The 56,635-nt window shown below is 74.6% G+C and carries 48 protein-coding genes (2 of these 48 running past the window's edge); 25 read left to right on the top strand and 23 right to left on the bottom strand.

Features of this window, described 5'->3' with window-relative positions; genetic code table 11:
• Positions 1–373: the 5' portion of a TetR/AcrR family transcriptional regulator gene (locus BM339_RS08360; protein WP_024936291.1), read on the bottom strand. The gene continues 284 nt to the left of window position 1, outside the view; the window shows 373 of its 657 coding nt (coding positions 1–373); it begins with the start codon at positions 371–373; the stop codon falls past the left edge of the window.
• Between the two features lie 55 nt (positions 374–428).
• On the opposite strand from BM339_RS08360, the gene BM339_RS08355 reads away from it, so the two are divergent.
• Positions 429–1,883, top strand: coding sequence for an MFS transporter (locus BM339_RS08355; RefSeq protein ID WP_075020423.1), 1,455 nt, complete (start codon positions 429–431; stop codon positions 1,881–1,883).
• Here the strand turns inward: BM339_RS08355 and BM339_RS08350 are convergent.
• A complete protein-coding gene (locus tag BM339_RS08350) occupies positions 1,827–2,972 on the bottom strand; it encodes a CaiB/BaiF CoA transferase family protein (protein ID WP_021599649.1) in 1,146 nt (381 codons plus the stop codon). The genes BM339_RS08355 and BM339_RS08350 overlap by 57 nt on opposite strands.
• Before the next feature lie 76 nt (positions 2,973–3,048).
• Positions 3,049–4,533 carry a hypothetical protein gene (locus BM339_RS08345; protein WP_075020422.1) on the bottom strand — a complete coding sequence of 495 codons (1,485 nt, stop codon included), beginning with the start codon at positions 4,531–4,533 and terminating at the stop codon, positions 3,049–3,051.
• Positions 4,534–4,910: 377 nt separating this feature from the next.
• Between BM339_RS08345 and BM339_RS08340 the strand changes: the two genes are divergently transcribed.
• Entirely contained in the window at positions 4,911–6,626 is a 1,716-nt protein-coding gene (locus BM339_RS08340) for a serine/threonine-protein kinase (protein ID WP_075020421.1), read from the top strand.
• On the opposite strand, the gene BM339_RS08335 is transcribed toward BM339_RS08340, so the two are convergent.
• From BM339_RS08335 to BM339_RS08325, 3 genes are all read right to left on the bottom strand, one after another.
• Positions 6,623–8,692 carry a fibronectin type III domain-containing protein gene (locus BM339_RS08335; protein WP_075020420.1) on the bottom strand — a complete coding sequence of 690 codons (2,070 nt, stop codon included), beginning with the start codon at positions 8,690–8,692 and terminating at the stop codon, positions 6,623–6,625. The two genes, BM339_RS08340 and BM339_RS08335, sit on opposite strands and share 4 nt — an antisense overlap.
• Before the next feature lie 86 nt (positions 8,693–8,778).
• Positions 8,779–9,714, bottom strand: a complete 936-nt coding sequence (locus tag BM339_RS08330) for a threonine ammonia-lyase (RefSeq protein WP_083597432.1) — start codon at positions 9,712–9,714, stop codon at positions 8,779–8,781.
• Complete coding sequence (locus BM339_RS08325; protein WP_075020419.1) at positions 9,711–9,908, bottom strand: hypothetical protein; 198 nt, start codon at positions 9,906–9,908, stop codon at positions 9,711–9,713. Before BM339_RS08325 ends, BM339_RS08330 begins: the two co-directional genes overlap by 4 nt.
• A gap of 18 nt (positions 9,909–9,926) precedes the next feature.
• Here BM339_RS08325 and BM339_RS08320 point away from each other — a divergent pair, with 18 nt between their 5' ends.
• Positions 9,927–10,565: a hypothetical protein gene (locus tag BM339_RS08320; protein ID WP_075020418.1), complete on the top strand. Its 639-nt coding sequence runs from the start codon at positions 9,927–9,929 to the stop codon at positions 10,563–10,565.
• Here BM339_RS08320 and BM339_RS08315 read toward each other — a convergent pair.
• Genes BM339_RS08315 through BM339_RS08300 form a run of 4 tightly spaced genes read right to left on the bottom strand, consistent with a single transcriptional unit; the run spans position 10,546 to position 17,100 of the window.
• Positions 10,546–12,741 (bottom strand): transglutaminase TgpA family protein, encoded by a 2,196-nt coding sequence (locus BM339_RS08315; RefSeq protein WP_075020417.1) that lies wholly within the window; start codon positions 12,739–12,741, stop codon positions 10,546–10,548. The two genes, BM339_RS08320 and BM339_RS08315, sit on opposite strands and share 20 nt — an antisense overlap.
• Positions 12,738–13,913 carry a DUF58 domain-containing protein gene (locus BM339_RS08310; protein WP_075020416.1) on the bottom strand — a complete coding sequence of 392 codons (1,176 nt, stop codon included), beginning with the start codon at positions 13,911–13,913 and terminating at the stop codon, positions 12,738–12,740. Before BM339_RS08310 ends, BM339_RS08315 begins: the two co-directional genes overlap by 4 nt.
• Position 13,914: 1 nt before the next feature.
• Positions 13,915–14,898 carry an AAA family ATPase gene (locus BM339_RS08305; protein ID WP_033333617.1) on the bottom strand — a complete coding sequence of 328 codons (984 nt, stop codon included), beginning with the start codon at positions 14,896–14,898 and terminating at the stop codon, positions 13,915–13,917.
• Positions 14,899–14,955: 57 nt separating this feature from the next.
• A complete protein-coding gene (locus tag BM339_RS08300) occupies positions 14,956–17,100 on the bottom strand; it encodes an NHL repeat-containing protein (RefSeq protein WP_075020415.1) in 2,145 nt (714 codons plus the stop codon).
• Between the two features lie 266 nt (positions 17,101–17,366).
• On the opposite strand from BM339_RS08300, the gene BM339_RS08295 reads away from it, so the two are divergent.
• From BM339_RS08295 to BM339_RS08270, 6 genes are all read left to right on the top strand, one after another.
• The gene (locus BM339_RS08295; RefSeq protein WP_075020615.1) at positions 17,367–18,128 is read left to right on the top strand and encodes a M50 family metallopeptidase; all 762 of its coding nucleotides are present in this window, start codon (positions 17,367–17,369) and stop codon (positions 18,126–18,128) included.
• A gap of 71 nt (positions 18,129–18,199) precedes the next feature.
• Positions 18,200–19,492 carry an SWIM zinc finger family protein gene (locus BM339_RS08290; protein WP_075020414.1) on the top strand — a complete coding sequence of 431 codons (1,293 nt, stop codon included), beginning with the start codon at positions 18,200–18,202 and terminating at the stop codon, positions 19,490–19,492.
• Positions 19,489–21,048, top strand: coding sequence for a DUF5691 domain-containing protein (locus BM339_RS08285; RefSeq protein WP_083597430.1), 1,560 nt, complete (start codon positions 19,489–19,491; stop codon positions 21,046–21,048). Before BM339_RS08290 ends, BM339_RS08285 begins: the two co-directional genes overlap by 4 nt.
• Complete coding sequence (locus BM339_RS08280; protein WP_021600187.1) at positions 21,045–22,175, top strand: ATP-binding protein; 1,131 nt, start codon at positions 21,045–21,047, stop codon at positions 22,173–22,175. Before BM339_RS08285 ends, BM339_RS08280 begins: the two co-directional genes overlap by 4 nt.
• Complete coding sequence (locus tag BM339_RS49695) at positions 22,172–24,526, top strand: DUF5682 family protein (RefSeq protein ID WP_256255265.1); 2,355 nt, start codon at positions 22,172–22,174, stop codon at positions 24,524–24,526. Before BM339_RS08280 ends, BM339_RS49695 begins: the two co-directional genes overlap by 4 nt.
• 15 nt (positions 24,527–24,541) lie before the next feature.
• Positions 24,542–25,729: a VWA domain-containing protein gene (locus tag BM339_RS08270; protein ID WP_256255264.1), complete on the top strand. Its 1,188-nt coding sequence runs from the start codon at positions 24,542–24,544 to the stop codon at positions 25,727–25,729.
• A 7-nt stretch (positions 25,730–25,736) separates the two neighbouring features.
• On the opposite strand, the gene BM339_RS51180 is transcribed toward BM339_RS08270, so the two are convergent.
• On the bottom strand, positions 25,737–27,179 hold the full coding sequence (locus BM339_RS51180) for a serine/threonine-protein kinase (RefSeq protein ID WP_075020413.1): 1,443 nt from the start codon (positions 27,177–27,179) through the stop codon (positions 25,737–25,739).
• A gap of 100 nt (positions 27,180–27,279) precedes the next feature.
• Here BM339_RS51180 and BM339_RS08260 point away from each other — a divergent pair, with 100 nt between their 5' ends.
• From BM339_RS08260 to BM339_RS08250, 3 genes are read left to right on the top strand one after another with little or no spacing between them, the layout of a single operon-like run.
• On the top strand, positions 27,280–28,344 hold the full coding sequence (locus BM339_RS08260; protein WP_075020412.1) for a DUF6777 domain-containing protein: 1,065 nt from the start codon (positions 27,280–27,282) through the stop codon (positions 28,342–28,344).
• A gap of 25 nt (positions 28,345–28,369) precedes the next feature.
• Entirely contained in the window at positions 28,370–28,819 is a 450-nt protein-coding gene (locus BM339_RS08255) for an ArsR/SmtB family transcription factor (protein WP_081842875.1), read from the top strand.
• Positions 28,816–29,832 (top strand): cation diffusion facilitator family transporter, encoded by a 1,017-nt coding sequence (locus BM339_RS08250; protein WP_075020411.1) that lies wholly within the window; start codon positions 28,816–28,818, stop codon positions 29,830–29,832. Before BM339_RS08255 ends, BM339_RS08250 begins: the two co-directional genes overlap by 4 nt.
• A gap of 9 nt (positions 29,833–29,841) precedes the next feature.
• On the opposite strand, the gene BM339_RS08245 is transcribed toward BM339_RS08250, so the two are convergent.
• From BM339_RS08245 to BM339_RS08235, 3 genes are all read right to left on the bottom strand, one after another.
• Positions 29,842–31,056, bottom strand: coding sequence for a glycoside hydrolase family 5 protein (locus tag BM339_RS08245; RefSeq protein WP_075020410.1), 1,215 nt, complete (start codon positions 31,054–31,056; stop codon positions 29,842–29,844).
• A 172-nt stretch (positions 31,057–31,228) separates the two neighbouring features.
• Positions 31,229–32,116 carry an amidohydrolase family protein gene (locus BM339_RS08240; RefSeq protein WP_075020409.1) on the bottom strand — a complete coding sequence of 296 codons (888 nt, stop codon included), beginning with the start codon at positions 32,114–32,116 and terminating at the stop codon, positions 31,229–31,231.
• A 20-nt stretch (positions 32,117–32,136) separates the two neighbouring features.
• Positions 32,137–33,138: an alpha/beta hydrolase gene (locus BM339_RS08235; protein WP_075020611.1), complete on the bottom strand. Its 1,002-nt coding sequence runs from the start codon at positions 33,136–33,138 to the stop codon at positions 32,137–32,139.
• Between the two features lie 165 nt (positions 33,139–33,303).
• On the opposite strand from BM339_RS08235, the gene BM339_RS08230 reads away from it, so the two are divergent.
• Entirely contained in the window at positions 33,304–34,290 is a 987-nt protein-coding gene (locus BM339_RS08230; RefSeq protein ID WP_075020610.1) for a diacylglycerol/lipid kinase family protein, read from the top strand.
• A gap of 6 nt (positions 34,291–34,296) precedes the next feature.
• Here BM339_RS08230 and BM339_RS08225 read toward each other — a convergent pair whose 3' ends face one another.
• Both BM339_RS08225 and BM339_RS08220 read right to left on the bottom strand, forming a co-directional pair.
• Positions 34,297–34,863: a PadR family transcriptional regulator gene (locus BM339_RS08225; RefSeq protein ID WP_021597579.1), complete on the bottom strand. Its 567-nt coding sequence runs from the start codon at positions 34,861–34,863 to the stop codon at positions 34,297–34,299.
• Positions 34,864–34,925: 62 nt separating this feature from the next.
• Complete coding sequence (locus BM339_RS08220; protein WP_075020408.1) at positions 34,926–35,780, bottom strand: aldo/keto reductase; 855 nt, start codon at positions 35,778–35,780, stop codon at positions 34,926–34,928.
• A 96-nt stretch (positions 35,781–35,876) separates the two neighbouring features.
• On the opposite strand from BM339_RS08220, the gene BM339_RS08215 reads away from it, so the two are divergent.
• Positions 35,877–36,542 carry a helix-turn-helix domain-containing protein gene (locus BM339_RS08215; RefSeq protein ID WP_075020407.1) on the top strand — a complete coding sequence of 222 codons (666 nt, stop codon included), beginning with the start codon at positions 35,877–35,879 and terminating at the stop codon, positions 36,540–36,542.
• 35 nt (positions 36,543–36,577) lie between these two features.
• Here BM339_RS08215 and BM339_RS08210 read toward each other — a convergent pair whose 3' ends face one another.
• The 4 genes from BM339_RS08210 to BM339_RS08195 are packed head-to-tail and all read right to left on the bottom strand — an operon-like array spanning position 36,578 to position 43,029.
• Positions 36,578–36,970 carry a hypothetical protein gene (locus BM339_RS08210; RefSeq protein WP_075020406.1) on the bottom strand — a complete coding sequence of 131 codons (393 nt, stop codon included), beginning with the start codon at positions 36,968–36,970 and terminating at the stop codon, positions 36,578–36,580.
• Positions 36,970–39,297, bottom strand: coding sequence for a DUF4132 domain-containing protein (locus BM339_RS08205; RefSeq protein WP_075020405.1), 2,328 nt, complete (start codon positions 39,295–39,297; stop codon positions 36,970–36,972). Before BM339_RS08205 ends, BM339_RS08210 begins: the two co-directional genes overlap by 1 nt.
• Positions 39,297–40,559: a DUF4132 domain-containing protein gene (locus tag BM339_RS08200; RefSeq protein ID WP_075020404.1), complete on the bottom strand. Its 1,263-nt coding sequence runs from the start codon at positions 40,557–40,559 to the stop codon at positions 39,297–39,299. The genes BM339_RS08205 and BM339_RS08200 overlap by 1 nt, the downstream gene beginning before the upstream one ends.
• Before the next feature lie 49 nt (positions 40,560–40,608).
• On the bottom strand, positions 40,609–43,029 hold the full coding sequence (locus BM339_RS08195; RefSeq protein ID WP_075020403.1) for a DUF4132 domain-containing protein: 2,421 nt from the start codon (positions 43,027–43,029) through the stop codon (positions 40,609–40,611).
• Positions 43,030–43,146: 117 nt separating this feature from the next.
• Between BM339_RS08195 and BM339_RS08190 the strand changes: the two genes are divergently transcribed.
• From BM339_RS08190 to BM339_RS08160, 7 genes are all read left to right on the top strand, one after another.
• Positions 43,147–44,604, top strand: coding sequence for a flavin-containing monooxygenase (locus tag BM339_RS08190; protein WP_075020402.1), 1,458 nt, complete (start codon positions 43,147–43,149; stop codon positions 44,602–44,604).
• 23 nt (positions 44,605–44,627) lie between these two features.
• Positions 44,628–45,395: an SDR family NAD(P)-dependent oxidoreductase gene (locus tag BM339_RS08185; RefSeq protein WP_021599076.1), complete on the top strand. Its 768-nt coding sequence runs from the start codon at positions 44,628–44,630 to the stop codon at positions 45,393–45,395.
• 122 nt (positions 45,396–45,517) lie between these two features.
• Complete coding sequence (locus BM339_RS08180) at positions 45,518–46,465, top strand: DMT family transporter (RefSeq protein WP_021599077.1); 948 nt, start codon at positions 45,518–45,520, stop codon at positions 46,463–46,465.
• Between the two features lie 17 nt (positions 46,466–46,482).
• Positions 46,483–47,241 carry a serine protease gene (locus BM339_RS08175; protein ID WP_075020401.1) on the top strand — a complete coding sequence of 253 codons (759 nt, stop codon included), beginning with the start codon at positions 46,483–46,485 and terminating at the stop codon, positions 47,239–47,241.
• Between the two features lie 42 nt (positions 47,242–47,283).
• Positions 47,284–48,192: an NAD-dependent epimerase/dehydratase family protein gene (locus tag BM339_RS08170; protein ID WP_075020400.1), complete on the top strand. Its 909-nt coding sequence runs from the start codon at positions 47,284–47,286 to the stop codon at positions 48,190–48,192.
• A 10-nt stretch (positions 48,193–48,202) separates the two neighbouring features.
• A complete protein-coding gene (locus BM339_RS08165; RefSeq protein ID WP_075020399.1) occupies positions 48,203–48,523 on the top strand; it encodes a GroES family chaperonin in 321 nt (106 codons plus the stop codon).
• A gap of 165 nt (positions 48,524–48,688) precedes the next feature.
• Positions 48,689–49,459 carry a peptidoglycan recognition protein family protein gene (locus BM339_RS08160; protein ID WP_021597289.1) on the top strand — a complete coding sequence of 257 codons (771 nt, stop codon included), beginning with the start codon at positions 48,689–48,691 and terminating at the stop codon, positions 49,457–49,459.
• A 13-nt stretch (positions 49,460–49,472) separates the two neighbouring features.
• Here the strand turns inward: BM339_RS08160 and BM339_RS08155 are convergent, their stop codons facing one another.
• From BM339_RS08155 to BM339_RS08145, 3 genes are read right to left on the bottom strand one after another with little or no spacing between them, the layout of a single operon-like run.
• Positions 49,473–51,368 carry a DUF6807 family protein gene (locus BM339_RS08155; protein WP_256255261.1) on the bottom strand — a complete coding sequence of 632 codons (1,896 nt, stop codon included), beginning with the start codon at positions 51,366–51,368 and terminating at the stop codon, positions 49,473–49,475.
• Positions 51,369–51,373: 5 nt separating this feature from the next.
• Positions 51,374–52,426: a mandelate racemase/muconate lactonizing enzyme family protein gene (locus tag BM339_RS08150; protein WP_075020397.1), complete on the bottom strand. Its 1,053-nt coding sequence runs from the start codon at positions 52,424–52,426 to the stop codon at positions 51,374–51,376.
• A gap of 11 nt (positions 52,427–52,437) precedes the next feature.
• Positions 52,438–53,322: an NAD-dependent epimerase/dehydratase family protein gene (locus tag BM339_RS08145; protein ID WP_024936330.1), complete on the bottom strand. Its 885-nt coding sequence runs from the start codon at positions 53,320–53,322 to the stop codon at positions 52,438–52,440.
• A 144-nt stretch (positions 53,323–53,466) separates the two neighbouring features.
• On the opposite strand from BM339_RS08145, the gene BM339_RS08140 reads away from it, so the two are divergent.
• The 4 genes from BM339_RS08140 to BM339_RS08125 form a co-directional block, all read left to right on the top strand.
• The gene (locus BM339_RS08140; RefSeq protein ID WP_075020396.1) at positions 53,467–54,429 is read left to right on the top strand and encodes a LacI family DNA-binding transcriptional regulator; all 963 of its coding nucleotides are present in this window, start codon (positions 53,467–53,469) and stop codon (positions 54,427–54,429) included.
• Between the two features lie 249 nt (positions 54,430–54,678).
• Entirely contained in the window at positions 54,679–55,671 is a 993-nt protein-coding gene (locus BM339_RS08135; RefSeq protein ID WP_075020395.1) for a carbohydrate ABC transporter permease, read from the top strand.
• Entirely contained in the window at positions 55,655–56,515 is an 861-nt protein-coding gene (locus BM339_RS08130) for a carbohydrate ABC transporter permease (protein WP_024936332.1), read from the top strand. The genes BM339_RS08135 and BM339_RS08130 overlap by 17 nt, the downstream gene beginning before the upstream one ends.
• A 35-nt stretch (positions 56,516–56,550) precedes the next feature.
• A protein-coding gene (locus BM339_RS08125; protein WP_075020394.1) for an ABC transporter substrate-binding protein crosses the window boundary here: on the top strand, positions 56,551–56,635 show its 5' end (the start). 1,175 nt of this gene lie beyond the right edge of the window; 85 of the gene's 1,260 nt are visible here — the first part of the coding sequence; the start codon lies at positions 56,551–56,553; its stop codon lies off the right edge, out of view.

Genomic DNA, 56,635 nt, shown 5'->3' with positions numbered 1-56,635 from the left:
TCTGCTCGACGAACCACAGCGCCGACCGCGACATCAGGTCGTCGGCGGTGAGGACCTCGGCGATCCACGGGATCTCGGCGAGCGACTCGTGGATCGCCGCCGCGACGGCGACCACCCGCTCGCGCGGGTCACCGGGAAGCTCGGGCCGGCGCAGCCTCCGCGCGGCGTAGTCGTCCACCAGCAGCAGGAGCAGCTCGTCCTTGTCGCGCACGTGGTGGTAGAGCGCCATCGGGGTGCTGCCGACCTCCCCGGCCAGCCTCCGCATGGTGAGCCGGCCGACGCCCTCCTCCGCCACGATCCGGCGGGCGGCGTCGACGATCTCCTCGCGGGAGAAGCGGGGCGGCCGGCCCCGCTGGGCGGACTGTCGCGGCATGCCGCCCATCATCGCGGGTTCGACACGGCGGGGTCCCTCCGGATACTTTCTATACATGTACAAAAATTCTTCCGGACGCCCCGGAGTGGTGCTGGCGGCCGCGTCCGTCGCCCAGTTCGTCGTCGCCCTGGACATGGCGGTGGTCAACGTCGCGCTCCCCGCGATCCGCGCGTCGCTCGGCTTCGCGCCGGTCGGCCTGTCCTGGGTCGTGCACGTCTACGCGCTCACCTTCGGCGGGTTCCTGCTGCACGGCGGCCGGGCCTGCGACCTGTACGGACGGCGCCGGCTGTTCGTCCTCGGCCTGGCGGTCTTCGGCCTGTGCTCCCTCGCCGGCGGCCTCGCCCAGGCGCCCTGGCAGCTCGTCGCCGCCCGCGCCGGCCAGGGCCTCGGCGCCGCCGCGGTCGCCCCGGCCGCGCTCGCCCTGCTGACCACCACGTTCGAAGGCCGCGCCCGCGTCCGCGCCCTCGGCGTCTGGAGCGCGGTGAACGCGGCGGGCGGCGCGCTCGGCGTCCTCGCCGGCGGCCTCCTCACCGAGTACGCGGGCTGGCGCTGGGTGATGCTCGTCAACCTGCCGATCGTCGCGGTCGCCCTCGCGCTCGTCCCGGCGGGCGTTCCCGCGCAGGTCCGCGCCGCCGCGCGGGACCGGATGGACGCCCTCGGCGCGGTGCTGGCCACCGCGGGCATCGGCCTGCTGGTCTTCGGCGTCGTGCGCACCGACGTCCACGGCTGGACGTCCCCGGCGACCCTCGCCACGCTCGCCGCGGCCGCCGTCCTGCTGGCGGCCTTCGTGGTCACCGAGTCCAGGACCCCGGCGCCGCTCGTCCGCCTCGGGCTCCTGCGGAGCCGCTGGGTGGCCGGCGCGAACGTCATCGTGTTCCTCGCCGCCGCGGGCCAGTTCGCCGCCTTCTACTTCGTCTCGCTGTACATGCAGGGGGTTCTCCACATGAGCGCGGCCGAGACGGGCGCGGCGTTCCTGCCCTTCTCCGCCGGGATGGTGGCCGGCTCCCTGGCGGCGGTGCGCGTCACCTCGGCCCGCTCGCCCCGCGCCGCCCTGATCCCCGGCGGCCTGCTCGCCGCCGCGGGCCTCGGCTGGTTCGCGCTCATCAGCCCGGACGGCGGCTTCCTCACCGACGTCCTCGGCCCGTCGCTGGTCTGCAGCGTCGGCACCGGCCTCGTCCTCGCCCCGGTGGCCGTCGCCGCCACCACCGGCGTCGCGGCGAGCGAGGCGGGCATGGCCTCGGGCCTGCTGAACAGCTCCCGCCAGCTCGGCGGCTGCGTCGGCCTGGCCGCCCTGGCGACCCTCGCCGCCCGCCATACCGGCGACGCCGCCACCGCGTCCGCGCTGAACGGCGGCTACGCCCTGGCGCTCACGGTCTCCGCGGGCCTGTTCCTCCTCGCGACCGCCGCCGCCCTCACCCTCCCCCGCCGCAAGGCCACCACCGCCGGGCCCGGGTCAGGCCTGGGCGACGGCGCCTTCCTTGAGGAGGGCGTCGACGTCCTCGAAGCCTAGGTCGTCCAGGACGGCCCTCGTCTGGCCGCCGGGCAGGACGGGGACGCCGTCGGTCTCGGCGGGGGTGCGGGAGAAGCGCGGGGCCGGGGCGGGCTGGCGGTGGCCGGCCAGGTCGGGGAAGACGTCGCGGGACGTGTTGTAGGGGTGCGCGGCGGCCTCGGCCATGGACAGGACGGGGGCCACGCAGGCGTCGCTCGGGACGAAGATCTCCGTCCACTCGTCGCGGGTCCTGGTCTTGAAGACGGCGGCGAAGCGCTCGCGCAGCGCGGGCCAGCCGGACCGGTCGTGCTGGGCGGGCAGGTCCTCGCCGTCGAGGCCGATCAGGCGGAGGAACTCGGCGTAGAACTGGGGCTCGATGGCGCCGACGGCCATGTGGAGGCCGTCGGCGGTCTCGTAGACGTCGTACCAGGGGGCGCCGGTGTCGAGCATGTTGACGCCGCGGCGGTCCTCCCAGAGGCCGCCCGCGAGGAAGCCGTGGATGAAGGTGGACAGGTGCGCGGTGCCGTCCACGATGGCGGCGTCGACGACCTGGCCGCGGCCGCTCGCCCGCGCCTCCAGCAGGGCCGACAGGACGCCGACCACCAGGTACATGCTGCCGCCCGCGAAGTCGCCGAGCAGGTTCATCGGGACCTGCGGCGGGCCGCCGGCGCGGCCGATGGCGTGCAGGGCGCCGGTGACCGCGATGTAGCCGACGTCGTGGCCGGCGGTGTGCGACAGCGGGCCCTCCTGGCCCCACCCGGTCATCCGCCCGTAGACGAGGCGCGGGTTGCGGGCGAGGCAGGCGTCCGGGCCGATGCCGAGGCGTTCGGTGACGCCCGGGCGGAACCCTTCGAGGAGGATGTCGGACTTCTCGGCCAGGCGGAGCACGACCTCCCTGCCGCGCTCGTTCTTGAGGTCGATGGCGATCGACCGCTTGCCGCGGTTGGTGAAGTCGGTCCCGCCGGCGGTCTCACCGTCCCGGACGGTGGAGGCGCGGTCCACCCGGATCACGTCGGCGCCGAGGTCGGCCAGCAGCATCGCCGCGAACGGCCCCGGGCCGATCCCGGCCAGCTCGATCACCCGTACTCCGGAGAGCGGCCCCTTGCCCATCTGCGACTCCCTGAATCTCGTTCGGTCCCCACCAGTGTGCCCGATCAGGGTAAGCGGGCGCTGATCCGGGGCGCCGCTAGCGAGCCGTCAGGGTGACGCGCGTGCCGGGAGTGCCCTTGGCGACGAGCAGCCGCTTCCGCGTCGTCGAGCGGCGGACGCCGTCGGCGTGCGGGACGAGGCCCCGCCCGGCCGCGGCCACGTAGTACGAGCGGCCGGACGGGGCGCGCCACCACGTCCCGCTCACCGGGCGGCCCGCGTCGCAGGGACCGGTGGCCCGGTCCTCGGCCGCGAGGAGCGTCGCGGCGGCCGCCGTGCCCTCGTCCGCGTACGTCAGCCGGGTGCAGGCCCAGCTCGCGGACTTCCCGCCGTGCGGCAGCCTCCCCGACCAGAACTCGAACGCCATGGCCTCGGAGACGGGCCGTTCCTGGCGGGGCGTCGCGCAGGCCACGCGGTCCCACAGGTCGCGGGCAGCGGGGCCGAGGCGCGCCGGGCGGTCGGGTCCGCCGGGACGGTGGGCGGGCGAGTGGTAGGTCAGCACGGCGGCGCGCGGACCGCCGAGGTCGCCGAACGTCCGGGAGCCGAGGTGGAAGAGGGGGCCGCGGCCGCACCCGGTGTCCGGGCGGACGGGGCCGGTCACGCCGCCGGACACCGCGAGGCGCCGTCCGGTGAGGCTCTCGGGCACGGTGTCCCAGGGGGCGAGGAGGTAGTGGCCGCCGCCGAGGGCGATCGGGGCGGACGCGCCGGTGCCGGCGGTGACGACGTCGACGCGGCCGGCGGTGTAGCGGGCCAGCCGGACGCCACTGCGCAGCACGGCGAGGGACGCGCCGCCGAGGTGGCCGGCGAAGAGGAGCTGGGCGGTGCCGCCGGCGGGGCGGCGGTCCGCGGGGGCGGCGGCCCACGCCGCGGCGGCGCGCCGGGTGAAGGCCGCGTCGCCGGTGAGGTCGCCGCGGGCGGGCCAGACGTCGAGGGTGCGCGCGCCGCGCGTCCAGGCGTCGGGTGCCGCCGTGACGAGGCGCGGCGCGCCCGGCGTCTCCCGGGGCACTGGGCGCTCGGTCATGACCAGCGCGCCGGCGAGCGCGACGGTGAGGACGGCGGCCGTGGCGACGGGCAGCAGCGAGCGGTTGCGGACGGGACGCAGCAGCGAAGGCTCGAACTCCTCGCCGCGCCGGGGGGCGGGCACGGTGGCGGCCTCGGCGGCGCGGATCACCGGCCACGGTTCGCGCACCCGGAGCTCGACGAGCTGGTCGTGGACGGCGTAGCGGGGCAGCCCCTCCACGTACCGCAGGACGTAGGCGACGCGGACGTGCGGTTCGAGCTTGGACAGGGCCGCGGTCAGCGCGGGGTCGGGCAGCCGGGTGGGGAGCGCGCGCAGCCACGGCCCGAGACCGATCTGGAACCGGCGGGAGGGGCGCATCGCCCGGCGCAGGACGCGGGTGCGGCGCCGCGCGTGCCCGGAGGGGGAGCGGTCGCGGGGGCCGCGGGCGGTGGAGTCCACGATCCGGCGGGCGATCGCCAGCCGGTAGACGCGCTTGCCCCGTCCCGGCAGAACGAAATAAGCCATTCGGACAAGGTCGCCATATGCCGATTTCGTCGGCGGCATTTCCGTCCGCGGATTCGTCATGACATCGTCCGTCACGGCGAGCCACTCCCTCTGGGCCGTTCCTTCGTCGCGAACCCCGAGGTTAGGGCGTGGAAAGCGGCCACCGGAACGGAATTGGCGCAATGATTACCGAGGCCGATGGAAATGTCATCTCATTTCCGTGCTATCCGCCGGGGCACGACGGCGCGGGACCATCCGCCGAGACCAGCCGCGCCTGATTCGTCCCCGTACTACGCTGTTGACCTCCGGGGGAACCTCCCCGGGCCGCAGGACATCGAATGATCGCGCCCCCGCCGCGACCCGGACGAGACGAGCAACGGAGAGGGATCCCCCGACCCATGACCGAGGACGTCCCGGGCTACCGGGTGCTGGAGCAGGTCGGCGAGGGCGGCTTCAGCATCGTCTACCGCGCGCACCAGGAGCGCCTCGACCGGATGGTCGCCCTGAAGGTCCTGTCGGTCAGCGCGGTCGACGACGCGGCGATGCGGCGCTTCCAGCGCGAATCGAAGATCACCGGGCGGCTCTCCGGGCACCCCAACATCGTGACCGTGCTGGACACCGGCACCACCCGCTCCGGCCGCCCCTACATCGCGATGGAGTACTTCGAGCACGGCGCGCTCACCGACCGGCTCGCGCGGGAGGGGCCGCTGCCGTTCGCCGAGGTGCTGCGGATCGGGGTGAAGATGGCGGGCGCGCTCGCCGCGACCCACGAGACCGACGTGCTGCACCGGGACGTCAAGCCGCAGAACGTGCTGCTGTCGCGGTACGGGGAGCCCGCGCTCGCCGACTTCGGCATCGCCCGCCTGGTCGACTCGTTCGACGCGACCCACACCCAGGCGTTCACCCCGCACCACGCCGCGCCCGAGGTGCTGGAGGGCCGCCCGCCGGGCGTCGGCGCCGACATCTACTCGCTCGGCTCGACCCTGTACCAGCTCCTGGCCGGGCAGCCCGCGTTCAAGGGCCCGCCCAGCGAGGGCATCGCGCTGCTGATGCTGCGGATCCTCAATGACGCGCCGCCGCCGATCCCGCGCCCGGACGTCCCCCGGCAGGTCGCCGACGTCATCGCGCGCTCGATGGCGAAGACGCCGGAGCAGCGGTTCGCGACCGCCGTCGAGTTCGCGCAGGCGCTCCAGCGGGTGCAGGCCGAACTGGGGCTGCCGGTCACGGACGTGCCGCACAGCGGCGGGTCCGCCCTGCCGGCGCCCGACGCCGGTCCGCGCCCCTCCTTCCCCGACACCTCGGGGCCGCCGCGCGTGCCGGAGTGGGCGCCCACCGCCCGGCCACCGGCCGCGCCGGCCGCCGCGGCGCCGCCCCCGGCGCCCGTCGCGCCGCCGGAGCGGCCGCAGTCCCCGTGGGCGCCGGGCGCCCTCCCGCCGCAGACGCCGGACGCGCTCCTCCCGCAGGACGGCCCGCGCCCGGCACCCGGGCCCGCCTGGCCGCAGGCGCCGGAAGCGGGCGACCCCCGGGCGAGCGGCGCCCGCACCGCGGGCTCCCGCACGACGCCGCACGACGCCCCGGACCAGATCACCCAGGATCGGCCGCACGACGGTCCCCGTCGCGGCCTGATCGTCGCGGCGGGCGTCGCGCTCACCGGCGGGCTCGCGCTCGGCATCGGGGCGCTCGCGCTCGCCGGGGACGGCGGCTCCGGGGAGGGCGGGCAGCCCGCCGACCCGGAGCCGGCGACCCAGGCCGCCCCGCAGGGGCAGGTCACGGGCGCGCCGCAGCCGATCACGCCCGCGCAGCTCGCGGCGACCCGCCCGCGCAAGGTGGTCGCCCGGCCGGTCGGGCGGACGGCGGCGCTCCTGTGGACGCTGCCGCCCGCCGCGCGGGAGCTGCCGCTGCTCGTCCAGCAGCAGCCGGCCGGGTCGAAGCCGATCGTGTCCGTCCAGGCCGGCTCGCGGTCGGCGACCATCCCGGGCCTGCGGCCCAGGGTCGCCTACTGCTTCAAGGTCGGCGCGGTGCTGCGCCTCAACCAGGGCCAGGCGCCCGACGTGTCATGGTCGGAGCCGGCCTGCATCCGCCCGGCGAAGACGAAGACGAAGACGAAGAGCTAACCGCACTTCCACACCGGCGGCCCGGCGAAGCTCGTCCACTCCCCCGGCGTGTCGACAAGGTAACCGATCAGGTAACCGGTCTTTCCCTGCCAGGTGAGCCGGACGTACATGTCGCCGGCGAGGTCGGCGTTCCTGTTGTAGTAGGCGCCTTTCACCTGGCAGTGCACGGTCACCATCTCACCGTTGTTGTCGTTCATGGTGGCGACGGTGGAGCCGTTGTTCGCGTCCGGCGTGGACCTGATGTAGGCGTTGGACTGGCCGTTGCGTTCCACCGGGTACCGGTTGGTCGGGCCGGTCAGCGTCGCCTTCGCGGACGCCGTCGTCCCGGTGCCGGCGCCGTTCACGGCCGCGACCGTGAAGGTGTAGGACCCGTTGGTCGAGACGTCGCCGAGCGTCGCGGACGTCGCGGAGACCGTCCGGCTGCCGCTCACTGGACCGTCCCAGCTGAGCCGGTAGGCGGAGGCGCCGGCCGGGGCGGTCCACGAGACCCTGGCCCCGGACGCGGTGGCCCGCGCGCCGAGGCCGGTCGGCGCGCCCGGTGTCACGCACGGCCGGACGGGGTCGCTCGCCGCCGAGACCCGCTCCCGCGTCCGGCCCCGGGAGTCCCGGTAGCGGACGGCGACGCGGAACCGGTACTCGCGCCCGCAGTCGCCGCCCCTGACCGTGAAGGTGAGCGGGCCGGCGCCCTGGGGGATCGCCGCCGGGCTCGCCGCCAGCCCGGACGGGACGTCCTTGAGCACGTACCCGATGATCCCCTCGCCCTGGGAGGGCTGGAAGTCGATCCGCATCGTGCCCGCCCCCGGCGTGACGGCCACGTTGCCCGGCGGCGCCGGCGGCTGCCCGGGACGCGGCGGGGCGGGCGTCCGCGGCGGACGGCCGGCGTCCGGCGGCGGGGCGTCTCCCCCGCCGGGGAGGGGGATCGCGCGCCGGTTCGGCCCGCCCGCCACCCGGTCCTTGTACTTGTCGACGTTCTTGCGGCCGCCCCGCTCGTCGACCACGACGGCGCGCGGGCCGGACGGGTCGTGCGCCCACAGCATCCCGTCCCGGACGAAGACGTCCAGCGTGGCGGGCCGCCCGGTGACCCGGACCGGCTCCTCGAACCGGTTGGCCGCGGCGTCGTACACGAGCAGGGCGCCGGCCGTCTCGTCCGGGATGTAGACCTTCGGGCCGAGCATCTGCGGCGCCCGGTAGCGGTGCCGCGGCACGGCGAGGCGGGCGCTGGAGTAGCGCCCGGTGCCGGTGTCGACGGTGATGAGCGACCCGGTTCCGGGCACCAGCAGCGGGACGGTCCGGCCCTCGGTGGCGGGCGGGGCGAGCACGCCGCCGCGTCCCGCCTGCCGGACGGTCGTCGGCAGGCTCAGCGTGAGCCGTCCCCCGGACGACTTGACGACGGTGGCGGTGGCGGCGGTGGCGTTCGTGACGACCGGCTCCCCGGCCGCGATGGTGAGCGCCAGGGCGTCGCCGGGCCCGCCGACCCGGACGGGCGGCCCGAGGCGGCCGTCCGCGAACGGCGCGACCTGCCCGTCCTTCGACACCGGCACCCACAGGGTGCCCCGCGCGTCGATGCCCGCCTGCCCGAGGACCGGCGGCAGCGTGGCGGACGCGCCGACCGGGGCCAGGGACACCGGGTCGATCTGCTGGACGACGCCCTTGACGGAGTCGACCGTGTACGCCTTCCCCGCGCCCGCGAGGACCTGGAGGCCCGCGCCGAGCGGGCGGCTCGTGCCGATGTTCAGCTGCGCCGGGTCGAGCCGGCTGACCACACCGGTGTCCAGGTCGACGATCAGCACCGTGGAGCCGTCCTGGACGATCTTGATGTTGTGGCCGCGCATCTGCGGGACCACGGCCGCCCGGCCGTCCACCTTGCCGGCCGGGCCGTTGACGTGCACGGCGAGGCCCTTGCCGCGCGCGGTCAGCCAGGCGCCGACGTCGGCGATCCGGTACCTGGCGCTCGCGACGCCGACCCCGTAGACGCCGGCGGCGATGACGAGCACGCCGACGAGCCCGACCGCGACCTGGCCCGTCAGCCGGTCGCGCCGGAACAGCATCCCCACCAGGCCCGTCACGTCCCGAATCACCTACCCCGTCGCACCGGACACCGTAGTGAAACCCGTCCGTCATAGGGGCGTGTTCTGGGGAGAAAGGGACGAAGTCAGCTTTCGTGAACGGCGTCGGTGAACGTCGGGACGGTGATGTTCCGCCCGGAAATGATCACCACGGGGCGGCCGGTGACCTCGGTCTCCCCGGCGATAACGGCGGCGACGCCCGCGGCGCCCGCCCCCTCGGCGACCAGGCCGTGCTCGTGGAACAGCCAGCGCAGCGCCGTCCGGATCTGGTCATCGGTGACCGACGTCATCTCCGCGGTGTCCCCGATGACCTCCGGGGTGACGCAGCCCGGTTCGAGGTTGCCGGGCAGGCCGTCGGCGAAGGTGTCGCCGACCTCGACGCCGACGACCCGCCCGGCCGCCAGCGAGGCGGACACGCCGCGCGACACCGCCGACTCCACGCCGATCACCCGGACGTCCCCGCGCTCGCGGGCCCACAGGCAGAGGCCGGCGAGGAGGCCGCCCCCGCCGACCGGCGCGATGACCGTCAGCGGCCCGTCCGCCTGCTCGTCCAGCTCCCGCCCGATGGTGCCCTGCCCGGCGATGACCGCCGGGTCGTTGTAGGGCGAGACGTAGTGGCCGGGGAGCGTCATCGCGTGCGCCTCGGCCTCGTCGTAGGTCGTCCCGTGCCGGACGAGCCGCACCGGGAACGTGCCGATCCGGTCGACCTTGACCTGGGAGGCCCTGGTCGACACGACGACGGCGACGTCCGCGCCGGACCGGGCGGCGGCGTACCCCATGCCGAGGCCGTGGTTCCCGGCGCTCGCGGTGACGACGGGCTCCCCCTCCGGGAGGGCGGCGACCGCCGCGAGGGCGCCGCGCACCTTGAACGCGCCGGTCGGCTGGAACGTCTCCAGCTTCAGCAGCGCCCCGGGCGCCAGGCCGGACGGGATCAGCGGCGTGGGTCCGAGCACGGCGGAGACGGCCCGCCAGGCGCGCTCCAGGTCGTCCAGGTCCGGCGGACGGACGGTGCGGACGGTCACGCCCGCTCCCCGGACGACTCGTCCAGCCGCTCGTGGAGGCGCTGCCGGATCTCGTCCGGCGTGTAGGCGCGCCGCCGGCGCTCGGACCGCACGATCACGGCACCGGTCGCGGCGACGCCGATGAACCCGGCGATGCCCAGTGTCTTCCAGAGACCCGGTGCCTTCCAGAGACCTGACGTTCTCAACGCGCGCATGCGGCTACCGTAGCGATCATGCCGGGTACGAGCATCTCCCTTGACGAGGCCGCCGAGCTGACCCGAACCGGGGACGTGTGGCTGTTCCGCGGCCGGACGGTCGCGGACCGCGCCATCCAGATGACGACGAACAGCCCCGTCAACCACGTCGGCATGTCGGTGGTCATCGACGACCTGCCGCCGCTGATGTGGCACGCCGAGCTCGGCCGCTCGCTGCGGGACATGTGGACCGGCGGGCACCACCGCGGCGCGCAGCTGCACGACCTGCGCGACGCCGTCCTGGCGTGGGGGAACCGCTACGGGCAGCGGGCCTGGCTGCGGCAGCTCGATCCGCCGCCGTCCCGGGAGATGGAGGACGCGGCGCTGCGCGCGGTGGCGCGGCTGGACGGCACGCCGTTCCCGTCCACGTCGAAGCTGGCGACGCGGTGGGTGCGCGGGCGCGTGCCGATCCGGCGGCCGGCGGAGCGGGACGCGAACTTGGAGACCGCGTTCTGCGCGGAGATCGTCGCGGTGACGTACCAGTCGATGGGGCTGCTGCCGAAGGGACGCCGGCCGAACTGGTTCGACCCTGGCCGGTTCTGGAGCGGGGACGACCTGGAGCTGGAGGCCGGCGCCGTCCTCGGCGGCGAGATCGCGGTCAGCCTTCCCCCGTCGTGACGTCCGCGCCGGCCCGGCGGTCCCGCAGCGACCGCGGGTGCAGGCGGCGGCGGAACCGGCGCAGCCGCCCGGCCCGGGTGGTGACCAGGCGCCCCAGCCGGTCGGTGTGGTGCCATGCCTGGTCGGCGGCGCCCGGGTCCGGGCGGGACGCGGCGAAGCGGCTGCGGTTGACGAGGTCGGCGAGCGGGCCGAGGTGCCCGTGCGCCTCCTCGCCGACGGCGGACGCGCCGAACCGCGCGACCTCGTGCGCGGTCAGCGTCCGGGCCGTGGACAGGCCGACGTCCGAGAGGTGGTCGAGCGCCTCGTGCCAGGCGCCGGCGATGCGGGCGGCGGGCGTCCCGGCCCTCCGGCGCCGTGTCCGCAGGGCGGGCGCGAGGAGGACGGCGAGCAGGTAGCCGAGGACGAGCACGCCCGCCCCGATCGCGGCGAACACCCACCACGGCGTGGGCGCTGCCTCGGCGGCGGGCGCCTTCCGCGGGCCCTTCTGCGTCGTGTTCCCGGGCCCCTGGCCGCGCTGCTGGGAGGCCGCGTTCTTCTGCGCCTGCTCCAGTTTCTGCTCGGTCTCCCCCGCCGCGACGGCGTCGTTCTTCTTGGACCTGCGGGCGCTGTCGGGGAGGGGGTTGAAGCGGATCCAGCCGAGCTCGTCGAACTTGATCTCGGGCCACACCATCACGTCCCCGGAGCGGACCTGGACGGCGCCGCCCGCGCGGTTCCCCCCGTCGAAGCCGACGACGACCCGGGAGGGGAGCCCCAGCGACCGGGCCAGCAGGGCGTAGGCGGTCGCGAAGTGCTCGGGCGTGCCGCGCCTGCCCTCGCCGAGGAAGTAGTCGAGCTGCCGGTAGCTGTGCCCGGGAGGCGCGGTCACGTCGTACCTGGCGTAGCGCTTGAGGTACTCGGCGAGCATCGCGGCCTTCTGGATGGGCGACACGGCGCCCTGGGTCGCGGCCTCGGCGAACTTGCGGAACTCGGCGAGCTGGACGGGCGGCTCCTTGGCGCCGGGCCCCCACGGCAGCTCCCGCGCGGCCCTGGCCTCGGCGTCGTTCGCGACGGCCGCGTCCGCGAGATCGTCGGCCGTCCATTCGGGCACCACGGAGTCGACCCGGTACCTCTGGCCCGGGCGGAGCGGCTCGGCGGCGGCGAGCGCGCCGCTGCCGGGGTCGACGACGACCGGGAGGCCGTCGACCTGCCGGGGCCGGTCGGCGGCCGGCACCCACACGCCGGGCAGGTCGCGGATCGTGATGCGCTGCGCGACCTCGTGCTTCCTGTCCGGGGCCGGCCCCTCCGGCACGCGGCTCCCGGTCGGGACGAAGCGGGCCGTGGACGACCACGTCACGCCGTCGAACCTGTCCAGGACGGCGAGCCGCTCGATCTCGTTCCGCTTCGCCTCGACGGTGAACATGACCTGGTCGGGGCTCAGCAGCCACCCGCCGACGCGGTCGAGCGGGCTGACGCTGTCGCGCTGCTGCGGCGGCGGGGCCTCGACCTGCTCGCGCGGGTTGTAGGGCTCGGCGCTGACCGGTACGACGGGCCCGGCGGCGAAGGCCAGCCCGCCGAGGACGCCGGCGGCCGGCACCCCGATGGCCAGGGGCCGCCACGCGATGCCGGTGCCGGGACCGTCCGCGCGGACCAGGACGAGCACGGCGATGAGCACGACGGTCGCGGCGGCGAGCGGGAGGTTCGTCCCGGGGCCGTCCACGCCGAGCAGCAGCGCGACCGCCCACACGGCGAGGGCCGGGACGCCCGGGGCGGCGCGCAGCGAGGTCCGCAGCGCCAGCTCCGCGGACGCGAACGCGGCGAGCCACACCACCACGTTGACCAGCACGAGGAACTCGGGCTTCGCGGGCGCGGGCAGCAGCGTCGTCAGGATCGACTTCCACGAGCCGAGCACGCCCTCGCGGAGCGTCTGCGGCAGCGTCCCGTCGCCGAGGGCCGGCCGCAGGACGGTGACCGAGACCGTCCCCGCCCAGGCGACGACCGTGAGCACGAGCGAGATCCACAGCGGCCACGGCCCCTTGTCCTTGCGCGGGCCCGACAGCAGCCCGCACAGCAGGGTCGGGACCGCCGCGGCGACGGCCACGACGGGGACGACCGGCCCGATCCCGAAGACCCGCTGGAACGCGAGGCCGGAGACCGCGACCAGGCAGGCCGTCACGGCGAGCGAGACGTACCGGGTCACCGGACGCTCCCCAGCCGCCGCCACGCCTCCGCCAGGCCGTCGAGGTCGGCGACGTCGACGACCTGGACGCCGGGCGGCGCCGACGCCGGCTCCGGCGGCCGGACCCGCAGCACCACGACCCGGTCGAAGCGGCTCCGCACGGACGCGATCCGCCCCAGCTCCGCGTCCCCGCTCGCCACGACGACGAGGGACCCGCCCGCGGGCACGCGGCGCACCGCGTCCACGGCCGACCGCGGCCCCTCCCGCGGCTGGACGGCGGTCAGCCGGTCGAGGAGGACCTCCACGTCACCGGGACCGCCCCGCGTGTCGGCCAGCGGGCCGTCGCCGGTGAGGATCCGGACGGGGAAGCTCGCCGACGCCGCGCCGACCGCGACCGACGCCGCCGCGTCCACGGCCAGCTCGAAGTCGTCGGGCTCCGGCCACGATCCGGGCCGTGCCTCCAGCACGACCGTCGTGGTCGGCAGGCTGGCGTCCACCAGCTGGCGGACCATCAGCGTCCCGGTGCGCGCGGACGACTTCCAGTGGATGTGGCGCAGCTCGTCCCCGATCACGTACTCGCGCAGCGCGTGGAACGTCGCCGTCCCGGCCGGGGACCGGTCGCTGGTCGGGCCCTCCAGGTGGTGGGCGCGACCGGACGGCAGCAGCGCCAGCCGCACCGTCTTCGGCCGGACGAGCAGCGTCTGCGGCGCCCCGTACTCCCGGACCCGGCGGGCCAGCCGGAGCGGGTCGGCGCGCACCAGCCGCAGCGGCCCGACCGGGATCTCGCCGCGCCGGTCCGTCGGCAGCCGGTACGTCACCGAGCGCTTCCCGCCGGCCCGCAGGCGCGGGATGTCGACGGCGACCGACGTCGCCCCGGCCCTTCTTCCCCGGGGGGACGACCCCCCAGGCCCGCCGGTGAAGAATGGTTCCTGGGCGCTCAGGCCCCGGGCGCTACGACCCTGATTGGTCACGTGCAGGACACCGACCGCCGGTTCGCCGCGCTCGACCTTCAGCGGCGCGATCTCCCGGCGGACGTCCAGCTTCGGGCGCGGGAGCGTCCACAGCGCGGCGCCCGCCACCGCCACCAGGCCCGCGACGGCGAGCATCGCGGGCTCCGGATAGCCGAGCCACCAGCCCGCCGCGTACAACGGCGCCGAGACGGCCGCCGTCCCCCATCCGAGCGGCGTCAGCACGTCACACCCCGGCGGCCTGCGGTGTCGGGACGTTCTGCAGGGCCTCGCCGACCACGTCGGCGCCGGTGCGCCCGCGCAGCTCGGCCTCCGGCGTGACGATCAGCCGGTGCGCGATGACGGGGACCGCGAGCGCCTTCACGTCCTCGGGGACGATGTAGGAGCGGCCGGCCGCCGCCGCCCGCACCCGCGCCGCGCGCAGCAGCGCGATGCTGGCCCGCGGGCTCGCGCCGAGCCGCAGGTCGGGGTGCTCGCGGGTGGCCGCGACGACCCGGACCAGGTAGTCGTACAGCGGCGCCGCCACGTGCAGCCGCTGCGCGAAGTCGATCATCCGGGAGAGGTCCTCGCGGGTCATCACCGGCGGCATCTGGTCGAGCATCGCCCCGGTCGGGGCGCCCGCGAGCAGCGCCACCTCGGCCTGGTGGTCGGGGTAGCCCATGGAGATCCGCATCAGGAACCGGTCGAGCTGCGCCTCCGGCAGCGGGTACGTGCCGTCCATGTCGACCGGGTTCTGCGTGGCGATCACCATGAACGGGCGCGGCACCGGGTGCGGGGTGCCCTCGACCGTCACCCGGCGCTCCTCCATGACCTCCAGCAGCGCCGACTGCGTCTTGGGCGAGCCGCGGTTGATCTCGTCCGCGACGACCAGGTTCGCGAAGATCGGGCCGGGGTGGAACTCGAACGCGCTCGTCCCCTGGTTGAAGATGGAGACGCCGGTGATGTCGCTGGGCAGCAGGTCGGGCGTGAACTGGATCCGCGCCCACTTGGCCTCGACCGACGCCGACATCGCCCGCGCCAGGGTCGTCTTGCCGACGCCCGGGACGTCCTCGACCAGCAGGTGCCCCTCGGACAGCAGGCAGATCAGCGCCAGCTCGACCTTCTCCCGCTTACCGCGCACGACCCGCTCGATGTTCCCGGCCAGCGCCGCGAACATCTGCGCGAACCGCCCCACCAGCGCGTCCGCGTCCACGCCCGCGTTCTCGGTCATCGTCCGCACCCCCGCGTGCTCGACATGGTTCGTTCGCCCGCGGTCGGCTCCGGCCGCTCACATCTGGCATTCATAGAGGCCGTCCGAGGGGTATCCGTTCTTGGACGTGGCCACCAGCGTGTCGTTGAGGTAGCCGTCGCCGTACTGCGTCTGAACCCTGTTCCAGACGTTGCTGCTGGTGTTGCTTTCCGGCTCGTGGTAACTCTCGCCGCGCACCTGGCACACCACGGTCATCGTGATGATCTCGCCCTTGGGGATCTTCTTGGCCGTCGAGCCCGAGGTGTTCGGGTTCGGCCTGATGATCGTGTTGGTCTGGCCGTTGTTCTGGTTCCGGATCTGCCGGGTGGGATAGGCGAGGTTCACGGTCGTCGACACCTCGGTGGAGTCGCCGGCGCCGTTGCGGGCCCGGACGGTCACCGTGTGGGTCTGCGCGTTCGCCAGTCCGCTGATCATCTTCGTCGTCCCCGTGGTCGTGGCCGTCCCGCTGGGCGCGGTCACCACGTAGGTGACGTCATAACCGGAGGAACGCCCCCACGTGAGATCCGCCCCGTGGTCGACGGGCTCCGCGGTCAGGGCGGTCGGCGGGCCGGGAGCGGTGCAGGCGGTGGCGCCGACCTCGCCGGACTCGCTGTAGGCCCTCCTGCCGTTCCTGCCCTTGTACTCGGCGGCGACCTTGTAGATGTGGGTCGTCGTGTCGCAGGTGAGGCCGCCGACGGTGAACGTCCCGCCCTGGCTGTTCCCGGCGAACTGCGCAGGGCTCGCGCCGGCGACCGGCCTGCCGTCCTGGCCGAGGAGGACGAACCGGGTCACCGGGTAGACGCCCTGCGGCTGCGCGGGCGCGGTGAACCGGACCCTGATCCTGCCGTTGTCTCCGGACGCGGCGGGCGTCGGCGGGTCGGGCGCGGTCGGGTCCTTCTTCGGCGGCGGCTGCGCGGGACGGCCCGGGGGCGGGACCCCGTTGGACCCGCCGTGGCCTCCCCCGCCGCCGTTGCGGTTGCCCTGCCCGTTGCCCGGGTTCGCCTGGACGGGCAGCGGGCGCCGCGCGCTGCCCGGGATCTTGTCCTCGTACTTCTTGATGCGCCTGACCCGGCCGTCCGGGCCGAACGCGAGCGCCGTCGGGCCGAGCGGGTCGTTCACCCACAGCATGTGGTCGCGGACGATGACCTCGATCGTCCCGCCGGGCCGGGTGGCCGCGATCGGCCTCTCCCAGGCGTTGCGCTCGGTGTTGAAGACCAGGAGCCGCCCGGACGTCCGGTCCGGGAGGTAGACGCGCGGGCCGAGGACGTGCGGCGGCTCGAAGGCATGGTTCGGCATGCGCAGCGCGACCGAGTCGACGCGGCCGACCCCGGTGTTCAGCAGGTACAGCGCGCCGCCCGCACCGAGCATCGGGACGACCTGCCCGTCGGCGACCGCCGGGACCTTGACCCCGTTCCTCGCCTCCGTGACCGGCGCGGGCAGGTTGATCCGCTGCGTCCCCTCGGGCCGGACGATCAGCGCCGTCGCGGACGTGCTGTCGACGATCACCGGCGTGCCGGCGGCGATCGTCAGGGCGAGGCGGTCGCCGGCCTTCCCGGCCGCGACGGGCTCGCCCTGGCGGCCCTGCTGGAACGGCACGACCTGCCCCGTCTGCGGGACGGGCACCCACAGGGCCCCGTTGGCGTCGATGCCGGCCTGCCCGAGCGGCGCGGTCAGCGTCGCGGGCGCCCCGACCGGCGTCAGCCGCAGCGGGTCGATCTGCTGGACGGTGCCCTTGACCAGGTCGATCGTGTAGGCGGCCCCGGCGCCGGAGAGCACCTGCATGCCCGGGCCGCCGACCTGCCGGCTCGTGGTGATCTTGAGCTGGGACGGGTCGATGCGGCTGACGACGCCGGTGTCCTCGTCTACGAGCAGCACGGTCGTGCCGTCCTGGACGATCTTGATACGGTGGCCGCGCATCTGCGGGACCACCGCAGCCTTGCCGTCGACCTTGCCGGCCAGCCCGTTGGCGTGCACGACGAGGCCCTTGGCGCTCGCGCTCAGCCAGGCCCCCACGTCCGAGAGTTTGTACCGCGCACTGGCGGTGCCCACCCCGTAGACGAGCGCGCTCACGCAGAGCACGCCGACCAGCCCGATCGCGATCTGGCCGGTCAGCCGGTCACGCCGGAAATGGTGTAAAAGCCCGCGCGCGCCCGCGGCACGCGCGGAGGATCGGTCCCCGTTCAATCCCCGCTCACCCTCTCGTCGCGCCGGAAACGGGAGCTCACCGCCCCGGGCGCGAACGGCACGATAACGGTTATGCGGGTCAGACCGGAACGGGATTGCGAAGTTCGGCCCCGCGGAGGCCCTATGGCACGGCGGGTTACGGGCGACCCGTCATGATATTGATCACATCTGGCATGGTCACCGGACATCCACCCTGGAGAACCGAACGCGAACGTCGTCCCCGGCGTCCTAATGTTGGGCATCGCGACGACGACTCCGAGGTGGACGTGGACAACACAAGCATCGCCGACCTGTGGGACCGCGTGACGGGAACGCAGCCCGACCCCCCGCTCTGGCTGGTCGCGCTCGTCGGCCTCGTGGCGCTCGGCTCGGTGCTCCACGGCCCCACCTGGCGGGTCGCGCGCAACACCGTCACGATCGCGCACGAGGGCGGGCACGCGCTCATCGCGCTGGTCACCGGCCGCAAGCTGGACGGCATCAAGCTGCACTCCGACACCTCGGGCGTGACCGTGTCGCGCGGCAAGCCGCACGGCCCCGGGATGATCTTCACGGCGATGGCCGGCTACCTCACTCCCCCGCTGCTCGGGCTGTTCTTCGCGCTGCTGCTGGCGGCCGGGCGGATCACGCTCATGCTGTGGTTCTCGCTCGCGCTGCTCGCCGCGATGCTCGTGATGATCCGCAACGCCTACGGCGCGCTGTCGGTGATCGCCACGGGCGCGATCATCTTCGGGGTGTCGTGGCTGGGCAGCGCCGAGGTGCAGGCCGGGTTCGCCTACCTGGCCGCCTGGTTCCTGCTGCTGGCCGCCACCCGCCCGGTGATCGAGCTGCAGCGGATGCGCGCCCGGCACATGGCGCCGAGCTCCGACGCCGACCAGCTCGCGCACCTCACCGGCGTCCCCGGCCTCGCCTGGGTGGCGCTGTTCGGCGCGACGGCCCTGCTCGCCCTGCTGACCGGCGGCGCCCTCCTCGTCCCGGACGTCTCCGTCCCCGACCTGCCCGCCCCGCCCGGCTTCGGCGGGACGGGCTGAGGCCCGGTCCGCCGGACGCCGCCGATCGTCCGGACCGCTAATTGTCCGTGGCCGCCGATAGTTTCGGTGGTGTGAGCGAACGGTGGTCTCGGGAGCAGGTGGTCGGACTCGCGCCTGATGCGGCGTCCGCCAAAGCGGCGGGCGGCATCGCCAAGCCCGCCAAGTGGGGCCGTACGGGCTGCGACGACGAGGCCCTCTGGGGCGAGTGCCAGGGCAGCGGGAAGTCCGTCTACCGGACGTGCGCCGACCTGGCCGGACCCGCCTTCCGGTGCACCTGCCCGAGCCGGAAGTTCCCGTGCAAGCACGGCCTGGGGCTGCTGCTCCTGTGGGCGGACGCCGTGGTGGAGGACGGGCCGCGGCCGGGATGGGTCGCCGAATGGGTGGAGGACCGGCGCGAACGCGCCGGGAAGGCCGCCGAGCGGCGGGCGGCGTCGGCGTCCAGGGCGCGGGATCCGAAGACGGCGGAGCGGCGGGCGCGGCGCGTCGACGACGGGCTGGCCGAGCTCGACCAGTGGCTGCGCGACCAGGTCGCGCACGGCCTCGCCCAGGCGGACAAGGCCCCCTACCGGCTGTGGGACGACGTGGCGCGGCGGCTCGTCGACGCGCAGGCGAGCGCCCTCGCCGGGCAGGTCAAGGGGCTCGCGGCGGTCCCGCGGCGGCCCGGGTGGCCGGACCGCCTGCTGGAGGAGTACGCGCTGCTGCGGCTGCTCGTCCAGGCCTACCGGCGGCGTGACGAGCTGCCCGCCGGGCTGCACGAGACCGTCCGCTCGCGGGTGGGGTTCACCGTTTCGCAGGACGATGTGCTGACCGGCGGGGAGCGCGTCCGGGACCGGTGGACGGTGACGGGGGCGCACGACACCGCGCAGGATCTGCTGACCACGCGGCGGGTGTGGCTCCAGGGGCGGGCGGGGCGTCCCGCGCTCGTGCTGTCCTTCGCCGCGCCGGGCACGTCTCTGGACACCTCGCTCGTCGTGGGTACGGAGGTCGACGCGGAGCTGGCCTTCTATCCGGGTTCGCAGCCGCTGCGGGCGCTGGTCGCCGAACGCCAGGGGACGGCCATGGCGGCCGCGCCGCGCGGGGCCTCCGTCCGGGCGTTCCTGGACGAGCACGCGGCGGCCCTCGCGCGGGACCCCTGGCTGGACCGGTGGCCCGCGACGCTGGCGAACGTCCGCCTGGCCCGCGCGGGAGGGGAGCTGTACGTGGTCGACGACGCCGGTGACGCGCTGCCGCTCCGGATGGGCGATCCGTGGCGGCTGCTCGCGCTGTCGGGCGGCGGGCCGGTGACGATGGCCGGCGAGTGGAGCCCGCGCGGCCTGCGCCCGCTGACGGCATGGCACGAGGACGAGGGGACGGTGATCCTGTGAGCGCGTGGAACGAGCACGTCACCGCGGCGCTGCTCGGCACCGAGCGCCGTGACCCGCCCGTCCTGGCGGAGGCGCCCGCCGATCCCGGCGACCGGGCGGGGCGGCTGCTCGACCAGGCGGCGCTGCTGGCCGTGCGGCGGCGGGCGGGGCGCGCGCCCGCGGCGGTCGCGCCCGAGCCGGTGGCGCTCGCCCCGGTGGAGGACGCGCCGGTCGTGCCGAGGGCCGCGGCGGCCCGGCTGCGGCGGATCCTCGGCGGGGAGCAGATCCGGGTGCTGCCCGAGTGGCTGGACGCGGCGGCGGCGCGGGGCTTCCGGGTGCCCGCGCAGACGCTTCCCGACCTGCTGGAGCGGGGCCGCGGCGACCGGGTGCTGCGGGCGCCGATCGCGCGGGCGTCCGGGAGGCGCGGCGTCTGGCTGGCCCTGCAGAACACCGACTGGGCCTACCTGGTCGGCTCGGGGGACGACCCCGGCGGCGGCCCCGAGGTCTGGGAGACCGGCACCCGCAACCGCCGCGTGGCCTACCTGACCAGGCTGCGCCGCACCGAGCCGGAGCGGGCGCGGGAGCTGCTGCGCGAGACGTGGGCCGGGGAGCCCGCGCCCGACCGCGCGGCCTTCCTCGCCACGTTCGAGCACGGCCTCTCGCCCGACGACGAGGACTTCCTCGAGGACGCCCTGGAGGACCGGGGCAAGGACGTCCGGCAGCTCGCGTCCGACCTGCTGGCCCGCATGCCGGGATCGGCCTACGGGGGGCGGATGGCGGCGCGTGCGCGGGCCTGCCTGATCCCGCGGACCGGCACCGTGCGCGGCCGGACGCAGACGTGGATCCAGGTGGAACCGCCGCAGGCCCACGGCGAGGACCTGGCGCGCGACGGCGTCCCCTTCCATCCCAGCGGGTCGTTCGCGCCGCGGGGCGGGGGCTCGCCGGTCGGGACGCGGGCGGCGTGGCTCCGCGAGATCCTCGCCCGCACCCCGCTGTCCACCTGGACGGACCTGTTCGGGCTGCCGCCCATGGAGATCGTCTGCCTGCCCTTCGGCGGAACCGCCGGGGGCTCCGGGGGGTCGTCCCCTCAGCACGAGCCCGGGTCGGACTCGGACGGGCGGGACGTCCACATCGGGTGGGCGAGGGCCGCGCTCGGCCAGCACGACACCGCCTGGGCGCGGGCGCTGCTGAAGGGCGGCGTCATGGTGGACGAGCCGGAGGCGCTCGCCGACCTGCTCTCGGTCCTGCCCTCGGACGAGCGCGACGCGGCGGCGGCCGACCTGATCCGCTGGGTCGAGGGGCGGCCCGACCTCCTGCGGGTGCTCGAACGGGTCCCGGGGCCGTGGACGGGGCCGCTCGCGGCGGCGGTGGTCGCGACGCTCTCCCTGTCCGCCGAGCGCCCCACCCGGCGCGACGAGCATCTGGTCACCCAGCTGTGCCGGCTGGCCGACCAGCGGCTCGACCCCGCCGCCGCGGCCCGGCTGGAGGAGCTGGAGCCGGCCGCCCCGCGCGCCGTCACCGACCTGATCGCGACCCTGCGGTTCCGCGACGAGATGCTGAAGGAGCTCACCCCGTGACAGACAAGCCTGCATCGGAGGGCCTGGGAGGCCGTCCCGACGCGGAGAACGGCGCCGTCCTGCGGCCGCACGCCGAGCAGCAGTACGCCGGTGAGCTGGCCCGGCTGGCCGAGCACGACGACCGGCCCCGGCCGCCCGGCTGGCGGCTGTCGCCGTGGGCGGTCACCACGTACCTGCTCGGCGGCGAGCTGCCGGACGGGACGGCGATCAGCCCGAAGTACGTGGGGCCGCGGCGGCTGATGGAGGTGGCGGTCGCGACGCTGGCCACCGACCGCGCGCTGCTGCTGCTCGGCGTCCCCGGCACGGCGAAGACGTGGGTGTCGGAGCATCTCGCCGCCGCGGTCAGCGGCGACTCCACGCTGCTCGTGCAGGGGACGGCGGGCACGGCGGAGGAGGCGATCCGCTACGGGTGGAACTACGCGCGGCTGCTCGCCGAGGGGCCGTCGGAGAAGGCGCTGGTGGAGAGCCCGCTGATGCGCGCGATGCGGCGCGGCGCCGTCGCCCGCATCGAGGAGCTGACCCGGATGCCGTCCGATGTCCAGGACACGCTGATCACCGTGCTGTCGGAGAAGACGCTGCCGGTGCCCGAGCTGAGCACCGAGGTCCAGGCCCGCAAGGGGTTCACGGTCATCGCGACCGCCAACGACCGCGACCGGGGCGTGAACGAGCTGTCCAGCGCGCTGCGCCGCCGCTTCAACACGGTCGTGCTGCCGCTCCCGGAGAGCGTCGAGGACGAGATCGGCATCGTCGCCCGCCGCGTCGACCAGATCGGCGCCGGGCTGGAGCTGCCCGAGACGCCGGCGGGGCTGGAGGAGATCCGCCGCGTGGTCACGGTGTTCCGGGAGCTGCGGTCCGGGGTCACGGCGGACGGCCGCACCAAGCTCAAGTCGCCGAGCGCGACGCTCAGCACCGCCGAGGCCATCTCCGTGATCACCAACGGGCTGGCGCTGGCCGCGCACTTCGGCGACGGGGTGCTGCGCGCCGCCGACGTCGCGGGCGGGATCGTCGGCGCGGTCGTCCAGGACCCGGTCTCCGACCGCGTCGTGTGGCAGGAGTACCTGGAGGCGGTCGTCCGCGACCGTCCCGAGTGGCGGGACTTCTACCGCGCCTGCCGGGAGGTCTCTTGAGCCAGGTAGAGGTCTTCGGCGTCCGGCACCACGGGCCGGGGTCGGCGCGTGCGCTGCGCGGCGCGCTGGAGGACTTCAAGCCCGACGCGGTGCTGATCGAGGGGCCGCCCGAGGCCGACCCCATCGTGGCGCTGGCCGGCGACCCCGGGATGGTGCCGCCGGTGGCGCTGCTCGCCTACTCCCCCGCTCCGGAGGACGGCGACCGCCGGGCCGCGTTCTGGCCGTTCGCCGAGTTCAGCCCCGAATGGCAGGCGATCCGGTACGCGCTGTCGACGGGGGCGCAGATCCGGTTCTGCGACCTGCCGGCGGCGAACCAGCTCGTCCCGGCGGACGGCGAACCGGACGGGGAACCGGGCGACGAAGCGGACGGCGAAGCGGCCGCCGGGCCCGAACCGGCCGGGGAGGCCGAACCGCCGCCCGCCGACGCCGGGGCGCCCGCGGAGTCCGGGGGGCCCGCGCCCGTGGAGGGCATCCGGCTCGACCCGCTGGGCTGGCTGGCGAAGGCGGCCGGCTACGACGACGCCGAGCGGTGGTGGGACGACGTCGTCGAGCACCGCGGCGACGGCCCCTCCCCGTTCCCCGCCATCGCGGAGGCGATGGCGGAGCTGCGCGCCCAGCTGGCCGCGCTGCCGGAGGAGGCCGGGTCCGCCGGGCTGCCGGCCGGCCACCTGCGGCGCGAGGAGCAGCGGGAGGCGCACATGCGCCGGACGCTGCGCCGCACGCTCAAGGAGGGCCACGAGCGGGTCGCCGTGGTGTGCGGGGCCTGGCACGTCCCGGCACTGCGGGCGAAGGTCCCGGCGACCCGCGACGACCGGACGCTGCGCGGGCTGCCGAAGACGAAGGTCGCGATGACCTGGGTGCCGTGGACGCACGGGCGGCTCGCCGGGCGCTCCGGCTACGGCGCGGGGGTCCGCTCCCCCGGCTGGTACCACCACCTGTTCACGGCGCGCGACCGGCCGATCGAGCGCTGGCTCACGGGCGCCGCCCGCGTCCTGCGCGAGGAGGACCTGCACGTCTCCTCCGCGCACGTGATCGAGGCCGTCCGGCTCGCCGAGGCCCTGGCCGCGCTGCGCGGGCGCCCCCTCGCCGGGCTGGACGAGGTCACCGAGGCGACCCGGGCCGTCCTGTGCGAGGGCGCCGACCTCCCCGTGGAGCTGATCCAGAAGCGCATGGTGGTCGGCGAGCGGCTCGGCGAGGTCCCGGAGCGGACCCCGATGGTGCCGCTCCAGCGCGACCTGCAGGCCGAGCAGCGGCGGCTGCGGCTGAAGCCGTCCGCGCTCGGCAAGGAGCAGGACCTCGACCTGCGCAAGGCCACCGACCTGGAGCGCAGCCGCCTGCTGCACCGCCTCCGCCTGCTGGACGTCGACTGGGGCGTCCCGTCCGAGAGCCGCTCCAAGGGGACGTTCCGCGAGACCTGGACGCTGGCCTGGCGCCCCGAGTTCGACGTCGAGCTGATCGAGGCCGGGGCGTGGGGCACCACCGTCCGCGGCGCGAGCGCCGCCCGCGCGCGGGCGCTGGCCGCGGGCGCCGGCACCCTCGCCGACCTGACGTCGGTGGCCGAGCGGTGCCTGCTGGCCGACCTCGGCGACGCGCTCCCCGCCGTCATGCGGGCCCTCGCCGACCGCGCCGCCGTCGACACCGACGTCGCGCACCTGATGTCCGCGATGCCGGCGATCGTGCGGGCGCTGCGGTACGGCGACGTCCGCGGCACGTCCACCGGCCCGCTCCGGACGGTCGTCGACGGCCTCGTCGTCCGCGTGTGCGTGGGCCTCCCGCCGGCCGTCACCGGCCTGGACGACGACGCCGCCCGCGAGTTCCTCGCCCATGTCGACGCCGTCCACGGCGCCCTCGCCCTGCTCGCCGACGAGGGGCACATCGAGCGGTGGCGCCGCACCCTCGAAGGCGTCCTCACCCGCCCGGACACGCTGCACGGCCTGATCGAGGGCCGCCTCACCCGCCTTCTCCTCGACGCCGGGCGCCTGCCCGACGTCCCCGCCCGGATGGCGCGGGCCGTGTCCGTCGGAGCCGCGCCGGACCGCGCCGCCGCCTGGGTCGAGGGCTTCCTGTCCGGTGGCGGCCTCATCCTGATGCACGACGCGGCCCTGCTGGACCTCGTCGACGAGTGGATCGCCGGCCTGCCCGGCGACTCGTTCACCGACGTCCTCCCCCTCCTGCGCCGCACCTTCGGCGCCTATCCCGCGGCCGAGCGGCGGGCGATAGGCGAGCGGCTCCGCCGCCGCGGCGAGCCCGCCGCCGGTGCCTCCCCGCACGGGGAGGACGACATCGACGAGACCCGCGCGGCCCCGGCCGCGGAGACCGCACTGCGAATCCTCGGCTGGACGCACGCATGAGACGGAGGCGCGACGGTGAACGGTGAGAGCACCGAGGACGGCGGCGACCGGCTGCGGCGGTGGCGGCTGGTGCTCGGCGGCGAGCAGGCCGACGGGACCGGGGTCACGCTGGCCGGCGACGACGCGCGCATGGACGGGGCGCTGGAGAAGCTCTACGGGGCCGGCGGGGACGAGGGCCGGTCCCGGCCCGGGCGGCGCGGTGCCGGGCTCGGCGACTCCGCGCCGTCGGTGGCGCGGTGGCTCGGCGACATCCGCGCGTACTTCCCGTCCAGCGTGGTGCAGGTGATGCAGAAGGACGCGATCGAGCGGCTCGACCTGACCCGGCTGCTGCTGGAACCGGAGATGCTGGACGCCGTCGAGCCGGACGTGCACCTGGTCGGGACGCTGCTGTCGCTGAACCGGGTGATGCCCGACAGGGCCAGGGAGTCGGCGCGGGCGGTCGTGCGGAAGGTCGTCCTGGAGCTGGAGCGGCGGCTCGCGCAGAAGACGCGGTCGGCCGTCGGCGGCGCCCTCGACCGGTCCGCGCGGGTGCTGCGGCCGAGGCGGCTCGCGGACGTCGACTGGGACCGGACGATCCGCGCGAACCTGCGGCACTACCTGCCCGAGCAGGGGACGCTCGTGCCGGAGCGGCTGATCGGGTACGGGCGGCGGCAGCAGGCCGTCAAGCGGGACGTCGTCCTCGCGATCGACCAGAGCGGCTCGATGGCGGCGTCGGTGGTGTACGCGAGCGTGTTCGGGGCGGTGCTGGCGTCGCTGCGGTCGCTGCGGACGTCCCTGGTCGTGTTCGACACGAACGTGGTGGACCTGACCGACCAGCTGCACGACCCGGTCGAGGTGCTGTTCGGCACGCAGCTCGGCGGCGGCACCGACATCAACCGGGCGATCGCGTACTGCCAGGGGCTCGTGGCGCGGCCGGCCGACACGATCCTCGTGCTGGTCAGCGACCTGTACGAGGGCGGGATCCGGGACGAGATGCTGCAGCGGGTCGCGGCGCTGACGGCGGCGGGCGTGCAGGTCGTGGTGCTGCTCGCGCTGTCGGACGAGGGCGCGCCCGCCTACGACCACGACAACGCCGCGGCGCTGGCGGCGATGGGCGTCCCGGCGTTCGCGTGCACGCCGGACGCGTTCCCGGGGCTGATGGCCGCCGCGATCGAGCGCCGCGACCTGCGGGAGTGGGCCGAGCGCGACGCGGCGTCCGGCTGACGGCGCGTCAGCCGGGCGGCCTGGACAGGCCGCGGGCGAGCAGGACGACCACGAGCGCGGTCAGCGCGGCGTGCCCGGCGAGCGCGGACGCCTGGACCTCGACCAGGGCGCCCCACGCGCCCCACATCGCGACGCGGACGACCCGCGCGGCCATGACGGTCCAGGCGGCGGGACGGCTGCCGCGCCACGCGAGGATCACCGCGACGAGCGTGACGATCGCGACGACGGCGAACGAGGAGGCGACGACGGGCAGCAGGCCGCCGCGGTGCCCCTCGGTCAGGGACGGCCGGGCGATCAGGATGGCGAGGGCGGCGACGTCCAGCGCGGCGAGGAACCCGGCGAGCAGCAGGCCGGTCGCCACCGCGGGGCCGCGCCGCAGCGTCCGACGGGGCGCGGCCGGGACGGGCTCCGGCCAGGGCGGACCCGCGGGTCCGGCGGCGGGGCCGGGCGGCGCCTGCCTCGTCTCCGGCACGGTGTGCGGACCGCCGTCGCCGGGGATGTCGACCGTGGGCCGCGGCGCGGGGGGCGGGGACGGGGCGGTCGGGGCCGGGGCCTCCGGGGTGAAGGCGGTCGGGGCGGGGGCGGTCGGGGCGGCGAGGCGCTCGGTCGGGATCTCCAGCCGGGCGTGCTTCTCGCGCTCGCCGAGGAGCCAGAGCAGGACGTCCTCGGAGGCGGGCCGGGCCTTCGGGTCCTTGGCGAGGCAGGCGGCGGCGACCTCGGCGAGCGGACCCGGCAGGGCGCTCAGGTCGGGCGTCTCGTGCATGATCCGGTACATCACGGTGGGCAGCGGGCCGCCCGCGAACGGGTCGCGCCCGGTGGCGGCGAACAGCAGGGTGCCCGCCCAGGCGAACAGGTCGGTGGCCGGGCCGACCCGCCCGGAGAACTGCTCGGGCGCCATGTAGGCGGGGGTGCCGACGACCTGGCTGGTCAGCGTGGCGCCCGCGTCGAAGGCGCGGGCGATGCCGAAGTCGATCACGCGCGGCCCGTCCGGGCCCATCAGGACGTTCTGCGGCTTGAAGTCGCGGTGCACGATGTTCGCCCGGTGGATCGCCGACAGCGCGGTCACCGAGCTGATCGCCAGCCGCTCCAGGCCGGCGCCGGTGCGCGGGCCCTCCTCCAGGACGAGCGTGCGCAGCGACGGGCCGGGGACGTACTCGCTGACGATGTACGGCCGGTCGCCCGCCATGTCGGCGGCGAGCATCTGCGCGGTGCAGAACCCGGCGACCCGCTCCAGCAGCGCCAGCTCACGGACGAACCGCTCCCGCGCGTTCGCGTCGCCGAGGAGCTGGGCGTGCAGCAGCTTGACCGCCACGCGCGACGGCCCGGCCCCCTCCCGCAGCGGGCGACCGAGATACACCACGCCCTGGCCACCGGTCCCGATCCGGCCGAGCAGCTCCCAGCCGCCGAGCCGGGTGGGATCGGCGGCCGTCAGGGGAACCGTGCCCGCCATTCGTACCCCCGCGAAAAATTCGAGCATTCCGCCGGGCACAAATCCGCCCCGCCCGGCATCAAAGAGTATAGGTTCGGCGAACCCGGAGCGGGAGAGACGCATGCTGGAGATCCATTCGCTAATTGCCCGGCGCGGGGGCGCGGCGCGGCCGATCGCGGGCGCCCTCGCGGCCCTCGCGCTGGCGGCCGGGACGCTGTCGGGATGCGGGGACGCGGGTGCGACCATCACGCGGCTGACGGTGGGGTCGCCGGGCCCCGATCCGTACACGCTGGCGTCCAACACCGACGAGATGAAGGTGAAGAAGCGGCCGCGGGCGGGCGGAACGCAGGACGGCGACTCCCCCGGCCTGTACGGCGGGACGCGCCGGGCGGCGACCTGCGACCAGCAGAAGCTGATCGCGTTCCTGCAGGCCAACCCGGACAAGGCGCGGGCGTGGGCGAAGGTGCAGGGCATCCCGGTGAGCGACATCCCGCGGTACGTGTCGCGGCTGACCCCGGTGCTGCTGCGCACCGACACCCTCGTCACCAACCACGGCTACGACAACGGGAAGGCGACGAGCGGCCCCGCCGTCCTGCAGGCCGGAATGGGCGTTCTGGTCAATGGTTACGGGGTGCCCGCGGTGAAGTGCAATTGCGGGAATCCGCTGACCCGGCCGGAGAAAAAGATCTCCCCGCGGAACGCGTCCTACAGTGGCCGATCCTGGCCGGGATTCGAGAAGCGGAATGTGACCCGGATCCGCCCGCGGGACGCCCAGAAGGGGACGATCGAGACCTACGTCCTCGTCGACCCGGAGGGGACGATGGGGTTCGAGCGGCCCCGCGCCACCGCCGGACCGGCGGACGGGCCGCCGGCCGAGCTGCCGCCCACCGAGACCGAGGTGCCGACCGGTGACTCGCCCGCGCCGGAGGACTCCGGCCTGGAGTCGTCCGGGACGCCGTCGCCGGGCACCGAGCCCCCGGGGCTCGAGTCGCCCGGCACCGGGACGCCCGGCCCGGAGACCTCGGATCCCGGGACTCCCGGCACCGAGCCCGCGACCGGGGAGCCGGGAGTGCCGACGGACGACCCGGGTACGCAGACCGGTGGGCTGGAATCGCCCGTGGACGTGCCGCAGGCTCCGATCTCGCTGCCGCCGGCGGAGGAAGAGCCCACCCCCACCGTCACCTGAGCGGGCCGTGCGATAGATTGCTCATATGAGCAGTGCTTCAGATGTTGCGGCCGCCGCGGTGCCCGCCCAGGCGCCCGCGCGGACACCCGCCGGGACGTCCGCGGCGGCGCCGGCCGACGCCTGCGCCGTCCGCGTGGTCGACGCCGAGAAGGTCGCCGTCGTCTCCGCGTCCCTGCCGGCCGCGGAGACGATCACCGAGGTGGCGCAGGTGTTCGGGCTGCTGTCCGACCCCGGGCGGCTGCGGGTGATCACCGCGCTCCTCGAAGGGGGCGAGATGTGCGTGTGCGACATCGCGGCGGCCTGCGGGCACTCGGAGTCGGCGGTCTCGCACGCGCTCCGCCTGCTGCGCGCCAACCGCGTCGTCCGGGTCCGCCGGGCCGGCCGGATGGCCTACTACCGGCTGGACGACTCGCACGTCCGGATGCTGCTCGACCTCGCCCTCACGCACGTCGGCCACGGGGAGGAGGCCCCATGACCGCCGACCGGGACCCCGCGCCGGACGGGCACGGCCACGGCCACGGCCACGGGCACGCCGTCTCGGCGAGCGCCGACCGGCGGCTGCTGACCGCCGCGCTGGTGCTGATCCTCGCCTACATGTCCGGCGAGGTCGTCATCGGCTTCGTCGCCTCCTCGCTGGCGCTGATCACCGACGCGGCGCACATGATGACGGACGCGTTCGCGATCGCGCTGGCGCTGGTCGCGATGCGGATCGCCGCGCGCCCGCCGAAGGGCGGCTACACCTTCGGCCTGCGCCGCGCGGAGATCCTGTCCGCGCAGCTGAACGGGCTGACGCTGATCCTGCTCGCGGTCTTCTTCGTCTACGAGGGCGTCCGGCGGCTGGTCGAACCGCCCGCGGTGGAGGGCCAGTTCGTCTTCTGGACGGCCCTCGCGGGCATCGCCGTCAACGTCGCGGCGACCGTGCTGATCAGCAGGGCCGACCGGCGGAGCCTGAACGTCGAGGGCGCGTTCCAGCACATCCTGAACGACCTGTTCGCGTTCATCGCGACCGCGGTCGCCGGCCTGGTCGTGTGGACGACCGGCCTCGCCCGCGCCGACGCGGTCGCCTCGCTGGTGGTGGCGGCGCTGATGCTGAAGGCCGGATACCGGCTGCTGCGGGACGCGGGCCGGGTGCTCATGGAGGCCGCGCCCGCCGGGATGGACCCGTCCGAGGTGGGGGCCCGGCTCGCGGAGCGCCCGTGCGTCGAGGAGGTCCACGACCTGCACGTGTGGGAGGTCAGCTCCGGCTACCCGGCGCTGTCCGCGCACGTGCTGGTCGACGTCCAGGGCGACTGCCACGCCGTCCGCCGCGACCTGCAGGAGCTGCTGCGCGCCTCGTACGGGATCACGCACACGACGCTGGAGGTCGACCACGTGGACGTGCCCGACGGCGGCCCGCACGGGCACTGCGACGACCCGCACGGCCCCCGCCACGTGGCGGAGGGCGGGGAGCCGCACGAGCACGCGGGCAGCGCGCCCTGCGATCACTAGGGGGCGCCGTCACGCCGCCGCGGCGCGGCCGGCGAGGCGGTTCCCGGCCGCGGCCGGGACGCCCTCGGGGTCGCCGGCGCCGAGCAGGTACGGGGCGAGGTAGGCCTGTTTCGCCGTGTTGACCGTCGTCCAGTCGTCGTTGAGGATGCCGCCGGTGTCACCGGAGTTCGGGTTCCACGACCAGTAGGTGAACGAGATCCCGCCCGTTCCCTCGCCGAGATAGGCCATCAGGGTGCGCAGCCAGGTCTGGTCGCGCGGGTCCCTCAGCGTCGTCCCGAACTCGCCCAGCAGGACGGGCGCGACGTCGTTCTTGTAGAGGTGGCCCCAGTTCTTGTCCCAGATACCGGCCATGTTGGACGGGAAGGACGGGTCGTCGAACCACGGCTGCGGATAGACCGACGTGGCGTAGTCGTGCGCGGAGTAGACGAGCCGGTTCGGGACGTCCAGCCGCACCGGGTCCCGGGCGGCGCCCTGGAGGTTGCCGCCCCACCAGTAGTTGTCGCCCTCGTGGTCGTTGACGCCCTCGACGATAATCAGCCAGTTCGGGTTGGCGGCCAGGATGGCGTTGCCGGCCCGCTCGGCGGCGAGCCGCCAGTCCCGGGCCTGGTCGCCGCAGCCCCAGCAGGCCGGGGAGTGCGGCTCGTTGTGCAGGTCGGCGCCGATGACCGTGGTGTCGCCCGCGTAGTGCCGGGCGAGCATCGTCCAGTCGGAGATCCAGCGCGACTCGGGGTAGGCGGCGGTGTACCAGAGCGCGGACTGCCCGCCGGAGTCCGGGCGGTGCCGGTCGAGGACGACCTTCAGCCCGATCCGCCCCGCGTAGTCGACGATCTTGTCGAGGATCGCCAGCCCGTCCAGCCCTCGCAGGTCCGGGTTCTTGGTGTAGTCGATGCTGTTCGGCGTGCTGCCCGGATCGAACAGCTGGCTGCTGTACGGCAGCCGGAGCGTGTTGTAGCCCAGGCCCTTGATCTGGTCGAGCATGTCCGTGTAGCCGCGCGACCAGAGGCCGTGCGGGGTGTAGTTGGACGTCTCGGCGCCGAACCAGTTGATGCCCGTCATCCGCACCGGCCGGCCCTCCGCGTCGAGCAGCTGCCGGCCGCTGGTGTGCCAGTATCCGGTGCCCGCGGCGGCGCGCGCCGTCTCCGGCGCCGCCGGGACGGACACCAGCGCCAGCAGGGCGGCCAGGACGATCAGAAGGATGCGGCCGCGCCGCAGTGTCGCGGTCATGCGCGCTCTCCTCTTCCGGGACGGACCGTGACGGTTCTCATGCGGGGTCCTCTTCTCTGGTGGGAGCGCTCCCAAAGTCGCGGCGCCGACGCCGTGTGTCAAGGAGGGCGGCCCCGGCCCCGCGGCGACCAGGCAACCCGCGTGAAAACCCGTGAAACGGCCCGCCCTGTCCCTACGACAGGCCGAAGAGCCGGGCGGGGCCGTGCCAGCAGACCGAGCGCAGCCAGTCGTCGCCGAGGTCCAGGGCCGCCAGCGACTCCAGCTGGTGCGCGTACTCGTAGGGGATGTTGGGGAAGTCGGTGCCGAGCAGGACGCGCCCGTCCAGCCCCAGCTCGCGCAGCCGGGGAAGGAGCGCGGCCGGGAACTCGGCGAGCGCCGCGAACCGGGTGAAGACCATCGTCGTGTCGAGGTGGACGCCCTCGTACCCGTCGGCGAGGGCGAGGAAGCCCTCGAACTCCGGCGCGCCCAGGTGGGCGACGATCGCGGTCAGCCGCGGGTGGCGGGCCAGCACCTCGCCGAACGGGCCGGGGCCGGTGTAGCCGTTGGCGACCGGGCCCGATCCGGCGTGGACCAGGGCCGGTACGCCGGCCTCGGCGAGCATCCCCCACACCGCGTCCAGCTCCTTGAGGCGCGGGTCGAACCCGCCGACCTGGAGGTGGACCTTGACGACGCGGGCACCCGACTCCAGGGCGCGGCGCACGTAGTCCTCGACGCCCGGCTCGGGGTAGAAGGTCGCGGTCTGGATGCATTCGGGGACGCGGGCGGCGAACTGGGCGGTCCAGTCGTTCAGCGACTCGGCCATCCCCGGCCGGTGCGGGTAGGTCAGCGAGGTGAAGGCGCGGACGCCGAGGCCGCGCAGGAACGCCAGCCGCTCCTCCTCCGAGTCCCGGTAGCGGATCGGCCACTCGGTGCCGATCAGCGGGCCCGCCTCGTCGAAGTACCCCCAGACGGCGCTCATCAGCCGCGGCGGCATGAAGTGGACGTGGACGTCGATGATGCCGGGCAGCCCGAGCGCCCGCCAGAACGCGGGGACGCCGGAATCAGAACGGGGTTCGGTCACGCCTCGACCCTAGCCGGGGCTCAGGTGATCTCGGCGAGCAGGGCGGGCAGAGTCGCGCGCAGCTCGCGCCGCCAGTAGGGCCAGCTGTGCGTGCCGCGGTAGAAGTGCGTGGTGACCGGGATGCCGAGCTTCTTCAGCTTGCCGGCGAACTCCAGGGAGACGGTGTGGGCGAGCACCTCCAGGATGTCGGTGCCCGTCGCGGGGCGCGGGTCGTAGGGGCCGGGCGTGCCGTCGCCGGCGCTCACGTGCACCCGGACGCCGGCGAGCCGGCCCGCGAGGTCGAACGGGTTGTGCTGCCGCCACACGACGCGCTGCCGGTCGGGGTCGCCCCAGACGTCGGTCCAGTCGAGGGACGGCGCGCCGATCGCGACGCCCAGCTCGACGAGGTCGGCGACGTCGAGCCCGGACGGGTCGCGGTGCAGCGTGTGGACGGGCCCGCTGAACGACGCCGCCGCCCGGAAGAAGCCGCGGTGCCGCGCCGCGTACGCCAGGGCGCCGAGGCCGCCCATCGCGTTCCCGGCGACGGCGCGGTCCGGCCCGGCGCGGTATCCCCGTTCGAGGATCTGCCGGAGCTCGGCGAGGTGGAAGGTCTCCCACTTGGGCGCGCCGCCGTCGCCGCGGTTCCACCAGTCGGTGTAGTTGCCGCACGGGCCGCCCTCCGGCATGACGACGATCACGTCGGCGTCCTCGGTGAGCTCCTCGATGTCGCTGTGGTCGGTCCACACGGTGTGGCCGTCCCGCCCGGCGCCGGCGCCGTGCAGGAGCCAGAGCACCGGCCAGGTGCGGGAGGCGTCCCGCGACCAGCCGGGGGGCAGCAGGAGGCGGACGTGCACGACGCCCTCCAGGACGGGCGAGCGGATCGCCAGGTCGAGCACGCGGCGGCGGGGGCGGCGCTCGCCGACCACGGCCGCGCCGTCGTCGGCGGGGGCACCGGGCGGGGCCGTCCCGCCCGCGGCGATGGACGCCGTCAGCCCGGCGACCGCCACGATGAGTCCCGCTCCCGCCCAGCCCCGCAGCCGCATGTCCACGCCCCGGTCGTTCAGATGTTCTCCTGGTGTAAGGGTTCCCGCCGGCGGCCATGTTTCAACGCTGTGTAATCGGTTTATAAAGTGCCGGGCCGGGGTTTCCGGTCCACCATGGACCGTCATGCCGTGGAGGAGGCGACCAGTCGGATGCGGAGCGTCGGGATGCGGAGCAAGGCGGAGCTGGAGTCCGCGATCGCGGGCGGCGGCCGCGCCGTCCTGGTGATCAACTCCCGCTCGCGCCGGGGCCGCCGGCGCTACGGCACGGCCCGCCGCCTGCTGCGCGAGGCGGGGCTGGAGTTCCCGCACGTCTTCCCGGTGACCGACCCGAGCCGGCTGCGCGAGCTGTTCGCCGACATCCTGGCGCTGGAGCCCGACCTGGTCGTGGTCGGCGGCGGGGACGGCACGATCGCCGAGGCGGTCGGGCACCTGGCGCATCGCGACATCGCGCTCGGCGTGCTGCCGCTCGGCACCACCAACAACTTCGCCCGCAGCCTGGAGCTGCCGCTGGACCTGCCCGGCGCGGTCGCGACGCTCGCTCTCGGCCGCGCGGACGGCGGTAAGGTCGCGGACGTGGACGTCGGCTGGTTCGAGTCCACCGGCGACCCGCAGGGCGAGGGGCCCGGCGCCGAGCGCGAGCACATCTTCGCGAACATGGTGAGCCTCGGCCTGTCGGTCGAGGTCGCCGGGCACGTCCCGCACACGCTCAAGCGGTTCCTCGGCCGGCCGGCGTACGCGCTGACGGCGGCGCGGCTGCTGCCCCGGCACGAGGCGTTCACCGCCCGCATCCGGATCGGCGGCGAGGTCCGCGAGCTCGCCACGCACCAGCTGAACATCGCCAACGGCGCGCACCACAGCGGGCAGCGGATCGCCCGCGACGCCAGCCCCGACGACCGGCTGCTGGCCGTCTACCGGCTGGGCGACGAGCGGCGGCTGCGGCTGGCGTCGGCGACGGCCCGGCACGTCCTCACCGGGCAGTGGCGGAGCCTCGCCGAGGACGCGTTCCTCACCACCGGGGAGGTCGAGATCGAGACCGACCCGCCGCTGCGGGTGGACGTGGACGGCGAGATCCGCGGCCGCACCCCGGTCTCGATCAAGCTGCGCGGCAACGCGCTGCGGGTGATCGTCCCGCGCACGTTCACCGACACCTGACGGGGCTCAGGGCCGCGGCGGGGCCTCGTCCGCCATCACGTAGGCGCCCGCCTCCAGCCGCTCGATCAGGCCGCGCGTCCAGACCGCGGCGGAGTCGGCGGAGTGCACCCACCAGCCGAGCAGCTCGCGCAGGTGGTCCGCCGGGTCCTGCTCGTCCTGGAGCGGGGCGATGGACGCGCGCCAGCGGGCGAGGCCGTCCAGCCGCTCGCGCAGCAGCGCGACCGCCTCGGCGCGCGGCAGCTCGGTGAGGAACCCGAGCCCGGCCGTGAGCATCTCCGGGTGCCGGACGTCGACCGCGGAGATCGCGCAGCGCAGCAGCCGGAAGAACTCGGCCCGGCCGGCGTCGGTGATCTCGTAGTCGGTGTGCGGCGGCCCGGCCTCGCTCTCCTCCACGTCGTGCGCCCGCAGCAGGCCCTCCTTGGCCAGCTGCCTGAGCGCGTGGTAGATCGAGCCCGGGTTCACGTGGGCCCACTCGTCCGAGCCCCACGAGATGAGCTCCCTGCGGACCTCGTACCCGTGGGCCCGCCCGAACCGCCGCACTCCGCCGAGCACCAGCAGCCGCGTCGTCGACATCCTCGCCCCCTGATCGCAAACCTGTTCAGGGTAGAGGGTCCGGCCCGCGCGCGGCGCGGTCCTCAGCGTTTCAGGCTCGCGAGATCCTCGGAGGTGAGGGCCAGTCCCGCGGCGGCGGTGTTCTCCTCCAGGTGGTCCGGGGAGCCGGTGCCGGGGATCGCCAGCATCACCGGCGAGAGGGCGAGCAGGCCCGCGAGGAGGACCTGCGGGACGCTCGCGCCGTGCCGCTCGGCGATCGCGCGGACGCGCGCGTCGTCGGGAATGCCGAAGCCGCCGAGCGGGAAGTAGGGCGCGTAGGCGATGTGCTCGCGCTCGCACACCGCGAGGAGCGCGGTGTCCTGCGGCTGCGTCACGTCGAACCGGTTCTGGACGGCGGCGACGGGGGCGATCCTCCGGGCCTCGTCGAGTTGCGTCCCGGTCACGTGGCTCAGCCCGAGGTGCCGGATGAGCCCCTCCTCCCGCAGCCCGGCGAGGACCTCGAAGCGCTCGCCGATCGGCTCGTCCGCCGGCGGCTCCAGGCCGCCCGGACGCAGGTAGACGAGGTCGAGCCGGTCGAGTCCCAGCTCGGTCAGGTTCCGCTCCACCTCCGAGCGCAGCCGGGACTTCTCGAGCTGCCCCGACGGGTACGGGTCGCCCGGCCCCCGGTACGGGCCCACCTTCGTGGCGATGACGAGGCCGCGCGGGTAGGGGGCGAGCGCCGCGCGGATCATCTCGTTCGCCGCCGGGCCGTCCGGGTGGTAGTAGAACGCGGCGGTGTCGATGTGGTCCACGCCCAGCTCGACCGCCCTGTGCAGGATCTTCAGGCCCGTCTCGCGGTCGTTCGGCGGCACGTCCAGACCGCTCACGGGCAGCCGCATCGCGCCGAAGCCCATCCGGTTGATCCGCAGGTCGCCGCCGAGATCGAAATGCTGTGTCATGTGCCCCACTGTGCTGCGGCGCCCGGTTCGGGACGAGCGGCTGGCAGGTTGATGCCAGCGCGGCGCCCCTGCGGGCGCGTGGCAGACTGAAGGGTGATGAGCGTCGATCTGGACCGGAATGTCGTGCTGCGCGGCGAGGCGGAGCTGGCCGAGCGCGCCGGTCGGCTGTTCTCCGCGAGCGAGGAGTTCGCCTGCGCCGCGACGGACCTGAACACCTGGGCCCTGCCGGGGTTCCGGGAGCGGATCGTCGCCGAGCGGCGCAGGCTCCGGCCCGGACCGGACGCCTACAAGCTCTACAACCCGGCGGCGCTCGCGGACGAGGAGTCCGAGCGGCACCTGCTGGAGCTGGCGCGCGGCGGGGTCCGGGTGCGGATCTGCACGGCGCCGCTCCCGCACGAGACGATCATCGTGGACCGGCGGGTGGCGATCCTCGCGGGACCGCCCGAGGGCGGCGTCCGCGAGTACACGGTCGTCCGGTCGCCGAGCGTCGTGAGGGGCGTCGTGTCGCTGTTCTGGGCGACGTGGGAGAAGGCGGCCGACCTCGCCGACCACCGGCGCGACCGGCCGCCCGCGCTGAGCGAGGAGAGCCGGGCGATCCTGCGGCTGCTCGGCGGCGGGCTGAAGGACGAGGCCGCGGCGCGGCGGCTCGGCATGTCACTGCGCACCTACCGGCGCCGCGTCGCGGAGATCCTCACCCTGCTGGACGCCGGCTCCCGCTTCCAGGCGGGCCTGCGCGCCAAGGAGTACGGCCTGATCGGCTGACGGCCCGATCCGCTGGCGGCCCGAACAGCCGGGAGTCAGCCGCCGGCCAGCGGGACCAGCTTGACGAAGACCAGGTCGGGGTCCGCGCCGAGGTCGATCTCCTCGTCGAGGTCCTCCACCTGGCGGTCGCCGGCGAGCATGAAGAACCCGTTGCGCAGGAACGCGCGCTCGGCGATGTCGGCCTGCCGCTCCCAGTCGATGCGGCGGGGCTCGCGCAGCCGGTAGCCGTTCAGCTCCGCCTCGGCGTCGTCGGGGCGGACGAGGCCGTGGAACCGGTCGGACGGCCGCGCGTTGTGCCGGGCGACCTCCTCGCGGACCCGGAGCCGGATCAGCTCCCGGGCCGTCATCCGCGCCGGCAGCCCCGCCACCTGGAACTCGGCGACGGGCGCGCCGGTCGCCGTCTCGTCCCGGAACGTCACCTCGGCCATCACGCACCTCGCTTGATCTGCGACAGGATGGACTCGTCGCCGATCCTGTCGTCGGCGGCGAGCAGGAACGCCTTGCTCAGGATCAGGGAGAGCCGCTCGTCCTCGAACGGCAGGAACACCTTGGCGGCGGGCGTGCGGCGCTCGGGGACGATGCACAGGAACGCGTCGTCCGGCTCCATCACGATGTTCGCCGAGCCGAGGTGGATCTTGTAGGTGCGCAGCTCGCCCTTGACGACCAGGTGGCGCCCGTCGATGACGCAGCGGTCGGCGATCTTGGTCTTGGGCAGGATGCGCTCCAGGGCGTCCCTGCGCGTCCGCGTGGACTCGGTGAGGTCCGCGTGCCACTCGCGCACCCAGTAGTCGTGCGCCTCGCCGTCCTCCCACATGGGGTCGGCCGCGATCGAGGTGACGCCGACGAACAGGTCGACGTCGCGCATCGCCTCGCTCAGGACCCGCGGGGGGACGTCCGCGAGCGGCGCCTCCCGCCAGGCGCCGCCGGCGCGGCGGTCGAACATGACCCGGTTCGTCCCGGCGATCTCCTGCTCGCCGGCCCAGTCGGCGAGGACGTGCGAGAAGCGCACCCGCCACTCCCCCGCCGCGAGCGTCCGCGTCGCCTCGTCCGAGCCGCCGCCGTCCCACGGGCCGAGCAGGCGGCTGGTCCAGCCGCGGGCCCGGAACAGCGCGAACATCCGCCGGTAGTGGACGAGGTGCGCGGCGAAGCGGTTGGAGTAGGTCCGGGTCTCCTCCTCCGCCGGGGTGAGCAGGTAGATCTCGCGGAACGCCTGCTTGAACGGCTGCCGGATCCGCCGCTCGACGAGGAGGTCGCGCCAGGCCCGCACCTCGTCCGGCGAGGCCCCGATCGGGTGCCACAGCCGGACGGGGGCGTCGTCGGCGGCGTCCGGCAGGTCGCCGGCGGCCGGGAGGACGTCCCGCAGGTCGCCGGGGGCGACCTCGATCCGCCAGATCAGGGCGCGCACCACGGGTCCGGCGATCGGGTGCCGGACCAGCGTGTCGCGCCACTCGCCGAACGGGTGGGCCGCGTCGACGGTGAAGCCGCCCTCCAGCGCCCGCGCGAGCGTGGCGAGCTGGGCGTCGACCCGTTTGACCAGGTCGCGGAGCTCCTTGACCTCGTCCTTGTGGTCGCGGCGGACGGCCGCGGGGACGCTCTTCAGCGTCCTGCCGTCCTTCTCGAAGCTCAGCCCCGCCTTGCCGGCCGCGGTGACGACGGCCGTGTAGCCGGACAGCTCGCGGCGCAGCACGCCGTCGGCGTCGAAGCCGAGGCCGGGGAGCCGCAGCGCGACCTCGGTGCGCTCCGCGAGCGCCGCCTCGATCCTCTTCAGCATCTTGTCGAGCTGCTTGGGCACGCCCTTGTGCCGCACGGACCCGCGGACGGTCCGGAACGCGGTGACCAGCTCCGGCGTCGGGAAGTCCTGCGCCGCCCGCGCGATCTCGTACAGCAGGCCCTGCGACGGCAGCGACTTCGCCTCGGTCGGCGCGACGGAGACGCCGGGAAGGAGACGGTCGAAGAAGGCGGGCAGCCACGGCTCGTCCCGCAGCAGCATCAGGCGCGCGGCCCGGCCGAGGGTCGCCACCTCGTCGGGCGTGAACGCCTTGTCCGCGCGGAAGGGCACCTCGCCGGCCTGGATCGCGCGGGCCCGGTCCGCGGCGGCCTCCAGGGCGCGGCGGGCGAACGCGTCGTAGGCGGAGATCGGCGCGACGCGCTCCCACACGTCCGGGAGCGGCGGCGGGGAGGTGTAGGAGTTGGCGCGGTCGAGTTCGGTGAGGAGCACCCGCTCCCGCGCGCCGAGGCCGACGACGACGTCGAGTTCGTCCAGGGCGATCGGGCCCGATCTGCGGTCGCGGAGCCGTCCGGCCGTCGTGCGCAGGACGTCCTCGCCCGCGAGCCCGGCGATCGCCAGGAGCGCGAACGGCTGGTCGGTGCGGTCGGTGTCCAGGCGGAACCCGACCAGCGTGCGGGCCGGGGCCGAGACGTCCGGCCACGGGCCGGTGCAGCGCAGCAGGGAGCCCGCGCCCAGGGTCAGGTCGGCCCACTTGCGCGTTTCCAGTCCCGCGACGAGGGCGGTGAACATCCGCTCGCACGCCTCCGGCGTGTAGCGCGGCTGGCGCTGCTTGCCCTCGTCCTCGACCCGGAACCGGACCGAGGTCGACACGAACGGCTTCCTGCGGCCGACCGCGTAGGCGGCCGGCATCAGCGTGCCGAGGTCCTCGTCGGAGAGCCGGTCCAGGCCCGGGAACCAGGCGCGGAACTCCTCGTCCTCCGGCGCCGGGTCGGTCATGGCGCGCAGGAGCCGAGCGGTCAGGTCCATCAGGCCCCCTTCTTGATCTGCCGCAGGACGGCCTCGTCAGTGATCTTGTGGTCGGCGGCCAGCAGGAACGCGGTGCCGAGGATCCGCGTCAGCAGTTCGTCGTCGACCGGCAGGAACAGGCCGTTCCGCCGCGGCCGGCGGACCGGTTCGACGCGCAGCCGGTCGTTGCCGGGCTCCATCAGCACGCTCCCGGACGCGAGGTGGATCCGGTAGGTGCGCAGCCCGCCGCGGACCACGAGGAACCGGCCGTCGACCGCGCAGCGGCCGGCGATCCGCGTGCCGGGCAGGACCCGGCGCAGCACGTCGGCGCGGATCTCGGCGCTCGCCGGAAGCCCGCCGAACGGCTCGTGCCCGGTGTCCGGAGCCACGCGCAGGAACAGGTCGGCCTCCCGCATCCCCTCGCTGAACACCAGCGGCGGCACGTCCGCCGGCGCCGTCTCCGTCCAGCGGCCGGCGGCCCGCCGCTCGAACCGCACGCCGCCGTGCCCGGGGTGGCGGCCGACCCGCCACCCGCCCTCGGCGAGGACGCGGCGGATCTCGCCGTCGAGGGGGCCGGCGCCGCGCGGCTCCGCGCCGGCTCCCGGGGCGCCGGTCCGGTAGGTCTCGCGGAAGGCCTGCGGAAACGACTGCGTCATCCGGTTGCCGGTCACGAAGTCGCGCCAGGCCCGGACCGCGCCGCGGAACGCGCGCACCGGATGCCACAGCCGGACCCGCGCCCCGGCGGCCGGGACGGGCAGCGCGCGGCCGTCCACGGTCACCAGCACGTCCTCGCCGGGGGTGGCGGCCCGCCAGAGCCCGTCCGGCGTCTCGAACTCCCAGACCAGGCCGCGCGCGACCATGCCGGTGACCGGATGGTCGCGGTGGTGCCGGCACCACCGCGCGTACGGCCAGGTGCGCTCGACCGCCATCAGCGCCTCGACCCGGCCGCGCTCGGCGGCGAGCGTCGCCCGGATCTGCCGCGCCAGCGTCTTCAGCTCCTTGACCTGCGCGGCGAACGGCACCTTGAGCGCGCCCGGCACGGTCGGCAGCGGGTGCCCGTCGGCGCCGATGAAGGCGAGCCGGACGGTCAGCGGGTCGGTGATGGCGATGACCGCCTGGTAGCCGCCGACGTCGCGGACGAGCGTGCCGTCCCGGCCGAGGCCGTGCGCGGGTACGCCGCCCTCGGCCGGCTGCGCCGGCGGGTCCTCGGCCGGCTGCGCCGGCGTGCTGCCGCGGCACGGTGCGTTGGGCGCGTCCTGATGCGCCCGGAGGTCGTCGGACATGAGGTGATCTTTCCAGAAGGCACCGTCGGCGCCGGGACGGTTCGGCTGATCAGCGCTTGATCTGGGTCAGGATCGTCGCGTCGGTGATCGTGTGGTCGGCGGCGAGGAGGAACGCCTTGCTGAGGATGAGGGAGAGCCGCTCGTCCTCGAACGGGAGGTACAGCCTCCCCGGGCCCTTCCGGCCCCGGGCCTGCACGATGCACAGGTAGGAGCCGTCGTTGTCCATCAGGACGTTGGCCGAGCCGAGATGGATCCGGTAGGTGCGCAGCCGGCCGCGGACGACCAGGTAGCGGCCGTCGAGGGAGCAGCGGTCCGCGATCTTCGTGCGGGGCAGGACGCGCTCCAGCGCCGCCCGGCGGACCTCCGCGCTCGCCGTCAGGGCGCCGAACGTCGTCTCCCTCCAGTAGGCGGTGTACCGGTCCTCGCCGCGGTCGGCCCACTCGGGGTCGGCGGCGATGGAGGTGACGGCGACGAACAGGTCCACGTCCCGCATGGCCTCGCTGAACACGACCGGCGGGACGTCGGCGACGGGCGTCTCCCGCCAGCGCCGGCCGTCCTTGCGCTCGAACCGGACCTGGTCGGTCGTGGCGTGCTCGGGTCCCCAGTCGGCGACGTCCACCGGTTCGTGGTAGAAGCACGCGCGCCACTCGCCGCCGAGTTCGCGGCGCGCCTCGCCGTTGTAGCCGCCGTCGTACCGGCCGAGGAAGTTCGCCTGCCAGCCGCGCTCCTTGAACAGCGCGTACAGCCGCCGGTAGCGGACGATGTGCGCGGCGAACCGGTTGGAGTAGGCGCTCGTCTCCTCCTCCGCGGGCGTGAGGAGGTAGATCTCGCGGAACGCCTGCTTGAACGGCTGCCGGATCTGCTCGTCCATCACGCGCTCCCGCCAGGCCCGGACGTCGTCCGCCGCCGCGCGGATGGGGTGCCAGAGCCGCACGCGCGCGGGGCCGCCGGTGCCCGTCATGGACGCGTGCCACGCGCCGTCCTCATCCTGGAACTCCCAGACTAGGCCGCGGACGATCGCCCCGGTGACCGGATGGTCGCGGTAGTACTCGCACCATTCGTCATAGGGCCAGACGCGGTCTTCCGGCATCAGCCCCTCGATGCGCGCCCGCTCGCTCGACAGCGTCCCCCGGACCTCCTTGGCGAGCGCCTTCAGCTCTTTCAGCTCGTCGGGGAAGCCGTCCTTGACCGCCGCCGGGGCCGTCTTGGAGGCGCGGCCGTCCGCTCCGGTGAAGGTGAGCCGGACGGTCGCGGCGTCCACGATCGAGACGCGGGCCGTGTGCTCGCCGAGCGTCCGCTCGACCGAGCCGTCCGGGCGCAGGCCGTGGGCCGGGACGGTGCGTTCGACCAGTTGCTCCGGCGTGATGCCCTGCCGCTCGGCGGCGGACCGCAGCGCGGTGTCGATCTGCTTGCGCAGCGCCCGGTTCCTGATCCTCGCGTGCAGGTCCCGCAGCGCCTCCAGCCCGCCGGGGTCGTCGATCGCGCCGAGGGCGTTGATCGCCGCGCCCGCGAGCTTGAGGTCCTCGGCGAGGTCGTGGCCGGGCGCTCCGGCGCGCAGGGCGAGCGCGGCGAGCGGCCGGGTCGCCCCGGGACCGCCGGTCAGCGCCGCCGCCCAGACGATGCCGCGCGCGACGTCGCCGTGGTCCTGGTGGACGAGGTACCGGTAGTGGTAGGTGTCGGGGACCCAGTCGGCGTGCGGGCCGTGCTCCGCCGAGTTCAGCGGTTCGCCCCCGACGAGCGCGCGCAGGCATCCGGCCACGGCGTCACGGGCGGCCGCCTCGTCCGCGAGGGCGGCGCACGCGCGCCGCCACTTCTGGGACGGGCGCGGCGCGGACAGGCTCGCCAGGTGCCGGACGAACCGGGCCCGCGCGACGGTCGGGGCCGTCGTCACGAGGTCGCGCAGCGGTGCGGCCCACGCGTCGCGCGCGGGCAGCAGGCCGACCGGGACGTGCGCCTCGTCCGCGGTTCCCAGCAGTTTCTGCAGGCGCCTGACGATCGGAGCGCGGTACCCGATCGCCACGTCGGCCCTCGCGAACCCGGCGTTGACGCGCTTCAGCCGGGCGGCGAGCGCGCGGACGCCGTCGGCGTCGAGCCTCTCCACAACGGCGAGCGCGACGCCGAGCGCATCGGCGAACATGTAGCCGTCTTCCGCGAAACGGCAGGCCCGCCGGAGCATCACGCCCGCCTCGCCCGGCGTCCAGCCGCCCGTCCCCGCTATGAGGTCCAGCAGCACCGGCCGATGGGGCCAGGAGCCCACGTACTCGGGGCCGCCGGCCAGCATGAGGGCGAGGACCGCGGCCCTGGCGTCGTCCTCCGGACGCCCTTCGAGCCACCGGCGGATCTCCGTGGCGGTCCGCGGCCGGCCGTCGAGGAGGTCGAGCAGCGGGCGGGCGCGGCCGAGGGCGGCCAGGCGGACGCCGTCCAGGCCGTCGTTCTCGCGTGCCTCGGGGGCGAGCGTGTCGTAGGACATGGCCGGGATGCTGGCAGGAGCGACCGACAAAAACCTGCGATTCCGGCATCTGTTCAGTGACCTCATGGTCACCTACGCTCGGGGAGAACCGTTACAGAATCACATTCGGGACGGGCCATGACGCACAGCGTGGTGATCATCGGAAGCGGTTTCGGCGGCCTCGGGATGGCGATCCGGCTGCGGGAGGCCGGCGTCCACGACGTGGTGATCCTGGAGAAGGCCGGCGGGCTCGGCGGCACCTGGCGGGACAACACCTACCCGGGCGCGGCCTGCGACGTCCCCTCCCACCTGTACTCGTTCTCGTTCGAGCGCAAGACCGACTGGTCGCGCCGGTTCCCGCCGCAGCCGGAGATCCTGGAGTACCTCTGGCACTGCGCCCGCAAGTACCGCGTGCTGGACAAGATCCGGTTCCGCACCGAGGTCACCGAGGCGCGGTTCGACGAGGACGCGGCGCTGTGGCGGATCTCCACGACGTCCGGCACCCTGGACGCCCGGGTCCTGGTCTCGGCGTGCGGGCAGCTCAACAGGCCCGAGCTGCCGCCGATCGAGGGGCGCGACTCGTTCACCGGCCCCGCCTTCCACTCCTCGCGCTGGGACCACGGCGTCGACCTGCGCGGCAAGCGGGTCGCGGTGGTCGGGACGGGGGCGAGCGCGATCCAGATCGTCCCGGAGATCGCGGCGGAGGCGGCGGAGCTGCGGCTGTTCCAGCGCTCCGCGCCGTACGTGATCGACAAGCCGGACAAGCCGTACCGAGCCTGGGAGCGCGCCGTCCTGCGGACGGTGCCGGGGCTGTACGAGCTGAGCCGCGCCCGGATCTACGCGCTGCTGGAGGCGCGGGCCCTCGGCTTCATCCGGTACCCGCGGCTGATGGGGCTCATGGAGCGCGCCTTCCGCCGGCACCTGGAGGAGCAGGTCGGCGACCCCGGGCTGCGCGCCGAGCTCGTCCCCGGCTACCGGATGGGCTGCAAGCGGATCCTGCTGTCCGGCGACTACTACCCGGCGCTGTCCCTGCCGCACGTCGACCTCGTCACGGCCCCGATCGAGCGCGTCACGCCGTCCGGGATCGAGACGGCGGACCGCGCGTACGAGGTGGACGCCATCGTGTACGCGACCGGGTTCCGCTCCACCGAGTTCCTCTCCCCCATGAAGATCGTCGGGCGGGACGGGCGGGAGCTGAACGAGGCGTGGCGGGACGGCGCGCAGGCCCACCTCGGCATCACGGTCAGCGGCTTCCCGAACCTGTTCCTGCTCTACGGCCCGTACACCAACCTCGGCCACAACTCGATCATCTACATGCTGGAGTCGCAGATCCGCTACGTCCTCGGCTGCGTGGACGCGCTGCGCCGCGCCCGCCTCGACTGGATCGACGTCAAGCCGGATGTGCAGGACGCGTTCACCCGCGAGATGCAGGAGCGGATGCGCTCGACCGTGTGGCAGGAAGGCTGCCGGAGCTGGTACATGACCGCCGACGGCAAGATCGTGAACAACTGGCCCGGCCACACCTTCGCCTACCGCAACGCGACCCGGCGGCCCGACCCGCGGCATTTCCGCGCGCGCCGGGCCTCCTCCCGGTAGAGCGGCGGCCTAGGCTCTGTGCCATGCCGACCGCCTTCATCACCGGCGCGACCGCGGGGATCGGTGCCGCCTTCGCCCGCCGCCTCGCCTCCGACGGGTTCGACCTGGTCCTGCTGGCCCGCGACGCGGAGCGCCTGGAGCGCACCGCCGCGGACCTGCGCGAGAAGTACGCCGTCCGCACCGAGGCATTGCCCGCCGACCTGTCCGCCGAGGACGGCCTCGCGGCGGCGGAGAAACGCGTCCGCGACGGCGTCGACCTCCTCGTCAACAACGCCGGCTTCGGCAACAAGGGCGTGTTCCTCGACGTCCCCGTGTCGGACGAGCTGACCATGCTCAAGGTGCACTGCGAGGCCGTGCTGCGGCTCACGCACGCCGTCCTGCCGGGGATGCTGGAGCGGGGCCGCGGCGGCGTCATCAACGTCTCCTCCGCCGCGGCGTTCGCGACGCGGGGCACCTATGGGGCGTCCAAGGCCTGGGTGGTGAGCTTCAGCCAGGGCGTCGCGGCCGACATCGGCGCGCGGTCGCGGGGCGGGGTCCGGGTGATGGCGCTGTGCCCCGGTTTCGTGCGCACCGAGTTCCACGACCGCGCCCAGATGGACATGTCGGACGTCCCGAAGTTCATGTGGCTGGACAAGGACGACGTCGTGAACGCCGCGCTGCGCGACCTGCGCCGCGGCGTCCAGGTCAGCGTCCCGAGCCCGCAGTACAAGGCCATCGTCGGCGTCGGCCGCCTCCTGCCCCGCGGCCTGGTGACGCGGCTGTCGTCCACTACCGGCCGTAAATACGACTGATCACTCAGTCAAGGGTCACGGTCTTGTCACGGGCGGGATGACAGGGCAGGGTGGCAGGGCCGGTTCGATGGCGCGCCGAACGGCCTCCACCCCAGCCCCCGTCCGCCGAGAGGTCTTTCCCGATGGGTCACGACCTGGGTCACGCCGCCCTCGCCCTGCTCGCCACCACCGTCTACTACATCGCCTTCCTCGTCTTCCGGATCTCCGCGCGCCGCATGGAGCCGCTGCGCGGCAGCCGCCCGTTCCGCGTCGCCCGCCTCATGCTGACGAACCCGGTCTGGCTGGGCGGCGGCCTGCTGCTGTTCCTCGGCCTCGGCCACGAGGTCGTGGCCTTCTCCGCGGTGCCCCTCGCCGTCGCGCAGCCGATCTTCGCCGTCAGCCTGGTGTTCCTCGTCGCGTTCGCCGTGCGCTTCCTCGGCGAGCGGCTCAGCGCCCGGGAGTGGGCGAGCGTCGCGCTGTTCGTCCTCGCGACGGTGCTGATCGGGCTGTCGGCCACCGAGGAGGGCGAGCCGCACGCGGACGCGACCCTCGCCGGGACGCTGGCCCGGCCGTGGACGATGATCGCCGTCTGCGCCCCCGCGGTGGTCGTCGCGGCGCTGGTGTGGCTGGTCGGCGACCGCCGCGCGGGCGGCCGGCACGCCCGCAAGCTCGCCGGCGTCGCCTACGGGATCGGCGCTGGGGCCTGCGCCGGGCTCGCCGAGGCCGGCATCCGCGGCATCTCGATCGTCTACCAGGAGACCGGGAGCGTCCGGACGGTCTTGGAGTCCCCCTACCCGTACCTGACGCTCGGCCTCGCCGCCATCGCGCTGGGGCAGCTGCAGATCGCGCTGCAGCGCTGCCGCGTCGCGATCGTCGCGGTGGTGCTGACCGTCATCGGACGGACGTACCTGATCGTCAGCAGCACCGTGCTGTTCGGCGAGCGGTGGCCGCAGGAGACCGAGCCGTTCGCACTGCGGACGGGCGGCTTCGTGCTCGCGCTGGCCGCCCTGGTGCTGTTCCCCCGGTACGAGGAGCCGCACCCGGCGGCCGTGCCGCCTCCCCCGGGGAAGGGCGTGCGGGCCCTCCGCTGATCGTTTAGATTGCCGCAATGACCGTCACCCCCCGCCGGCTCCTCGGCGCGGCCCTGCTCGCCGCCGCGCTGCTGCTCCCGATGCTCGCCACGCCGCCCGCGCACGCCGTCGTCGGCGGCACCCCGGCGCGCACCGCCGCGTACCCGTGGCTGGCCGCGGTCGGGTCGCCGATCTTCCTCGTCCGGCCGTCCGGGCAGTTCTGCGGCGGCGTCCTGATCGAGCCCGACAAGCTGCTCACCGCGGGGCACTGCGTGTCGATGTTCCGCTCCGTGCCGGGGGTCCTGACGGCCACCTTCGGACGGGACGACCTGGTCGGCGCCGACGGGGAGACGGTCGGGGTGACGTCCGTCCGCGTGCACCCCGAGTACCGGGAGACCTCGTTCAAGGGCGAGACCGTCGGCCACCACGATCTCGCCGTCCTCACGCTGGCGCGGCGCGTGGACCGTCCGGTCGCCGCCCTCGGCGCGCCCGGGAACGCCCGGACGGGACGGATCGCCGGCTGGGGCTTCACCTCCGAGAACGACCTGTTCAACACCCGTCTGCGCGAGGCCCGCGTGCCGCTCCCCGGCGACCGGGCGTGCGAGCGCGCCTACGGCGACGCGTTCGACCCGTCCGACATGCTGTGCGCCGGATCGGACACCGCCGACTCCTGCCAGTTCGACAGCGGCGGCCCGCTGGTCGCGCGCGGACGCGTCGTCGGGCTGGTCTCCTGGGGCTACGGCTGCGGCGAGCCCGGCTACCCCGGCGTCTACGCGCGGCTCGGCTCCCTGCCCTGACCGGCCCTTGCCCCGCCGCGCCCGGGGCCGGATGCTGGCCCCATGCGGGTGCTGGTGACGGGGGCGGCGGGATACATCGGGTACGCGGTGGGGCGGCGGCTGGTCGCGGCCGGGCACGACGTGGACGGACTGGTGCGCCGGGCCGCCGGCGTGCCGGACGGGGTCCGGCCCGTCCACGGCGACCTCCTCGTCCCGGACGGGCTGCCGCGCGGCCCCTATGACGGGATCTGCCACCTCGCGGCGCTCACCCGCGTCCGCGAGTCGTTCGACGCGCCCCTGCGGTATTTCACCGCTAACGTCCAGGGGACCGTGAACCTGCTGGAGGCCGTGGACACGGACCGGGTCGTGCTCGGCTCGACCGCCGCCGTGTACGGGACCCCGGAGCGGCAGCCGATCCCCGAGAGCGAGCCCGCGGCTCCGGCCAGCCCGTACGGGGCCTCGAAGCTGGCCGCCGAGCAGGCCGTCCGGTTCCACGCCCGGACCGGCGCGATCGGCGCGGTCGTGCTGCGCACCTTCAACGTCGCCGGCTCGGTGGACGGGCGCGTCGACCCCGACGAGACCCGGCTGATCCCGAAGGCGCTCGCGGTGGCCGCCGGCCGCGCCCCGCACCTGGATGTCAACGGCGACGGGCTGGCGGTCCGCGAGTACCTGCACGTCGACGATCTCGCCGCCGCCTACGTGCGGGCGGTGGAGGCCGTCGCGCCGGGCGAGGACCGCGTCTACAACGTCGGCAGCGGCGCCGGGGCGGCCGTGCGCGAGGTCGTCGCCGCCGTCGAGGAGGTCACCGGGCGGCCGGTGCCCACCCGCCGCCGGCCCGCCCGGCCCGAGGCGCCGGTGCTGGTCTGCGACGCCACCGCGATCCGGGCCGGCCTCGGCTGGCGGCCGGACCGCTCCGCCCTGCCGGAGATCATCGCCGGTGCGTGGAACGCCCTGGTCCGCGCGGGCGGATAAACTCGCCCGCGTGTCCGAGCCGAAGTTCGAAGTCCAGATGCCGCACGACCGGGTCATGATCAAGACAGAGAAGGACAGCGGCGAGCGCCGCAGCACGGGCGGGATCGTCATCCCCGCGACGGTCGAGCAGGAGAACCGCCTCGTGTGGGGCGAGGTGTGCGGGGTCGGCCACCACGTCCGGATCGTCAAGCCCGGCGACCGCGTGCTGTTCCACCCCGGCGACCAGTACGAGGTGGAGATCCAGGGCGAGAATTACCTCATCATGCGCGAGCGCGACCTGCACGCGATCGCCAGCGAACGTCCCGAGCACGGCACCGGCCTGTACCTCTGACCGCGGCCGGGGCTCCGGCCCCGGCGCCCCCCGGATGAGCAGCGCGGATCCTGCGAGGTGCCAACGGGACGCCGCCCGGGTTGCTCACTTTTCACCTGTTCCCCCGGGTGCTCCTCAACTAGGCATGGTCGGCAGAACACGGTTCGACCCGAGGAGCCCCCCGCCATGTCCGAGCTCTCGCCCCTCGCCCGCCGCGCCTTCCTGACCAGAGCGGGCGCCGTCGCGGGCGGCGCCGTCCTGCTCGGGACGGCCGATCTCGCCCGCCCGCGCGCCGCCCGCGGCCTCGCCGCGCCGCGCGTCTACACGCGGGCGGAGTGGAGCGCCAGGCCGCCGTCGTCCACCGCGCAGATCATCGCCGCGCCCGACCACCTCGTCGTCCACCACATGGCCTTCCCGAACTCCACCGACTACTCCCTCGCCCACGCCTTCCAGCTGTCCCGCGACTGCCAGGACCTCCACATGGACACCAACGGGTGGGCCGACACGGGCCAGCAGCTCACCATCAGCCGCGGCGGCCACGTCATGGAAGGCCGCAACCGCTCGCTCGAAGCCGTCGGCCAGGGCGCCAACGTGATGGGCGCGCAGACCGCGAACCACAACGGCCACACCCTCGGCATCGAGAACGAGGGCACCTACATCACGGCGCTTCCCACGGCGGCCCTGTGGACGTCGCTCGTCCAGACGCTCGCCTGGCTGTGCGACGTCTACGGCCTCGACCCCCATGCCGCCATCGTGGGGCACCGCGACTACGTCGCCACCCAGTGCCCCGGCGACGCCCTCTACGCCGAGCTGCCCCGGCTGCGCAACGAGGTCGGCGCCGCGCTCGGCGCGGTGCTCACCACCGAGAGCCCGGCCCCGTTCGTCCGCAGCGGCCTGCCGGGTCCCCGCCGCCGCGGCGACCACGGCCCGGCCGTCGGCCCGGACGAGAGGGGCTGACCGGCGCGGCACGTCACAGGGCGGCCTCTCCGGCGAGGCCGCGGGCCCGGTCCGGGGTGAGCCGCCCGTCGGCGACGACGACGGTGATCGCCCGGTCCAGGCGCCCGGGGACGGTCAGCGGCTCCTCCCACGCCAGGGCGGGGCCGACGCCGGGGTACTGCGCGACCCGCACGAACCACGGGTCGAGCCCGGCGGTCTGGACGAACACCAGGGTCCAGGCGTCCGAGGCCAGCGCCAGCCACGGGGTGACGCTGCCGTGCACGGCCTCTTCGCCGGACGCCTCGCCGGTGAAGGCCTCCAGGCCGGCCGAGTCCTTGGGCGCCCGCCAGAAGAAGCCGCCGTAGCCCGCCCCGGTCCGGCCCTTGCACGCCGAGCTCTGCAGGACGAGCGGCCGCCCTGTCCGGCCGGTCAGCGTGAACGCGACGTCGAGCGCCCACGCGCCGGTCACGGGCCGCGCGGAGAGGGTCCGCTGCTCGGCGGCGAGAACGGTGCCGTCAGGGCCGACCCAGTCGAGGGTCTCCTCGTAGCCGCCGCCGGCCGGCCGGAGCGTGCGCCGCCGCTGCCGCCCGTGGTCGCGGAGCATCGCCGGCCCCTCGCCGCGGACGTAGGTGGAGCCGCCCCAGAAGTTCACCCCGTCGACGTCGGCGATCGCGATGCCGGCGCCGAAGTGGTGCACGTGGTCGTCCGGCTGGACCTCGGTGACGACCGTCCCGCCGAGGGTGCGGACCGGGTGCAGGTGGGGCCGCGGCGCGTCGGTGGCCTGCAGGTCCCCGCGCTGGACGTACGTGGCGACCTCCTGCCCGCCGACCCTCAGCACCGTCTCGGGCCACGGCTCGGACAGCGACCCGAGGCTGCCGGGGAAGCCCAGTTCGCCGAGGGTCGCCAGCTCCCGCGCCGCGCGGACCGCCAGGTCCTCGATGCCGGGCAGGACCAGCCGCGCGGGCTCGGTCCGGACGAACCGCCCCTCGACCGGCCGCGGGTCGGGGGCGAGCCGGATCGCGTCGAGCAGCCGGGTGAAGCCGCCCGTGCGCGCGAGCGGCACCAGGAGGCCGGTGCCCTCCCGGACGTGCGTGACGAGGTTTTCGAGCAGGTCGGCCCGGCCGAAGCCGGTCCTGACGCCGTCCATCTCGATCTCGTCGACTGTGTAGAACAGCCGGGCCGACCGGGTCGCGCCGTGGAGGTGGAGGTAGGGCTCGGTGCGCCGGTCCGCGCACAGCGAGACGGTGACGGCGACGACCACGCCGCCGGCCAGCCGGATCCGGGCGCTGGAGGTGTCGTCGGACTCGATCGCGTTGGCGCGGTGGAGCTCCAGCTCGATGCCGGCGACCGAGTCCATCGTGTCCGCCCCGGCGACGGCCAGCGCGGAGGCGACCGCGTGGGCGAAGGGGTTCGTGAGGGCGCCGTCCATGACGTCGACGCCGTCCAGCCTCCGGCGGCCCGCCCAGGCCGAGCGGGTGTAGTAGCCGAACGGCCGCGTCCACGCCCCGGCCACCCCGATGCCGCGGACCGGCTCGCCGAGCACGTCCCGGGCGGCCCGGACCGCCTCCGAGCCGAGCGACTGGAAGCCGACCTGGCAGGCGAGCCCCGTCTCGGCCACCGCGGCGGAGATCTCCTCGAACTCCGCGGCCGACGGCGCGGGCGGCTTCTCCAGCAGCACGTGCGCGCCGGCCCGGAGCGCGGCCACCGCCAGCGGGGCATGGGTGTGGATCGGCGTGGCGATCACCGCGATCTCGGCGCCGGTCTCCCGGATCAGCGCGGGGAGGTCCGCCGAGACCGGCACGCCGAGCCCCGCCGGCGGCCGGAGGTCGCACACCCCCGCCGGCTCGGCCCGGCCCACCGCGGCCAGGCGCCGGACGTTCTCCAGATGGTGGCGCCCGTAGCCGTTGACCCCGGCGACGACCACCCGCACCGGCCTCACCGCGGCCCCCGCGCCCATCGCGTCGGCGCGCCCGTCGCCCGCAGCTCGGCGCCGGCGATCTCCACCGGGGACGGCTCGGCGAGCAGCCCGAGGCCGGTGAGCGAGGCGTCCTCCACCAGCTCCACCATCGCCGGATGGTGCAGGGCGAGGGCCAGCTGCCCCGACAGCTCGGTGAGCAGGTGCGGGTAGACCGGCACGTCGAAGACGCGGGCGATCTCGGCGATGCGCAGGAACGGGGTGACGCCGCCGACCCGCACGAGGTTCGGCTGGACCACGTCGCAGGCACCGGACGCCAGCAGGTCGCGGAAGCCGTGCGCGGTGGCGACGTTCTCGCCGACCGCGACCGGCGTGCCGACGCTCCGGCGCAGCTCCGCGTGGGCGGCGAGGTCGTCGGCCGGCAGCGGCTCCTCGATCCAGAACAGGTCGAACGGCTCCAGCGCCCGCAGCGCGGTCCGGGCCCGGTGCAGGTCCCACCGCTGGTTCGCGTCGACCATCAGCGCCACCTCAGGGCCGATGACCTCGCGGACGGCGGCGACGCGCTCGACGTCCTCGGCGAGCGCGGGCCGGCCGACCTTGATCTTGACGGCGGGGTGCCCGGCGTCCGCCCACCGCGCGGCCTGGGCGGTCAGCTCGTCGAGCGTGTAGTGGAGGTTCACGCCGCTGCCGTACACCGGGACGCTCTCGCGCCTCGCCCCGAGGACCTCCACCAGGGAGCGCCCGCCGCACTCCAGGTCCCACAGCGCGAGATCCACCCCGGCCATCGCGATCGGGACGATGCCGGACCGGCCCGCCTCCGCGAGATGGGCCGACAGCCTGTCCCACACGACGCCGGGGTGCGCCGGAAGCCCGATCACGGCGTCGCGGACGTCGTGCTCCAGCAGCGCCCTGACCGCGTGCGCCCCGATCTGGGGCGTCCAGCAGATCCCGGTTCCCGTCCGCCCGTCGTCCAGCGTGAGCGCGACGAACAGGACGTGGTTGCAGGGCACGTCCGGCCCCCACGGCCGGGCCAGGGGCACCGACCGCGCCTCGACCGACACGTCTTTGATCATGGGGAGGCCCTTCAGGCGAGTTCGGTGCGCCAGCTGCGCTTGGCGGTCCAGCCGAGCAGCCGCCCGGCCTTGGCGGAGGAGAAGGCGGGGGCGGTGCCGGTGAGCGAGGCGGCGAGTTCCCGGGCCTGCGGGACGAAGCGGGGCAGCAGCTCCGCCAGCGGTTCGCGCGCCAGCGCGTCACCGGCCCCGGCGAGGAACACCTCGCCGTCGCGCTCCAGCTCCGGCAGCCGGGCGAGGAGCGCGCCGACGAACTCGCCGGCGTCCCGGGCGTCGATGTAGTTGAACAGCGAGGTGGCGCCGATCTCGGGCCGGTCGAGCCGCTCGCGGAGCGTGTGCCCCGACTGGGTCGGCGCGCCCTCCCACTCCTCGGGTGCGACGACGAAGCACGGCCGGAACGCGGCCGTCCTCGTGCCGCCGCCCGCGCGGGCGAACGTCCGCACGGTCTCCTCGGCGACGACCTTCGAGAGGCCGTAGGCGTTCCAGGGCAGGGTCGGGTGCTCCTCGTCCAGCGGCAGGTAGGACGGGGTCCAGCCGGGCGCGCCGTAGCCCAGCACGGTCGGGCTGCTGGCGACGACCAGCTTCGGCACGTCGAACGCCACCGCCGCCGCGCAGACGTTGAAGGCGAGCTGGGTGTTCACCCGGAACGTCGTGGCGTCCGTCCGGCCGAACGGGACGGCGATGGCGGCGAGGTGCACGACCGCGCCGGGCCGGAAGCGGGCGACCACCGAGTAGGCCTCGCCGGGATCGGTGAGGTCGGCCGGTAGGGTGTCGGCGGCGTCCCGGGGGGTGCCGGGAGCGGGGTCGACGCCGATCACCTCGTGCCCGGCGGCGGCCAGCATGGCGACGACGCTGCGGCCGAGCCGCCCCGCGCTTCCGGTGACGAGCACTCTGCTCACGCGCGAACTCCTCAGCTTGCTGCAATCAGTTGCAGTAAAACAATCGGCCTGCCGGTGGTGTTCGTCAAGCAAACTTGCTCGACCAGCTAAAACACCAGTTGCAGTGCTCTATGTCTTGCAAACGGTTGCGTTAGGATGCCTGCCATGGCAGTGACTATCCGGGACGTCGCGTCCGCGTCCGGCGTCCACGTCTCGACGGTCTCGCGGACCTTCTCCGCGCCGCACATGGTGAACGCCGAGACGCGGACGCGGGTCCTCGGCGTGGCGGAGCGGCTCGGCTACCGGCCCAACCGGGCGGCCCGGTCGCTCACCACGGGCCGGACCGGCAACCTCGGGCTGATCGTGGCCGACCTCGCGAACCCGTTCTTCCCCCCGCTGATCAAGGCCGCCCAGGCCACCGCCCGCGGCCAGGACTACCACCTGTTCGTCGCCGACACCGACGAGGACCCGGCCGAGGAGCAGGACCTCGTCATGGCCTTCTCCAAGCAGGTCGACGGCATCGTGCTGTGCAGCCCCCGGCTGTCGAACAAGGCGCTCGGCAAGCTCGCCGAGACGATCCCGTTCGTCCTGGTCAACCGGCGGATGCGCGGGGTGCCGACGGTCGTCATGGACGTCGCCAGCGGCGCCCGCGCCGCGATGGGGCACCTCGCCGGGCTCGGCCACCGCCGGGTGGCACTCGCGGCCGGGCCCGCCGGCTCCTGGACCAGCGGCGAGCTGCGCCGGGCCGTCACCGGCGCGCCCGGCCTGGAGACGCTCGTCATCGGCCCGAACGCGCCGACCGAGGAGGGCGGGCTCGCCGTCGCGGCGCAGGTGGCCGAGGCGGGGGTGACCGGCGTCCTGGCCTACAACGACCTCGTCGCGATCGGCCTCGTCGCCGGCCTGGAGGAGCGGGGCGTCGCGGTGCCCGGCGACGTCAGCGTGATCGGCATCGACGACAGCATCACCGGGCGCATGCACCGGCCCAAGCTCACCACGGTCGCGATGCCCACGGCCGACGCCGGGCGGCTGGCCGTCGACCTGCTCATCAAGCCGATGAGCGCGGCCACCGTCCTGGAGACCCACCTGGTGGTCCGCGAGTCCACCGCTCCCCCGGCAGGATCCCCATGAGAGCGCACGGGCCGTCGGTCGCCACCGACCGCCTCCGCATGCCGAATAATGCAATCGGTTGTAGTAATGGACGTACGGCCGGACGCGTCTGACCACGGAGCCGCAGGGCAGGATCGGTATCTAGCTGGGCTTATATGATGGCACTGCGAGGGTGATCGTGAGGAATCTCACTGCAAAGGGTTGACGTCATCGCCGCGGCCGCTATAAGAAAGCGCTATCTCACTCACCCCACTCACCGAAGGGCCAGTGATGACGCTGAGGCCCGCGGCGGCCGTCCCGGAGACGGAGGCGGCCGGGACCCCGGTCACGTCGTCCGGGCGGAGGGGCGGGCGCCGCCCCCGCCGCCGCAAGAGCTCCCGCGCCCGCTCGCAGGCGTGGGCCGCCTACCTGTTCCTGGCCCCCTGGTTCATCGGCCTGTTCGCCGTCACGCTCGGCCCGATGATCGCCTCGCTGTACCTGTCCTTCACCGACTACAGCCTGCTGTCCGAGGCCCACTGGGTGGGCCTGGACAACTACGACGAGATGTTCACGGCCGACGACCGGTACATGAACTCGCTCACGGTGACGACCACCTACGTCGTCGTCTCGGTCCCGCTGCAGCTCGCCTTCGCCCTCGGGCTGGCCATCGCGCTGGACAAGGGGCTGCGCGGGCTGTCGTTCTACCGGTCGGTCTTCTACCTGCCCTCACTGCTCGGCGGCAGCGTGGCGATCTCGATCCTGTGGCGGAAGATCTTCGGGGTCGACGGGATCGTCAACACGTTCCTCGGCTGGTTCGGCTACGAGGGGCAGGGGTGGGTCACCAGCCCCGACACCGCGCTGTGGACGCTGATCATTCTGCACGTCTGGACGTTCGGCGCCCCGATGGTCATCTTCCTGGCGGGGCTCCGGCAGATCCCGCAGACCCTGTACGAGGCGGCCCGGGTCGACGGGGCCGGACGGATCCGGCAGTTCCGCTCGATCACGCTGCCGCTGCTCACGCCGATCATCTTCTTCAACGCCGTGCTGGAGGTGATCAAGTCCTTCCAGTCGTTCACGCAGGCGTTCGTCGTCAGCGGCGGCAACGGCGGACCGGTCGACTCGACCCTCTTCTACACGCTCTACCTCTACATCAAGGGCTTCAAGAACTACGAGATGGGATACGCGGCCGCCATGGCGTGGGTGCTCCTGCTCATCATCGGGGCTCTGACCGCCGTCAACTTCCTCATGTCTCGATTCTGGGTCTTCTATGGCGACGACAAGTAAGCGCGTGCCGGTCCTGTTCCGGCCCGCCTCGCGGCTGACCAGGCACGTCCTGCTGATCGCGTTCGGGCTGTTCATGCTCTACCCGCTGCTGTGGATGGTCTCCAGCTCGGTCAAGCCCGAGGAACTGATCTTCCGGGAGCCCGGCCTGGTCCCCTCGGAGGTGACCGGCGAGAACTACACCGGCGGCTGGGACGCGCTCAAGCACTCCTTCGGCTACTACCTGTGGAACTCCGCGGTCATCACCGGCCTGGCGGTGGTCGGCAACCTGGTCGCCTGCTCGCTGGCGGCGTACGCGTTCGCGCGGCTGGAGTTCCCGTTCAAGAAGCTCTGGTTCGCCATCATGCTGGGCTCGATCATGCTGCCGCACCATGTGACGGTCGTGCCGCAGTACATCATGTTCAACAAGGTCGACTGGATCAACACGATCTGGCCGATCGTGGTGCCGAAGTTCCTGGCCACCGACGCGTTCTTCATCTTCCTGATGGTGCAGTTCATCCGCACCCTCCCCCGCGAGCTGGACGAGGCGGCGGCGATCGACGGCGCGGGCCACTGGCGCACGTTCCTGCAGGTCGTGATGCCGCTGTGCGTCCCCGCGCTGGCCACCACGGCGATCTTCACATTCATCTGGACGTGGAACGACTTCTTCACCCAGAACCTCTACCTGACCAATTCCGACCGGCTCACGGCCCCGGTCGCGCTGCGCCATTTCCTCGATTCGAGCGGCGAGTCGTCCTGGGGGCCGATGTTCGCGATGTCGATCGTCTCGCTGGGGCCGATCTTCGGTTTCTTCCTGGCCGGCCAGAAATACCTCGTCCGAGGCATGTCGACGACCGGCCTCAAATAGCGCCTCTCCACCCCCGTCCCCCGGAGGTACAGCACATGAAACGCATCCTGGCGGCCGCCGCCGTCACCCTGCTCGCGGTGTCGGCCACCGCCTGCGGAAGCGGCGACGGCGATTCCGGCG

The sequence above is a fragment of the Actinomadura madurae genome (assembly GCF_900115095.1).
Lineage (GTDB): Bacteria > Actinomycetota > Actinomycetes > Streptosporangiales > Streptosporangiaceae > Spirillospora > Spirillospora madurae.
This window is presented reverse-complemented; position numbering and strand designations above follow the sequence as displayed.

Coding starts and splice junctions, on each gene's coding strand:
- BM339_RS08355 (WP_075020423.1), top strand. CDS start 429: ATGTACAAAAATTCTTCCGGACGCCCCGGAGTGGTGCTGGCGGCCGCG.
- BM339_RS08350 (WP_021599649.1), bottom strand. CDS start 2,972: ATGGGCAAGGGGCCGCTCTCCGGAGTACGGGTGATCGAGCTGGCCGGG.
- BM339_RS08345 (WP_075020422.1), bottom strand. CDS start 4,533: ATGGCTTATTTCGTTCTGCCGGGACGGGGCAAGCGCGTCTACCGGCTG.
- BM339_RS08340 (WP_075020421.1), top strand. CDS start 4,911: ATGACCGAGGACGTCCCGGGCTACCGGGTGCTGGAGCAGGTCGGCGAG.
- BM339_RS08325 (WP_075020419.1), bottom strand. CDS start 9,908: ATGCGCGCGTTGAGAACGTCAGGTCTCTGGAAGGCACCGGGTCTCTGG.
- BM339_RS08320 (WP_075020418.1), top strand. CDS start 9,927: ATGCCGGGTACGAGCATCTCCCTTGACGAGGCCGCCGAGCTGACCCGA.
- BM339_RS08305 (WP_033333617.1), bottom strand. CDS start 14,898: ATGACCGAGAACGCGGGCGTGGACGCGGACGCGCTGGTGGGGCGGTTC.
- BM339_RS51180 (WP_075020413.1), bottom strand. CDS start 27,179: ATGGCGGGCACGGTTCCCCTGACGGCCGCCGATCCCACCCGGCTCGGC.
- BM339_RS08260 (WP_075020412.1), top strand. CDS start 27,280: ATGCTGGAGATCCATTCGCTAATTGCCCGGCGCGGGGGCGCGGCGCGG.
- BM339_RS08255 (WP_081842875.1), top strand. CDS start 28,370: ATGAGCAGTGCTTCAGATGTTGCGGCCGCCGCGGTGCCCGCCCAGGCG.
- BM339_RS08250 (WP_075020411.1), top strand. CDS start 28,816: ATGACCGCCGACCGGGACCCCGCGCCGGACGGGCACGGCCACGGCCAC.
- BM339_RS08245 (WP_075020410.1), bottom strand. CDS start 31,056: ATGACCGCGACACTGCGGCGCGGCCGCATCCTTCTGATCGTCCTGGCC.
- BM339_RS08235 (WP_075020611.1), bottom strand. CDS start 33,138: ATGCGGCTGCGGGGCTGGGCGGGAGCGGGACTCATCGTGGCGGTCGCC.
- BM339_RS08230 (WP_075020610.1), top strand. CDS start 33,304: ATGCGGAGCAAGGCGGAGCTGGAGTCCGCGATCGCGGGCGGCGGCCGC.
- BM339_RS08225 (WP_021597579.1), bottom strand. CDS start 34,863: ATGTCGACGACGCGGCTGCTGGTGCTCGGCGGAGTGCGGCGGTTCGGG.
- BM339_RS08220 (WP_075020408.1), bottom strand. CDS start 35,780: ATGACACAGCATTTCGATCTCGGCGGCGACCTGCGGATCAACCGGATG.
- BM339_RS08215 (WP_075020407.1), top strand. CDS start 35,877: ATGAGCGTCGATCTGGACCGGAATGTCGTGCTGCGCGGCGAGGCGGAG.
- BM339_RS08210 (WP_075020406.1), bottom strand. CDS start 36,970: ATGGCCGAGGTGACGTTCCGGGACGAGACGGCGACCGGCGCGCCCGTC.
- BM339_RS08205 (WP_075020405.1), bottom strand. CDS start 39,297: ATGGACCTGACCGCTCGGCTCCTGCGCGCCATGACCGACCCGGCGCCG.
- BM339_RS08200 (WP_075020404.1), bottom strand. CDS start 40,559: ATGTCCGACGACCTCCGGGCGCATCAGGACGCGCCCAACGCACCGTGC.
- BM339_RS08195 (WP_075020403.1), bottom strand. CDS start 43,029: ATGTCCTACGACACGCTCGCCCCCGAGGCACGCGAGAACGACGGCCTG.
- BM339_RS08190 (WP_075020402.1), top strand. CDS start 43,147: ATGACGCACAGCGTGGTGATCATCGGAAGCGGTTTCGGCGGCCTCGGG.
- BM339_RS08185 (WP_021599076.1), top strand. CDS start 44,628: ATGCCGACCGCCTTCATCACCGGCGCGACCGCGGGGATCGGTGCCGCC.
- BM339_RS08180 (WP_021599077.1), top strand. CDS start 45,518: ATGGGTCACGACCTGGGTCACGCCGCCCTCGCCCTGCTCGCCACCACC.
- BM339_RS08175 (WP_075020401.1), top strand. CDS start 46,483: ATGACCGTCACCCCCCGCCGGCTCCTCGGCGCGGCCCTGCTCGCCGCC.
- BM339_RS08170 (WP_075020400.1), top strand. CDS start 47,284: ATGCGGGTGCTGGTGACGGGGGCGGCGGGATACATCGGGTACGCGGTG.
- BM339_RS08160 (WP_021597289.1), top strand. CDS start 48,689: ATGTCCGAGCTCTCGCCCCTCGCCCGCCGCGCCTTCCTGACCAGAGCG.
- BM339_RS08150 (WP_075020397.1), bottom strand. CDS start 52,426: ATGATCAAAGACGTGTCGGTCGAGGCGCGGTCGGTGCCCCTGGCCCGG.
- BM339_RS08140 (WP_075020396.1), top strand. CDS start 53,467: ATGGCAGTGACTATCCGGGACGTCGCGTCCGCGTCCGGCGTCCACGTC.
- BM339_RS08135 (WP_075020395.1), top strand. CDS start 54,679: ATGACGCTGAGGCCCGCGGCGGCCGTCCCGGAGACGGAGGCGGCCGGG.
- BM339_RS08130 (WP_024936332.1), top strand. CDS start 55,655: ATGGCGACGACAAGTAAGCGCGTGCCGGTCCTGTTCCGGCCCGCCTCG.